The 56492-nt window shown below is 54.0% G+C and carries 61 protein-coding genes (1 of these 61 running past the window's edge); 52 read left to right on the top strand and 9 right to left on the bottom strand.

The window, feature by feature from the left end:
* Positions 1 to 3: 3 nt before the first annotated feature.
* The 40 genes from rplK to bfr all read left to right on the top strand — a co-directional run bounded on the left by rplK (position 4) and on the right by bfr (position 31444).
* Positions 4 to 435 (top strand): 50S ribosomal protein L11, encoded by a 432-nt coding sequence (gene rplK / locus RYB09_RS10630; RefSeq protein ID WP_002555500.1) that lies wholly within the window; start codon positions 4 to 6, stop codon positions 433 to 435.
* Complete coding sequence (gene rplA / locus RYB09_RS10625; RefSeq protein WP_002555499.1) at positions 435 to 1130, top strand: 50S ribosomal protein L1; 696 nt, start codon at positions 435 to 437, stop codon at positions 1128 to 1130. The genes rplK and rplA overlap by 1 nt, the downstream gene beginning before the upstream one ends.
* A gap of 200 nt (positions 1131 to 1330) precedes the next feature.
* A complete protein-coding gene (gene rplJ, locus RYB09_RS10620) occupies positions 1331 to 1831 on the top strand; it encodes a 50S ribosomal protein L10 (protein WP_002555498.1) in 501 nt (166 codons plus the stop codon).
* 79 nt (positions 1832 to 1910) lie between these two features.
* Complete coding sequence (rplL, locus tag RYB09_RS10615) at positions 1911 to 2276, top strand: 50S ribosomal protein L7/L12 (RefSeq protein ID WP_002555497.1); 366 nt, start codon at positions 1911 to 1913, stop codon at positions 2274 to 2276.
* Between the two features lie 221 nt (positions 2277 to 2497).
* On the top strand, positions 2498 to 6571 hold the full coding sequence (rpoB, locus tag RYB09_RS10610; protein ID WP_058402690.1) for a DNA-directed RNA polymerase subunit beta: 4074 nt from the start codon (positions 2498 to 2500) through the stop codon (positions 6569 to 6571).
* Between the two features lie 64 nt (positions 6572 to 6635).
* Positions 6636 to 10835 (top strand): DNA-directed RNA polymerase subunit beta', encoded by a 4200-nt coding sequence (rpoC, locus tag RYB09_RS10605; protein ID WP_002555495.1) that lies wholly within the window; start codon positions 6636 to 6638, stop codon positions 10833 to 10835.
* 198 nt (positions 10836 to 11033) lie between these two features.
* Positions 11034 to 11405: a 30S ribosomal protein S12 gene (gene rpsL / locus RYB09_RS10600; protein WP_316888239.1), complete on the top strand. Its 372-nt coding sequence runs from the start codon at positions 11034 to 11036 to the stop codon at positions 11403 to 11405.
* Positions 11406 to 11527: 122 nt separating this feature from the next.
* Positions 11528 to 11998: a 30S ribosomal protein S7 gene (rpsG, locus tag RYB09_RS10595; RefSeq protein ID WP_002555493.1), complete on the top strand. Its 471-nt coding sequence runs from the start codon at positions 11528 to 11530 to the stop codon at positions 11996 to 11998.
* Between the two features lie 30 nt (positions 11999 to 12028).
* A complete protein-coding gene (fusA, locus tag RYB09_RS10590; protein ID WP_004666356.1) occupies positions 12029 to 14134 on the top strand; it encodes an elongation factor G in 2106 nt (701 codons plus the stop codon).
* Positions 14135 to 14165: 31 nt separating this feature from the next.
* Complete coding sequence (tuf, locus tag RYB09_RS10585) at positions 14166 to 15359, top strand: elongation factor Tu (RefSeq protein WP_003369027.1); 1194 nt, start codon at positions 14166 to 14168, stop codon at positions 15357 to 15359.
* A 141-nt stretch (positions 15360 to 15500) separates the two neighbouring features.
* Entirely contained in the window at positions 15501 to 15812 is a 312-nt protein-coding gene (rpsJ, locus tag RYB09_RS10580; protein WP_002555491.1) for a 30S ribosomal protein S10, read from the top strand.
* A gap of 81 nt (positions 15813 to 15893) precedes the next feature.
* On the top strand, positions 15894 to 16529 hold the full coding sequence (gene rplC / locus RYB09_RS10575; RefSeq protein WP_002555490.1) for a 50S ribosomal protein L3: 636 nt from the start codon (positions 15894 to 15896) through the stop codon (positions 16527 to 16529).
* A gap of 12 nt (positions 16530 to 16541) precedes the next feature.
* A complete protein-coding gene (gene rplD, locus RYB09_RS10570; RefSeq protein WP_002555489.1) occupies positions 16542 to 17144 on the top strand; it encodes a 50S ribosomal protein L4 in 603 nt (200 codons plus the stop codon).
* On the top strand, positions 17141 to 17440 hold the full coding sequence (rplW, locus tag RYB09_RS10565; RefSeq protein WP_002555488.1) for a 50S ribosomal protein L23: 300 nt from the start codon (positions 17141 to 17143) through the stop codon (positions 17438 to 17440). Before rplD ends, rplW begins: the two co-directional genes overlap by 4 nt.
* 14 nt (positions 17441 to 17454) lie before the next feature.
* Positions 17455 to 18279, top strand: a complete 825-nt coding sequence (gene rplB / locus RYB09_RS10560) for a 50S ribosomal protein L2 (protein WP_003317104.1) — start codon at positions 17455 to 17457, stop codon at positions 18277 to 18279.
* A 16-nt stretch (positions 18280 to 18295) separates the two neighbouring features.
* Complete coding sequence (rpsS, locus tag RYB09_RS10555; RefSeq protein ID WP_002555486.1) at positions 18296 to 18571, top strand: 30S ribosomal protein S19; 276 nt, start codon at positions 18296 to 18298, stop codon at positions 18569 to 18571.
* Positions 18572 to 18584: 13 nt separating this feature from the next.
* The gene (gene rplV, locus RYB09_RS10550; RefSeq protein WP_002555485.1) at positions 18585 to 18917 is read left to right on the top strand and encodes a 50S ribosomal protein L22; all 333 of its coding nucleotides are present in this window, start codon (positions 18585 to 18587) and stop codon (positions 18915 to 18917) included.
* A 13-nt stretch (positions 18918 to 18930) separates the two neighbouring features.
* Entirely contained in the window at positions 18931 to 19617 is a 687-nt protein-coding gene (rpsC, locus tag RYB09_RS10545) for a 30S ribosomal protein S3 (RefSeq protein WP_003176422.1), read from the top strand.
* A 12-nt stretch (positions 19618 to 19629) separates the two neighbouring features.
* Positions 19630 to 20043 (top strand): 50S ribosomal protein L16, encoded by a 414-nt coding sequence (rplP, locus tag RYB09_RS10540; RefSeq protein ID WP_002555482.1) that lies wholly within the window; start codon positions 19630 to 19632, stop codon positions 20041 to 20043.
* Complete coding sequence (gene rpmC, locus RYB09_RS10535) at positions 20043 to 20234, top strand: 50S ribosomal protein L29 (protein ID WP_002555481.1); 192 nt, start codon at positions 20043 to 20045, stop codon at positions 20232 to 20234. Before rplP ends, rpmC begins: the two co-directional genes overlap by 1 nt.
* 2 nt (positions 20235 to 20236) lie before the next feature.
* A complete protein-coding gene (gene rpsQ / locus RYB09_RS10530; protein WP_002555480.1) occupies positions 20237 to 20503 on the top strand; it encodes a 30S ribosomal protein S17 in 267 nt (88 codons plus the stop codon).
* Between the two features lie 23 nt (positions 20504 to 20526).
* Entirely contained in the window at positions 20527 to 20895 is a 369-nt protein-coding gene (gene rplN, locus RYB09_RS10525; RefSeq protein ID WP_002555479.1) for a 50S ribosomal protein L14, read from the top strand.
* 11 nt (positions 20896 to 20906) lie between these two features.
* Positions 20907 to 21221: a 50S ribosomal protein L24 gene (rplX, locus tag RYB09_RS10520; protein ID WP_002555478.1), complete on the top strand. Its 315-nt coding sequence runs from the start codon at positions 20907 to 20909 to the stop codon at positions 21219 to 21221.
* Between the two features lie 20 nt (positions 21222 to 21241).
* Positions 21242 to 21781 (top strand): 50S ribosomal protein L5, encoded by a 540-nt coding sequence (rplE, locus tag RYB09_RS10515; protein ID WP_002555477.1) that lies wholly within the window; start codon positions 21242 to 21244, stop codon positions 21779 to 21781.
* A 13-nt stretch (positions 21782 to 21794) separates the two neighbouring features.
* Positions 21795 to 22100 (top strand): 30S ribosomal protein S14, encoded by a 306-nt coding sequence (gene rpsN, locus RYB09_RS10510; RefSeq protein ID WP_002555476.1) that lies wholly within the window; start codon positions 21795 to 21797, stop codon positions 22098 to 22100.
* A gap of 214 nt (positions 22101 to 22314) precedes the next feature.
* Positions 22315 to 22707, top strand: a complete 393-nt coding sequence (gene rpsH, locus RYB09_RS10505; protein WP_058402689.1) for a 30S ribosomal protein S8 — start codon at positions 22315 to 22317, stop codon at positions 22705 to 22707.
* A gap of 12 nt (positions 22708 to 22719) precedes the next feature.
* Positions 22720 to 23253, top strand: a complete 534-nt coding sequence (gene rplF, locus RYB09_RS10500) for a 50S ribosomal protein L6 (RefSeq protein ID WP_002555474.1) — start codon at positions 22720 to 22722, stop codon at positions 23251 to 23253.
* 10 nt (positions 23254 to 23263) lie between these two features.
* On the top strand, positions 23264 to 23614 hold the full coding sequence (rplR, locus tag RYB09_RS10495; protein ID WP_002555473.1) for a 50S ribosomal protein L18: 351 nt from the start codon (positions 23264 to 23266) through the stop codon (positions 23612 to 23614).
* Between the two features lie 3 nt (positions 23615 to 23617).
* The gene (gene rpsE / locus RYB09_RS10490) at positions 23618 to 24118 is read left to right on the top strand and encodes a 30S ribosomal protein S5 (RefSeq protein WP_003317099.1); all 501 of its coding nucleotides are present in this window, start codon (positions 23618 to 23620) and stop codon (positions 24116 to 24118) included.
* Between the two features lie 2 nt (positions 24119 to 24120).
* Positions 24121 to 24297, top strand: coding sequence for a 50S ribosomal protein L30 (gene rpmD, locus RYB09_RS10485; protein WP_002555471.1), 177 nt, complete (start codon positions 24121 to 24123; stop codon positions 24295 to 24297).
* 3 nt (positions 24298 to 24300) lie between these two features.
* Positions 24301 to 24735 (top strand): 50S ribosomal protein L15, encoded by a 435-nt coding sequence (gene rplO, locus RYB09_RS10480; RefSeq protein ID WP_002555470.1) that lies wholly within the window; start codon positions 24301 to 24303, stop codon positions 24733 to 24735.
* Positions 24736 to 26070: a preprotein translocase subunit SecY gene (secY, locus tag RYB09_RS10475; protein ID WP_002555469.1), complete on the top strand. Its 1335-nt coding sequence runs from the start codon at positions 24736 to 24738 to the stop codon at positions 26068 to 26070.
* Between the two features lie 28 nt (positions 26071 to 26098).
* Complete coding sequence (gene rpmJ, locus RYB09_RS10470; protein ID WP_002555468.1) at positions 26099 to 26215, top strand: 50S ribosomal protein L36; 117 nt, start codon at positions 26099 to 26101, stop codon at positions 26213 to 26215.
* Positions 26216 to 26345: 130 nt separating this feature from the next.
* Positions 26346 to 26702: a 30S ribosomal protein S13 gene (gene rpsM / locus RYB09_RS10465; protein WP_002555467.1), complete on the top strand. Its 357-nt coding sequence runs from the start codon at positions 26346 to 26348 to the stop codon at positions 26700 to 26702.
* A gap of 30 nt (positions 26703 to 26732) precedes the next feature.
* Positions 26733 to 27122: a 30S ribosomal protein S11 gene (rpsK, locus tag RYB09_RS10460; protein ID WP_002555466.1), complete on the top strand. Its 390-nt coding sequence runs from the start codon at positions 26733 to 26735 to the stop codon at positions 27120 to 27122.
* An 18-nt stretch (positions 27123 to 27140) separates the two neighbouring features.
* Positions 27141 to 27761, top strand: coding sequence for a 30S ribosomal protein S4 (gene rpsD / locus RYB09_RS10455; RefSeq protein ID WP_002555465.1), 621 nt, complete (start codon positions 27141 to 27143; stop codon positions 27759 to 27761).
* Positions 27762 to 27783: 22 nt separating this feature from the next.
* Complete coding sequence (locus tag RYB09_RS10450; RefSeq protein WP_002555464.1) at positions 27784 to 28785, top strand: DNA-directed RNA polymerase subunit alpha; 1002 nt, start codon at positions 27784 to 27786, stop codon at positions 28783 to 28785.
* A 41-nt stretch (positions 28786 to 28826) separates the two neighbouring features.
* Positions 28827 to 29213: a 50S ribosomal protein L17 gene (gene rplQ, locus RYB09_RS10445; protein WP_002555463.1), complete on the top strand. Its 387-nt coding sequence runs from the start codon at positions 28827 to 28829 to the stop codon at positions 29211 to 29213.
* Positions 29214 to 29379: 166 nt separating this feature from the next.
* Positions 29380 to 30825, top strand: a complete 1446-nt coding sequence (locus RYB09_RS10440; protein ID WP_316888237.1) for a catalase — start codon at positions 29380 to 29382, stop codon at positions 30823 to 30825.
* A 154-nt stretch (positions 30826 to 30979) separates the two neighbouring features.
* On the top strand, positions 30980 to 31444 hold the full coding sequence (gene bfr, locus RYB09_RS10435; protein ID WP_002555461.1) for a bacterioferritin: 465 nt from the start codon (positions 30980 to 30982) through the stop codon (positions 31442 to 31444).
* A gap of 92 nt (positions 31445 to 31536) precedes the next feature.
* Here bfr and uvrA read toward each other — a convergent pair whose 3' ends face one another.
* Positions 31537 to 34371: an excinuclease ABC subunit UvrA gene (gene uvrA / locus RYB09_RS10430; protein WP_058402687.1), complete on the bottom strand. Its 2835-nt coding sequence runs from the start codon at positions 34369 to 34371 to the stop codon at positions 31537 to 31539.
* 129 nt (positions 34372 to 34500) lie between these two features.
* Between uvrA and RYB09_RS10425 the strand changes: the two genes are divergently transcribed.
* The 3 genes from RYB09_RS10425 (at position 34501) to RYB09_RS10415 (ending at position 37137) form a co-directional block, all read left to right on the top strand.
* Positions 34501 to 35895 carry an MFS transporter gene (locus tag RYB09_RS10425; RefSeq protein ID WP_058402686.1) on the top strand — a complete coding sequence of 465 codons (1395 nt, stop codon included), beginning with the start codon at positions 34501 to 34503 and terminating at the stop codon, positions 35893 to 35895.
* A 9-nt stretch (positions 35896 to 35904) separates the two neighbouring features.
* The gene (locus RYB09_RS10420; RefSeq protein ID WP_002555458.1) at positions 35905 to 36468 is read left to right on the top strand and encodes a single-stranded DNA-binding protein; all 564 of its coding nucleotides are present in this window, start codon (positions 35905 to 35907) and stop codon (positions 36466 to 36468) included.
* Between the two features lie 252 nt (positions 36469 to 36720).
* Positions 36721 to 37137, top strand: a complete 417-nt coding sequence (locus RYB09_RS10415; protein ID WP_316888234.1) for a transcriptional regulator — start codon at positions 36721 to 36723, stop codon at positions 37135 to 37137.
* 157 nt (positions 37138 to 37294) lie between these two features.
* On the opposite strand, the gene RYB09_RS10410 is transcribed toward RYB09_RS10415, so the two are convergent.
* Positions 37295 to 39052: an ABC transporter ATP-binding protein gene (locus tag RYB09_RS10410; RefSeq protein ID WP_316888232.1), complete on the bottom strand. Its 1758-nt coding sequence runs from the start codon at positions 39050 to 39052 to the stop codon at positions 37295 to 37297.
* 202 nt (positions 39053 to 39254) lie between these two features.
* Between RYB09_RS10410 and RYB09_RS10405 the strand changes: the two genes are divergently transcribed.
* The 4 genes from RYB09_RS10405 to RYB09_RS10390 all read left to right on the top strand — a co-directional run bounded on the left by RYB09_RS10405 (position 39255) and on the right by RYB09_RS10390 (position 43040).
* A complete protein-coding gene (locus RYB09_RS10405) occupies positions 39255 to 39440 on the top strand; it encodes a hypothetical protein (protein WP_139218885.1) in 186 nt (61 codons plus the stop codon).
* A 90-nt stretch (positions 39441 to 39530) separates the two neighbouring features.
* Positions 39531 to 41099, top strand: coding sequence for a hypothetical protein (locus tag RYB09_RS10400; RefSeq protein WP_316888255.1), 1569 nt, complete (start codon positions 39531 to 39533; stop codon positions 41097 to 41099).
* The gene (locus RYB09_RS10395) at positions 41092 to 42042 is read left to right on the top strand and encodes a phosphotransferase (RefSeq protein ID WP_316888229.1); all 951 of its coding nucleotides are present in this window, start codon (positions 41092 to 41094) and stop codon (positions 42040 to 42042) included. The genes RYB09_RS10400 and RYB09_RS10395 overlap by 8 nt, the downstream gene beginning before the upstream one ends.
* Positions 42039 to 43040: a nucleotidyltransferase domain-containing protein gene (locus RYB09_RS10390; protein ID WP_316888228.1), complete on the top strand. Its 1002-nt coding sequence runs from the start codon at positions 42039 to 42041 to the stop codon at positions 43038 to 43040. Before RYB09_RS10395 ends, RYB09_RS10390 begins: the two co-directional genes overlap by 4 nt.
* A gap of 380 nt (positions 43041 to 43420) precedes the next feature.
* Here the strand turns inward: RYB09_RS10390 and RYB09_RS10385 are convergent, their stop codons facing one another.
* Genes RYB09_RS10385 through RYB09_RS10355 form a run of 7 tightly spaced genes read right to left on the bottom strand, consistent with a single transcriptional unit; the run spans position 43421 to position 50240 of the window.
* Complete coding sequence (locus RYB09_RS10385; RefSeq protein ID WP_316888227.1) at positions 43421 to 44533, bottom strand: endo-1,4-beta-xylanase; 1113 nt, start codon at positions 44531 to 44533, stop codon at positions 43421 to 43423.
* Positions 44533 to 45276 (bottom strand): inositol monophosphatase family protein, encoded by a 744-nt coding sequence (locus tag RYB09_RS10380; RefSeq protein WP_058408621.1) that lies wholly within the window; start codon positions 45274 to 45276, stop codon positions 44533 to 44535. Before RYB09_RS10380 ends, RYB09_RS10385 begins: the two co-directional genes overlap by 1 nt.
* Positions 45273 to 46034 carry a glycerophosphoryl diester phosphodiesterase gene (locus tag RYB09_RS10375; RefSeq protein WP_122259611.1) on the bottom strand — a complete coding sequence of 254 codons (762 nt, stop codon included), beginning with the start codon at positions 46032 to 46034 and terminating at the stop codon, positions 45273 to 45275. The genes RYB09_RS10380 and RYB09_RS10375 overlap by 4 nt, the downstream gene beginning before the upstream one ends.
* Positions 46035 to 46040: 6 nt before the next feature.
* Positions 46041 to 47147, bottom strand: coding sequence for an ABC transporter ATP-binding protein (locus tag RYB09_RS10370; RefSeq protein WP_122259612.1), 1107 nt, complete (start codon positions 47145 to 47147; stop codon positions 46041 to 46043).
* Positions 47144 to 48037 carry an ABC transporter permease subunit gene (locus RYB09_RS10365; protein WP_002555449.1) on the bottom strand — a complete coding sequence of 298 codons (894 nt, stop codon included), beginning with the start codon at positions 48035 to 48037 and terminating at the stop codon, positions 47144 to 47146. The genes RYB09_RS10370 and RYB09_RS10365 overlap by 4 nt, the downstream gene beginning before the upstream one ends.
* Positions 48034 to 48927, bottom strand: a complete 894-nt coding sequence (locus RYB09_RS10360) for a sugar ABC transporter permease (protein ID WP_316888223.1) — start codon at positions 48925 to 48927, stop codon at positions 48034 to 48036. Before RYB09_RS10360 ends, RYB09_RS10365 begins: the two co-directional genes overlap by 4 nt.
* On the bottom strand, positions 48924 to 50240 hold the full coding sequence (locus tag RYB09_RS10355; RefSeq protein ID WP_004667316.1) for an extracellular solute-binding protein: 1317 nt from the start codon (positions 50238 to 50240) through the stop codon (positions 48924 to 48926). Before RYB09_RS10355 ends, RYB09_RS10360 begins: the two co-directional genes overlap by 4 nt.
* 165 nt (positions 50241 to 50405) lie before the next feature.
* Here RYB09_RS10355 and RYB09_RS10350 point away from each other — a divergent pair, with 165 nt between their 5' ends.
* The 5 genes from RYB09_RS10350 to RYB09_RS10330 form a co-directional block, all read left to right on the top strand.
* Positions 50406 to 51536: an ROK family transcriptional regulator gene (locus RYB09_RS10350; RefSeq protein ID WP_005745972.1), complete on the top strand. Its 1131-nt coding sequence runs from the start codon at positions 50406 to 50408 to the stop codon at positions 51534 to 51536.
* Positions 51537 to 51828: 292 nt separating this feature from the next.
* Positions 51829 to 52650, top strand: a complete 822-nt coding sequence (locus tag RYB09_RS10345) for a phosphate/phosphite/phosphonate ABC transporter substrate-binding protein (protein ID WP_058402678.1) — start codon at positions 51829 to 51831, stop codon at positions 52648 to 52650.
* Positions 52651 to 52681: 31 nt separating this feature from the next.
* Positions 52682 to 55591 (top strand): putative bifunctional diguanylate cyclase/phosphodiesterase, encoded by a 2910-nt coding sequence (locus tag RYB09_RS10340; protein ID WP_058408624.1) that lies wholly within the window; start codon positions 52682 to 52684, stop codon positions 55589 to 55591.
* Positions 55592 to 55602: 11 nt separating this feature from the next.
* Positions 55603 to 55914 (top strand): hypothetical protein, encoded by a 312-nt coding sequence (locus RYB09_RS10335; protein ID WP_058408625.1) that lies wholly within the window; start codon positions 55603 to 55605, stop codon positions 55912 to 55914.
* Between the two features lie 198 nt (positions 55915 to 56112).
* On the top strand, positions 56113 to 56492 hold the 5' portion of the coding sequence (locus RYB09_RS10330; RefSeq protein ID WP_058408626.1) for a hypothetical protein. 256 nt of this gene lie beyond the right edge of the window; the window shows 380 of its 636 coding nt (coding positions 1-380); the start codon lies at positions 56113 to 56115; the stop codon falls past the right edge of the window.

The following is a 56492-nucleotide window of genomic DNA, read 5'->3' as shown; positions in this document are numbered from 1 at the left end:
CTCATGGCCAAGAAGATAACCGCATACATCAAGCTGCAAGTGAAAGCCGCTCAGGCTAACCCAAGCCCGCCAGTTGGTCCTGCTCTGGGTCAGCACGGTGTGAACATCATGGAATTCTGCAAAGCGTTCAACGCCCGTACTCAGGGTATTGAGCCAGGCTTGCCGACTCCAGTGATCATCACTGTATACAGCGACCGTAGCTTCACTTTCGAAACAAAAAGTACTCCTGCATCGGTTCTGCTGAAGAAAGCTGCAGGCTTGACCAGCGGCTCGGCTCGCCCGAACACCGTTAAAGTTGGCACCGTGACTCGTGCTCAGCTGGAAGATATCGCTAAAGCAAAAAATGCGGATCTGACTGCAGCTGACATGGAAGCGGCCGTGCGTACCATCGCCGGTTCCGCTCGTAGCATGGGCCTTAACGTGGAGGGTGTGTAATGGCTAAGCTGACCAAGCGTCAAAAGGCAATCGCCAGCAAGATCGAAGCTGGTAAGTCTTACAATTTCGTAGACGCCGCAGCCCTGCTGACCGAGCTGTCGACCGTCAAGTTCAGCGAGTCTGTAGACGTTGCTGTTAACCTGGGTGTTGATCCTCGTAAGTCCGACCAGGTTGTTCGTAGCGCTACCGTACTGCCGCACGGCACTGGTAAAACTGTACGCGTTGCAGTGTTCACTCAGGGTCCTGCTGCTGAAGCTGCTCTGGCTGCCGGTGCTGATCGCGTTGGTATGGATGATCTGGCTGCTGAAATGAAAGCGGGCGATCTGAACTATGACGTCGTTATCGCTTCCCCGGACGCAATGCGCGTTGTGGGTCAGCTGGGTCAGGTTCTCGGTCCTCGTGGTCTGATGCCTAACCCGAAAGTCGGCACCGTTACTCCTGACGTGGCTAACGCCGTCAAGAACGCCAAGGCTGGTCAGGTTCGTTATCGCACCGACAAAAACGGCATCATCCACACTTCCGTTGGCAAGGTCGGTTTCGACGCTGTCAAGCTGAAGGAAAACGTTGAAGCCCTGATCGCTGATCTCAAGCGTATCAAGCCTGCTTCTTCGAAAGGTATTTACGTCAAGCGCATCACCCTGAGCACCACTATGGGCCCAGGCCTGGTCATCGACCAGGGTTCGTTGGAAGCGTAAGACAGAAACTGTGCGGTTTTACGCCGTACCGTTTGAAAGATTGGGGTCCCTGCCTGGCGGGGGCTATCCAAGACCGTAGGCGACGCAAGTCTTAAACCTCAAGCCTACGCAGATGGTGCTCCCGGTTCCTTACCGAATCAGACACCAAAACGACATCTGACTCCGGTCGGATGAAACGGTAACAAGCAGGAGTTAAACCCGTGGCAATTAAACTCGAAGACAAGAAGGCCATCGTCGCTGAAGTCAACGAGGCTGCCAAAGCTGGTCTGTCCGCTGTCGTGGCTGATGCCCGCGGTGTGACGGTCGGCGCTATGACCGGACTCCGTAAAGAGGCTCGTGAAGCTGGCGTTTACGTACGCGTTGTACGTAACACCCTGCTCAAGCGCGCTGTTGCTGACACTGAATTCAGTGTCCTCAACGACGTGTTCACTGGCCCGACCTTGATCGCGTTCTCCAACGAACATCCTGGCGCTGCTGCCCGTCTGTTCAAGGAATTCGCCAAAGGTCAGGACAAGTTCGAGATCAAGGCAGCTGCGTTCGAGGGCAAGTTCCTCGCAGCTAATCAGATCGATGTACTGGCAAGCCTGCCGACCCGTAACGAAGCAATTTCTCAGCTGATGAGCGTGATTCAAGGCGCTACCAGCAAGTTGGCTCGTACTCTGGCGGCTGTTCGCGACCAAAAAGAAGCAGCTGCAGCCTAAGGCTGAGTCAGATCTTTTCGCGTATTTTTGTTTATTTTGATGGTCGCGTAGGCCGTCCCCCAATTCAGGAAATTGAGTCATGTCCATCTCTCAAGACGATATCCTTAACGCCGTAGCTGAAATGTCCGTTCTGCAGGTTGTAGAGCTGATCAAGGCGTTCGAAGAGAAGTTCGGCGTTACCGCTGCTGCCGGTTCGGCTGGTCCAGCTGTTGCTGCTGCTGTTGTTGAAGAACAAACTGAATTCAACGTCATGCTGCTGGAAGCTGGCGAGAAGAAAGTTAACGTGATCAAGGCAGTACGTGAACTGACCGGTCTGGGCCTGAAAGAAGCCAAGGCAGTCGTTGACGGCGCGCCAGCAATGGTTCTGGAAGCTGTTGCCAAAGACGCAGCTGACAAAGCCAAAGCTACTCTGGAAGAAGCAGGCGCTAAAGTCGAGCTGAAATAAGCACCGACTTTGAGTGTCCAGCCCACGCGATTAGCGAAAGGCTGATGGCTGGTGGCTTTTGCCACCGGCCTTTTTCCGTTATAGACGATTGGCGCTGTCAACGTCTGTAATGTGCGGTATCCACCGATGGCGGTGGCGCAAACCAAGGGGTTTGCAAGATTTTCTGGCTGCTTCCGTCGGGAGGGAGCCAAACAAGCAGGTGACCAAGCTGGGGAACGCTGATGGCTTACTCATATACTGAGAAAAAACGTATCCGTAAGGACTTTAGCAAGTTGCCGGACGTAATGGATGTGCCGTATCTCTTGGCCATCCAGCTGGATTCGTATCGCGAATTCCTGCAGGCGGGAGCGACCAAAGATCAGTTCCGCGACGTCGGTCTGCATGCAGCCTTCAAATCCGTTTTCCCGATCATCAGCTACTCCGGCAATGCTGCGCTGGAGTATGTAGGTTATCGCTTGGGCGAACCGGCATTTGATGTCAAGGAATGCGTGCTGCGCGGTGTGACTTACGCAGTACCTCTGCGGGTCAAGGTCCGTCTGATCATTTTCGACAAAGAATCGTCGAACAAAGCGATCAAGGACATCAAAGAGCAAGAAGTCTACATGGGTGAAATCCCCCTGATGACTGAAAACGGTACCTTTGTAATCAATGGCACCGAGCGCGTTATCGTGTCTCAGCTTCACCGCTCGCCTGGCGTATTCTTCGACCACGACCGTGGCAAGACGCACAGCTCCGGTAAGCTGCTTTACTCCGCTCGTATCATTCCTTACCGCGGTTCGTGGCTGGACTTCGAGTTCGATCCGAAAGACTGCGTATTCGTCCGTATCGACCGTCGTCGCAAGCTGCCTGCGTCCGTACTTCTGCGCGCTCTGGGTTACACCACCGAGCAAGTGCTCGATGCTTTCTACACCACCAACGTATTCCATGTGCGCGGCGAAAACCTGAGCCTGGAACTGGTGCCTCAGCGCCTGCGTGGTGAAATTGCCGTTCTGGATATTCTGGACGACAAGGGCAAGGTCATTGTCGAGCAGGGTCGCCGTATTACCGCTCGTCACATCAACCAGCTGGAAAAAGCCGGGATCAAAGAGCTGGAAGTACCTCTGGACTATGTCCTGGGTCGTACCACTGCCAAGGTCATCGTGCATCCGGCAACCGGTGAGATCATTGCCGAGTGCAATACCGAGCTGAACACTGAAATTCTGGCCAAGATCGCCAAGGCTCAGGTCGTTCGCATCGAGACGTTGTACACCAACGATATCGACTGCGGTCCGTTCGTCTCTGACACGCTGAAGATCGACTCCACCAGCAACCAACTGGAAGCGCTGGTCGAGATCTATCGCATGATGCGTCCTGGCGAGCCTCCGACCAAGGATGCAGCCGAAACGCTGTTCAACAACCTGTTCTTCAGTCCTGAGCGTTATGACCTGTCTGCTGTAGGTCGGATGAAGTTCAACCGTCGTATCGGTCGTACCGAAATCGAAGGTTCGGGTGTGTTGTGCAAGGAAGACATCGTAGCGGTCCTCAAGACGCTCGTTGACATCCGTAACGGCAAAGGCATCGTCGATGACATCGACCACCTCGGTAACCGTCGCGTTCGTTGCGTTGGCGAGATGGCCGAGAACCAGTTCCGTGTAGGTCTGGTCCGTGTCGAGCGCGCTGTCAAAGAGCGTCTGTCCATGGCAGAAAGCGAAGGTCTGATGCCTCAGGACCTGATCAACGCCAAGCCTGTTGCGGCGGCGGTCAAGGAGTTCTTCGGTTCCAGCCAGCTTTCCCAGTTCATGGACCAGAACAACCCGCTTTCCGAGATCACTCACAAGCGTCGTGTTTCTGCACTCGGCCCTGGCGGTCTGACTCGTGAGCGTGCCGGCTTTGAAGTTCGAGACGTTCACCCGACTCACTATGGCCGTGTCTGCCCGATCGAGACGCCGGAAGGTCCGAACATCGGTCTGATCAACTCCCTGGCGGCTTATGCTCGCACCAACCAGTATGGCTTCCTTGAGAGCCCGTACCGTGTGGTCAAGGAAGGTCTGGTAACCGAAGAAATCGTTTTCCTTTCGGCGATCGAAGAAGCGGACCACGTCATTGCTCAGGCTTCGGCTGCAATGAACGACAAGCAAGAGCTGATCGACGAGCTGGTTGCTGTGCGTCACTTGAACGAATTCACCGTCAAGGCACCTGCCGATGTCACCCTGATGGACGTTTCGCCCAAGCAGGTTGTGTCGGTAGCCGCGTCGCTGATTCCGTTCCTCGAGCACGATGACGCCAACCGCGCATTGATGGGTTCCAACATGCAGCGTCAGGCTGTACCGACCCTGCGTGCCGACAAGCCGCTGGTAGGTACCGGCATGGAGCGCAACGTTGCCCGTGACTCCGGCGTTTGCGTCGTGGCTCGTCGTGGTGGTGTGATCGACTCGGTTGACGCCAGCCGTATCGTTGTTCGCGTTGCCGATGACGAAGTAGAAACAGGTGAGGCAGGTGTAGATATCTACAACCTGACCAAATACACCCGTTCGAACCAGAACACCTGCATCAACCAGCGTCCGCTGGTCAGCAAGGGTGACCGTGTTCAGCGTAGCGACATCATGGCCGACGGCCCGTCCACCGATATGGGTGAGCTGGCTCTGGGTCAGAACATGCGCATCGCGTTCATGGCCTGGAACGGTTTCAACTTCGAAGACTCGATCTGTCTTTCTGAGCGTGTTGTTCAGGAAGACCGCTTCACCACGATCCACATTCAGGAACTGACCTGTGTGGCACGTGACACCAAGCTTGGGCCTGAAGAGATCACCGCCGACATCCCGAACGTGGGTGAAGCGGCTCTGAACAAGCTGGACGAAGCGGGTATCGTTTATGTAGGTGCCGAAGTAGGCGCCGGCGACATCCTGGTCGGTAAGGTCACTCCGAAAGGCGAGACCCAGCTGACTCCGGAAGAAAAACTGTTGCGCGCGATTTTCGGTGAGAAAGCCAGCGACGTTAAAGATACTTCCCTGCGCGTGCCGACCGGCACCAAGGGTACTGTCATTGACGTTCAGGTCTTCACCCGTGATGGCGTCGAACGTGATGCGCGTGCCCTGTCCATCGAGAAGTCGCAACTCGACGAGATCCGTAAGGATCTGAACGAAGAGTTCCGTATTGTCGAAGGCGCTACTTTCGAACGTCTGCGCTCTGCGCTGGTGGGTCGTGTAGCCGAAGGCGGTGCTGGCCTCAAGAAAGGTCAGGAAATCACCAACGAAGTGCTTGATGGTCTTGAGCATGGTCAGTGGTTCAAACTGCGCATGGCTGAAGATGCTCTGAATGAGCAGCTTGAGAAAGCTCAGGCCTACATCGTTGATCGTCGCCGTCTTCTGGATGACAAGTTCGAAGACAAGAAACGCAAACTGCAGCAGGGCGATGACCTGGCTCCAGGCGTTCTGAAAATCGTCAAGGTCTACCTGGCAATCCGTCGTCGCATCCAGCCGGGCGACAAGATGGCCGGTCGTCACGGTAACAAGGGTGTGGTCTCCGTGATCATGCCGGTTGAAGACATGCCGCACGATGCCAATGGCACGCCGGTGGATATCGTCCTCAACCCGCTGGGCGTACCTTCGCGTATGAACGTTGGTCAGATTCTCGAAACCCACCTGGGCCTCGCGGCCAAAGGTCTGGGCGAGAAGATCAACCGCATGCTTGAAGAGCAGCGTAAAGTTGCTGAGCTGCGCAAGTTCCTCAACGAGATCTACAACGAAATCGGCGGTCGTCAGGAAACTCTGGAAGACCTCAGCGACAACGAAATCCTGGACCTCGCCAAGAACCTGCGTAACGGCGTACCGATGGCTACCCCGGTTTTCGACGGTGCCAAGGAAAGCGAAATCAAGGCAATGCTCAAGCTGGCAGATATGCCGGAAAGCGGCCAGATGCAGCTGTTCGACGGTCGTACCGGCAACAAGTTTGAACGTGCTGTAACGGTTGGCTACATGTACATGCTGAAGCTGAACCACTTGGTGGACGACAAGATGCACGCGCGTTCCACTGGTTCGTACAGCCTGGTTACTCAGCAGCCGCTGGGTGGTAAGGCACAGTTCGGTGGTCAGCGTTTCGGGGAGATGGAAGTGTGGGCGCTGGAAGCATACGGCGCGGCGTACACTCTGCAGGAAATGCTCACAGTGAAGTCGGACGATGTGAACGGTCGTACCAAGATGTACAAAAACATCGTGGACGGCGATCACCGTATGGAGCCGGGCATGCCCGAGTCTTTCAACGTGTTGATCAAAGAAATCCGTTCGCTCGGTATCGATATCGATCTGGAAACCGAATAACACGTGACGCGAATCGGGGGCAGGGCGGTATTGCCTGCTCCCTGCTCCGCCAGGAGGAAAAGCCTTGAAAGACCTACTGAATTTGCTGAAAAACCAGGGTCAAGTCGAAGAGTTCGACGCAATCCGTATCGGACTTGCATCGCCTGAGATGATCCGCTCTTGGTCGTTCGGTGAAGTTAAAAAGCCGGAAACCATCAACTACCGTACGTTCAAGCCTGAGCGTGACGGTCTGTTCTGCGCCAAGATCTTTGGCCCGGTAAAAGATTACGAGTGCCTGTGCGGTAAGTACAAGCGCCTGAAGCACCGTGGTGTCATCTGCGAAAAATGCGGTGTTGAAGTAGCACTGGCCAAGGTTCGTCGCGAGCGCATGGCTCACATCGAGCTGGCTTCGCCGGTTGCTCACATCTGGTTCCTGAAATCGCTGCCGTCCCGTATCGGCTTGCTGATGGACATGACCCTGCGTGATATCGAACGTGTTCTCTACTTCGAGAGCTATGTCGTTATCGATCCAGGCATGACTACCCTTGAAAAAGGTCAGCTGCTGAACGACGAGCAATACTTCGAAGCCCTCGAAGAGTTCGGTGATGACTTCGACGCCCGCATGGGTGCCGAGGCTGTCCGCGAACTGCTGCACGCTATTGATCTGGAGCACGAAATTGGCCGTCTGCGTGAAGAAATTCCGCAAACCAATTCCGAAACCAAAATCAAGAAGCTGTCCAAGCGTCTGAAATTGATGGAAGCCTTCCAGGGTTCCGGCAACCTCCCTGAGTGGATGGTGCTGACCGTTCTGCCGGTTCTGCCGCCAGATCTGCGTCCTCTGGTTCCGCTTGACGGTGGCCGTTTCGCGACGTCCGACCTCAACGATCTGTATCGTCGAGTGATCAACCGTAACAACCGTCTGAAGCGTCTGCTGGATCTGTCTGCTCCCGACATCATCGTGCGCAACGAAAAGCGCATGCTGCAGGAAGCGGTCGATGCGCTGCTCGACAACGGTCGTCGCGGTCGTGCGATCACAGGTTCGAACAAGCGTCCTCTGAAGTCCCTGGCTGACATGATCAAGGGTAAGCAAGGTCGTTTCCGTCAGAACTTGCTCGGTAAGCGCGTTGACTACTCGGGCCGTTCGGTAATTACCGTAGGTCCGACCCTGCGTCTGCATCAGTGCGGTCTGCCGAAAAAAATGGCTCTCGAGCTGTTCAAGCCGTTCATCTTCGGCAAGCTGGAAATGCGTGGCCTGGCCACGACCATCAAGGCTGCCAAGAAGATGGTCGAGCGCGAGCTGCCAGAGGTCTGGGACGTTCTTGCTGAAGTCATTCGCGAACACCCAGTGCTTCTGAACCGTGCGCCAACTCTTCACCGTCTGGGCATCCAGGCGTTTGAACCAGTATTGATCGAAGGTAAGGCTATTCAGCTGCACCCGCTGGTCTGTGCTGCGTACAACGCTGACTTCGACGGCGACCAGATGGCCGTTCACGTACCTCTGACGCTGGAGGCTCAGCTCGAAGCGCGTGCACTGATGATGTCGACCAACAACATCCTGTCGCCAGCCAACGGTGAGCCAATCATCGTTCCTTCGCAGGACGTTGTACTGGGTCTGTATTACATGACTCGTGAAGCGATCAACGCCAAGGGCGAAGGTCGTGTGTTTGCGGATCTGCAGGAAGTCGACCGCGTATTCCGCGCCGGCGAAGCGGCTCTGCATGCCAAGGTCAAGGTTCGTATCCACGAAACGGTCAACGACCGTGATGGTGGCAGCGTCAAGAACACCCGTATCGTCGACACCACTGTTGGCCGTGCGTTGCTGTTCCAGGTGGTTCCGGCCGGCCTGTCCTACGACGTCGTCAACCAGCCTATGAAGAAGAAGGCGATCTCCAAGCTGATCAACCAGTGCTATCGCGTGGTTGGTTTGAAAGAGACCGTGATCTTCGCTGACCAGTTGATGTACACCGGTTTTGCCTACTCGACCATTTCGGGTGTTTCCATCGGCGTTAACGACTTCGTTATCCCGGATGAAAAAGCTCGCATCATCGACGCGGCCACCGAAGAAGTTAAAGAGATCGAAAGTCAGTACGCCTCCGGCCTGGTAACCCAGGGCGAGAAGTACAACAAGGTGATCGACCTCTGGTCCAAGGCCAACGACGAAGTGTCCAAGGCAATGATGTCGAACCTCTCGAAAGAGAAGGTCATCGATCGTCATGGCGTCGAAGTTGACCAGGAATCCTTCAACTCGATGTACATGATGGCTGACTCCGGTGCGCGTGGTTCTGCTGCCCAGATTCGCCAGCTGGCAGGTATGCGTGGTCTGATGGCCAAGCCTGACGGCTCCATCATCGAAACGCCGATCACTGCGAACTTCCGTGAAGGTTTGAGCGTACTTCAGTACTTCATCTCCACTCACGGTGCTCGTAAGGGTCTTGCGGATACCGCACTGAAAACCGCTAACTCCGGTTATCTGACTCGCCGTCTGGTAGACGTTGCTCAGGATCTGGTGGTTACCGAGGTGGATTGCGGTACCGAGCACGGTCTGCTGATGACTCCGCACATTGAAGGCGGTGACGTTGTAGAGCCGCTGGGTGAGCGCGTACTGGGTCGAGTTATCGCCCGTGACGTGTTCAAGCCGGGTACAGAGGACGTCATCGTTCCTGCTGGCACGCTGGTAGACGAGAAGTGGGTCGAGTTCATCGAGCTGAACAGCATCGACGAAGTGATCGTTCGCTCGCCAATCAGCTGTGAAACGCGCTACGGCATCTGTGCCAAGTGCTACGGTCGCGACCTGGCTCGCGGTCACCAGGTCAACATCGGTGAAGCTGTCGGCGTAATCGCTGCACAGTCGATCGGTGAGCCGGGTACCCAGCTGACAATGCGTACGTTCCACATTGGTGGTGCGGCAAGCCGGACCTCGGCAGCCGACAGCGTTCAGGTGAAGAATGGCGGTACTGTCCGTCTTCACAACCTGAAGCACGTTGAGCGTGTTGACGGTCACCTGGTTGCGGTATCCCGCTCCGGTGAGCTGGCCATCGCTGATGACTTCGGTCGCGAGCGTGAGCGTTACAAACTGCCATACGGTGCAGTGATTTCGGTGAAGGAAGGCGACAAGGTCGACGCTGGCTCTATCGTGGCCAAGTGGGATCCGCACACTCACCCAATCGTCACCGAGATGAAAGGTACTGTTACCTACGTCGGCATGGAAGAAGGCATCACGATCAAGCGTCAGACAGACGAATTGACCGGTATGACCAACATTGAAGTGCTTGATGCCAAAGACCGTCCGGCTGCCGGCAAGGACATCCGTCCTGCTGTGAAGATGGTTGGTCTGGATGGCAAGGATCTGCTGTTGCCAGGTACTGACGTACCTGCTCAGTACTTCCTGCCAGCCAACGCCCTGGTCGGTGTGGCTGACGGTGCGCAGATCGCGATCGGTGATGTTATCGCTCGTATTCCGCAGGAAACTTCGAAGACTCGTGACATCACCGGTGGTCTGCCGCGTGTTGCCGACCTGTTCGAAGCCCGTCGTCCGAAAGAGGCGTCGATCCTTGCAGAAGTCAGCGGTACCATCGCATTCGGTAAAGAAACCAAAGGCAAGCGCCGTCTGGTCATTACCCCGAACGACGGTAGCGATCCGTACGAAGAGCTGATTCCGAAGTGGCGTCACCTGAACGTCTTCGAAGGCGAGCAAGTGAACCGCGGCGAAGTTATCTCCGACGGTCCTAGCGATCCACACGACATCCTGCGTCTGTTGGGTGTGAGTGCGCTGGCCAAGTACATCGTCAACGAGATTCAGGACGTATACCGTCTGCAAGGCGTGAAGATCAACGACAAGCACATCGAGACGATTCTGCGTCAGATGCTGCGCAAAGTTGAAATTGCCGAGTCTGGCGATTCCAGTTTCATCAAGGGCGACCAGATGGAATTGACTCACGTACTGGTAGAAAACGAGCGTTTGAGCACGGAAGACAAGTTTGTCTCCAAGTTCACTCGCGTGTTGCTGGGTATCACCAAGGCATCGCTGTCCACCGAGTCGTTCATCTCCGCGGCCTCCTTCCAGGAGACAACCCGCGTACTGACCGAGGCGGCTGTGACTGGCAAGCGCGATTACTTGCGCGGCCTGAAGGAAAACGTGGTTGTGGGTCGTCTGATCCCGGCCGGTACCGGTCTGGCTTATCACAGCGAGCGCAAGCGTCGTCGTGAAATGGACAAACCGACCCGTGTCAGCGCGAGCGAAGTAGAAGCCGCTCTGACTGAAGCGTTGAACTCCAGCGGTAATTGAGACTAAAGCCTCGGCATTTTCATCTGGCAGACAGCACGTTTTCGTGTCGTTTGCCTCTTGAGGATGTCGGGGCTTTGTCTTGACTGGGGGCGGGATCCTCTTTAGACTCTTGTACCCCTAAATTTGGCGGGGCTTGTGCCCTGTCATTTGCTTTTCTTGTAAGACAATAGCGTCGCAAGACAACAGTGGAGCTAGTAGATGGCAACTATCAACCAGCTGGTACGTCAGCCGCGTAAGCGTATCGTCGAGAAATCCGACGTGCCTGCGCTGCAGAACTGCCCGCAACGTCGCGGTGTGTGCACTCGTGTGTATACCACCACGCCGAAAAAACCTAACTCGGCATTGCGTAAAGTCTGCCGTGTGCGCCTGACCAACGGTTTCGAGGTTTCCTCGTACATCGGTGGTGAAGCGCACAACCAGCAAGAGCACAGCGTGGTACTGATCCGTGGCGGTCGTGTAAAAGACTTGCCAGGTGTTCGTTATCACACCGTTCGTGGTTCTCTGGATACTTCCGGCGTTAAAGGCCGTAACCAGGGTCGCTCGAAATACGGTACCAAGAAGCCTAAGTAGTTTTTGGCTTCTGTGTGAAATTGCAGATTTCTATTTTTCTGAGTCGATAAGAGTAAGGTCGGGCGCATCCCTTGCAGGATGGTGGTCCCGAGCTAACCTGAAGACCGTTTGAGGGCTTATCCATGCCAAGAAGACGCGTAGCAGCCAAGCGCGAAGTGCTTGACGATCCAAAATACGGCAGCCAGATCCTGGCCAAGTTCATGAACCACGTTATGGAAAGCGGCAAGAAAGCCGTTGCCGAGCGTATCGTTTATGGCGCGCTGGAAAAGGTTAAAGAACGCAAGAACAGCGACCCCCTGGAAATCTTCGAGAAAGCTCTCGACGCCATCGCTCCGCTGGTCGAAGTAAAGTCGCGCCGTGTAGGCGGTGCCACTTACCAGGTTCCTGTCGAAGTTCGTCCGTCCCGTCGTAATGCTCTGGCAATGCGTTGGCTGGTAGACTTCGCGCGCAAGCGCGGTGAGAAGTCAATGGCGCTGCGTTTGGCTGGCGAACTGCTGGACGCCGCCGAAGGTAAAGGTGCTGCGGTCAAGAAGCGTGAAGACGTGCACCGTATGGCTGAGGCCAACAAGGCTTTCTCGCACTACCGCTTCTAATTTCAGCGTCACTAATTTTGCGAGGGCTTTATGGCTCGTACTACTCCGATTGGCCGCTACCGTAACATTGGTATCGTTGCTCACGTGGATGCTGGTAAAACCACCACCACCGAGCGCGTCCTTTTTTACACCGGCAAAAGCCACAAAATGGGCGAGGTGCATGACGGCGCCGCGACCACGGACTGGATGGTTCAGGAGCAGGAGCGTGGTATTACCATTACTTCTGCTGCTATTACTGCCTTCTGGCAGGGTTCCGAGAAGCAACACAAAGACCAATACCGTTTCAACGTTATTGACACCCCGGGCCACGTTGACTTCACCATTGAAGTTGAGCGTTCCCTGCGTGTACTCGACGGCGCGGTCGTTGTGTTCTGTGGCACTTCCGGCGTAGAGCCGCAGTCCGAAACCGTATGGCGTCAGGCCAACAAGTACGGTGTTCCACGTATCGTTTACGTGAACAAGATGGACCGTGCTGGTGCAAACTTTCTGCGCGTAATCGCTCAGATCAAGCAGCGCCTGGGTCACACCCCGGTACCGATCCAGTTGGCCATTGGTGCCGAAGACAACTTCCAGGGTCAGATCGATCTGATGTCCATGGAAGCTGTTTACTGGAACGATGCCGACAAGGGTATGGTTCCACGTCGTGAGCCTATCCCTGCCGAGCTGCAGGAACTGGCTGATGAGTGGCGCAGCAACATGGTTGAGGCTGCTGCCGAAGCCAGCGAAGAGCTGATGAACAAATACCTCGAAGGTGAAGAGCTCACCAACGAGGAAATCAAGGCCGCTCTGCGTCAGCGTACTATCGCTGGTGAGATCGTTCTTGCTGTTTGCGGTTCTTCCTTCAAGAACAAGGGCGTTCCCTTGGTTCTCGACGCCGTGATCGACTACCTGCCGGCTCCGACCGACATTCCAGCTATCAAGGGTTCCGATCCTGATAACGAAGAAGTCCTGATGGAGCGTCATGCAGACGACAACGAGCCGTTCTCGGCTTTGGCGTTCAAGATCGCTACCGACCCATTCGTGGGTACCTTGACTTTCGTCCGCGTTTACTCGGGCGTGTTGGCATCCGGCGACGGCGTGATCAACTCGGTGAAAGGCAAGAAAGAGCGTGTGGGTCGTATGGTGCAAATGCACGCAAACGCCCGCGAAGAAATCAAGGAAGTTCGCGCTGGTGACATCGCGGCCTTGATCGGCATGAAGGACGTCACCACTGGTGAGACCTTGTGCAACGCTGACAAGCCAATCATCCTGGTTCGCATGGACTTCCCGGAGCCGGTTATTTCGGTTGCCGTTGAGCCAAAAACCAAGGATGACCAGGAAAAAATGGGTATCGCTCTGGGCAAACTTGCTCAGGAAGACCCTTCTTTCCGCGTCAAGACTGATGAAGAGACTGGTCAAACGATCATCTCTGGCATGGGCGAGCTGCACCTGGACATCCTGGTTGACCGGATGCGCCGTGAGTTCAACGTCGAAGCCAACATCGGCAAGCCTCAGGTTTCCTATCGTGAGCGCATCACGAAGAATTGTGAAATCGAAGGCAAGTTCGTTCGTCAATCCGGCGGTCGTGGCCAGTTCGGTCACTGCTGGATCCGTTTTGCACCTGCTGACGAAGGTCAGGAAGGTCTGCAATTCGTAAACGAAGTGGTAGGTGGTGTTGTTCCCAAGGAATACATCCCGGCTATCCAGAAGGGTATCGAAGAGCAGATGAAGAACGGCGTTGTTGCCGGCTATCCGCTGATCGGCCTGAAGGCTACCGTGTTTGATGGTTCCTACCATGACGTCGACTCGAACGAGATGGCGTTTAAGGTGGCTGCTTCCATGGCGACCAAGCAACTGGCCCAGAAGGGCGGTGGTGAGTTGCTTGAGCCGATCATGGCGGTAGAGGTTGTTACGCCTGAAGACTATATGGGTGACGTGATGGGCGACCTTAACCGCCGTCGCGGCATGATCTTGGGTATGGAAGATACGGTTTCCGGCAAAGTAATTCGTGCCGAGGTTCCGTTGGGTGAGATGTTCGGTTATGCGACCGACGTTCGCTCCATGTCTCAGGGTCGCGCAAGCTACTCTATGGAATTCAAAAAATACAATACAGCTCCGTCGCACATCGTCGAAACTGTAACCAAAAAACAAGGCTGATTCAGCGCCTTTAGGCTAGGAGTTATTTGTCGTGGCTAAAGAAAAATTTGATCGTTCCCTCCCGCACGTCAACGTTGGCACCATTGGTCACGTTGACCACGGTAAAACCACGCTGACCGCTGCTCTGACTCGCGTCTGCTCCGAAGTTTTCGGTTCGGCTGCTGTTGAATTCGACAAGATCGACAGCGCACCTGAAGAGAAAGCTCGTGGTATTACCATCAATACCGCGCACGTCGAATACAAATCGTTGATCCGTCACTACGCTCACGTTGACTGCCCAGGTCACGCTGACTACGTGAAGAACATGATCACCGGTGCTGCCCAGATGGACGGCGCTATTCTGGTTTGTTCGGCCGCTGATGGTCCGATGCCACAAACCCGTGAGCACATCCTGCTGTCCCGTCAGGTTGGCGTTCCGTACATCGTGGTTTTCCTGAACAAGGCTGACCTGGTAGACGACGCTGAGCTGCTGGAACTGGTTGAGATGGAAGTGCGCGATCTGCTGAGCACTTACGACTTCCCAGGCGACGACACTCCGATCATCATCGGTTCTGCTCGTATGGCTCTGGAAGGTAAAGACGACAACGAAATGGGCACCACTGCCGTTCGTAAACTGGTTGAAACACTGGACTCCTACATTCCAGAACCAGTTCGTCTGACCGACAAGCCGTTCCTGATGCCAATCGAAGACGTGTTCTCGATCTCCGGTCGCGGTACTGTTGTGACTGGTCGTATTGAGCGCGGTATCGTTAAGGTTCAGGATCCACTGGAAATCGTTGGTCTGCGTGACACTACCGTCACCACCTGCACCGGTGTTGAAATGTTCCGTAAGTTGCTCGACGAAGGTCGTGCTGGCGAGAACTGCGGCGTTCTGCTGCGTGGTACCAAGCGTGACGACGTTGAGCGTGGTCAGGTTCTGGTCAAGCCAGGTACCGTCAAGCCGCACACTCAGTTCGAAGCTGAAATCTACGTTCTGAGCAAAGAAGAAGGCGGTCGTCACACTCCGTTCTTCAAAGGCTACCGTCCACAGTTCTACTTCCGTACTACCGACGTAACTGGTAGCTGCGAACTGCCGGAAGGCGTAGAAATGGTTATGCCAGGTGATAACGTTAAAGTTTCCGTTACCCTGATCAAGCCAATCGCAATGGAAGATGGTCTGCGTTTCGCAATCCGTGAAGGCGGTCGTACCGTCGGCGCTGGCGTCGTGGCCAAAATCATCGCGTAAGCGTTGATTCCCAAAAAGAGCCCCCGCAACGCGGGGGCTTTTTTATTGGGTTGACACCTAGTGAGGTCGTCTATAGAATTGCGCCTCCTTTTAACGGGCGTATTGCGCTCGGTGGGAACAGCAATCTGGAGTCTGAATCCAATGCAAAACCAGCAAATCCGTATCAGGTTGAAGGCTTTTGACCATCGCCTGATCGACCAATCAACCCAGGAAATCGTGGAAACCGCGAAACGTACTGGTGCACAGGTGCGTGGTCCGATTCCACTGCCGACTCGTAAAGAGCGGTTCACCGTTCTGGTTTCTCCGCACGTCAACAAAGACGCGCGCGACCAGTATGAGATCCGTACTCACAAGCGTGTTCTGGACATTGTTCAGCCAACGGAAAAAACCGTTGATGCGCTTATGAAGCTTGATCTTGCGGCCGGTGTGGAAGTTCAGATCAGCCTCGGCTAAGACTTGGGTCTTAGTCGTGTAACGCTCTGAAATGGGCGGCCATAGCGGGTGAAAGCCCCGTACACTCATGAGGTTTACAACATGACTATTGGTGTAGTCGGTCGTAAATGCGGTATGACCCGTATTTTCACCGAAGAAGGTGTCTCCATTCCGGTCACGGTCATTGAGATCGAGCCGAATCGCGTCACTCAGTTCAAAACCGAAGAAACCGATGGCTATCGTGCAGTGCAAGTCACTGTCGGCGAGCGTCGCGCTTCGCGTGTTACAGCCGCTCAGGCTGGCCACTTCGCCAAGGCGAACGTTGCCGCCGGTCGTACTGTCATGGAATTCCGTCTTGAAGAAGGCGACTACCAGGCTGGCGATCAGATCAACGCTGAAATCTTCGCCGCTGGTCAACTGGTCGATGTAACCGGTCAGTCCAAGGGTAAAGGCTTCCAGGGTACGATCAAGCGTTGGAATTTCCGTGGTCAAGACAATACCCACGGTAACTCCGTCTCCCACCGCGTCCCAGGCTCTATCGGCCAGTGCCAGACTCCTGGTCGTGTATTCAAGGGCAAAAAAATGTCCGGTCATATGGGCGCTGAGCGCGTGACCGTGCAGTCCCTGGAAGTAGTGCGCGTGGACGCTGAACGCAATCTGTTGTTGGTCAAGGGTGCTGTTCCTGGCGCTACTGGCGGCAACCTGGTTGTACGTCCGGCAGCCAAGGCTCGCGGTTAAGGGGAAGCTGACATGCAATTAAATGTAAATGACGCTCAGGCAATCGAAGTTTCCGAACTGACATTTGGCGGCGAATTCAACGAGACGCTGGTTCACCAGGCAGTCGTGGCCTACATGGCTGGCGGTCGTCAGGGTAGCAAGCAGCAAAAGACCCGTTCCGACGTTCGTGGTGGCGGTAAGCGCCCTTGGCGTCAGAAAGGTACTGGCCGTGCTCGTGCCGGTACTATCCGTAGCCCAATCTGGCGTGGCGGCGGTACCACTTTCGCAGCTCGTCCTCAGGATCACACTCAGAAGCTCAACAAGAAGATGTATCGCGCTGCTCTGCGCTCCATCCTTGCTGAACTGGTTCGTACTGATCGTTTGGTCGTGGTTCAGGACTTCGCTGTTGAAGCACCGAAAACCAAAGATTTGCTGAACAAGCTGACTGGCATGGGCCTGACTGACGTCCTGATCGTGTCTGACGCTGTTGACCAGAATCTGTACCTGGCTGCTCGTAACCTGCCGCACGTTGATGTACGTGACGTTCAAGGTTCCGATCCAGTTAGTCTGATCGCATACGACAAAGTGTTGATCACTGTGTCGGCCGTGAAGAAATTCGAGGAGCTGCTGGGATGAACCAGGAACGCGTATTTAAAGTTCTGCTTGGCCCGCACGTTTCCGAGAAGGCTACGGTTCTTGCAGACAAAAAAGGTCAGTTCGTTTTCAAGGTTGCTACTGACGCAACCAAGCTGGAAATCAAGAAGGCCGTCGAAAGCCTGTTCAGCGTGAAAGTAGAGCGTGTTACTACCCTGAATGTTCTGGGTAAGAGCAAGCGCACTGCTCGCGGTCTGGGCAAGCGTAATGACTGGAAGAAGGCAGTTATCTCCCTTCAGCCAGGCCAAGATCTCGATTTCAGCAGCAGTGCTGAGTAAGGAAGGGGTGCATCATGGCAATCGTTAAATGCAAACCGACTTCCCCTGGCCGCCGTTTTGTGGTCAAGGTGGTCAACCAGGAGCTGCATAAAGGCGCTCCTCACGCACCGCTGCTCGAGAAAAAATCGAAGTCTGGTGGTCGTAACAACAATGGTCGTATTACTACCCGTCATATCGGTGGTGGCCATAAGCAGCATTATCGTCTGGTCGACTTCCGTCGCAACGACAAGGATGGCATCGCTGCCACCGTCGAGCGTATCGAATACGATCCAAACCGTACTGCTCACATTGCTCTGCTGCTTTACGCAGACGGCGAGCGCCGCTACATCATCGCCCCTAAAGGCGTGAGTGCTGGCGACCAGCTGATTGCAGGTGCTCTGGCACCAATCAAGCCGGGCAACGCTCTTCAACTGCGCAACATTCCAGTTGGTAGCACCGTACACGGCATCGAACTGAAGCCAGGTAAAGGCGCACAGATCGCTCGTTCCGCTGGTGCCTCGGCACAGCTGATCGCTCGTGAAGGCGTGTACGTTACCCTGCGTCTTCGCTCCGGTGAAATGCGTAAAGTACTGTCTGAGTGCCGTGCAACGCTGGGTGAAGTCTCGAACTCCGAGCACAGCCTTCGTTCGCTGGGTAAAGCGGGTGCCAAACGCTGGCGTGGCGTTCGCCCAACCGTTCGTGGTGTTGCCATGAACCCGGTTGACCACCCACATGGTGGTGGTGAAGGTCGTACCTCTGGTGGTCGTCATCCGGTATCGCCGTGGGGCTTCCCGACTAAGGGCGCGAAGACTCGTGGTAATAAGCGTACCGACAAAATGATCGTCCGTCGTCGCAAGTAAATAGAGGGATACGACAGTGCCACGTTCTCTGAAAAAAGGTCCTTTTATTGATCTTCACCTACTGAAGAAGATCGAAGTGGCGGCGGAAAAGAACGATCGCAAACCAGTTAAAACCTGGTCGCGTCGTTCGATGATCCTGCCACAAATGGTCGGTCTGACCATTGCAGTGCATAACGGTCGTCAACATGTCCCAGTTCTCGTGAACGAAGACATGGTCGGCCATAAACTAGGCGAGTTTGCCGGTACCCGCACATATCGTGGGCACGTGGCAGACAAGAAAGCCAAGCGTTAAGGGGTAAGGAACGATGGAAGTAGCCGCTAAGTTGTCGGGCGCTCGAATCTCCGCCCAGAAAGCCCGCTTGGTCGCCGACCAGATCCGCGGGAAGAAGGTGGGCGAAGCGCTCAACCTGTTGGCTTTCAGCAGTAAGAAAGCCGCCGAGATCCTGAAGAAAGTGCTGGAGTCGGCTGTAGCCAACGCCGAGCATAACGAAGGCGCAGACGTTGATGACCTTAAGGTCTCCACCGTTTTCGTCAACGAAGGGCGTTCGCTGAAGCGCATCATGCCACGTGCTAAAGGCCGTGCTGATCGCATCGTCAAGCGGTCTTGCCATATCACTGTCAAGGTTGCTGACAAGTAACGGAGTCGAAGAGATGGGTCAGAAAGTACATCCCATTGGCATTCGCCTGGGAATCGTCAAGGAGCACACCTCCGTCTGGTACGCAGACGGTCGGACTTATGCGGACTATTTGTTCGCTGATCTGAAAGTGCGTGAGTACCTCCAAGACAAATTAAAAAGCGCGTCCGTCAGCCGTATCGATATCCATCGTCCGGCTCAGACAGCACGTATCACCATCCACACCGCTCGTCCAGGTATCGTTATCGGGAAGAAAGGTGAAGATGTTGAGAAACTGCGTCAGGACCTGACCAAGCAAATGGGTGTGCCTGTGCACATCAATATCGAAGAGATCCGTAAGCCGGAGCTCGACGGTATGCTGGTTGCGCAGAGCGTAGCTCAGCAGCTGGAGCGTCGCGTAATGTTCCGTCGCGCTATGAAGCGCGCTGTTCAGAACGCCATGCGCATTGGTGCCAAAGGCATCAAAATCCAAGTGAGCGGTCGTCTCGGCGGTGCTGAAATCGCACGTACTGAATGGTATCGCGAAGGTCGTGTGCCACTGCACACCCTGCGTGCCGACATCGACTATGCCAACTACGAAGCTCACACCACTTACGGTGTGATCGGTGTAAAGGTTTGGATCTTCAAAGGCGAAGTAATTGGTGGTCGCCAAGAAGAACTGAAACCACAAGCACCAGCGCCTCGTAAAAAAGCTGCTAAGTAAGGGGTACGCCAAATGTTGCAACCAAAGCGTACGAAGTTCCGCAAGCAGATGACCGGCCACAACCGTGGTCTGGCACTGCGCGGTAGCAAAGTCAGCTTCGGCGAGTTCGCGCTGAAGTCTGTTGCTCGTGGTCGTCTCACCGCTCGTCAGATCGAGTCAGCGCGTCGTGCTCTGACCCGTCACGTTAAACGTGGCGGCAAGATCTGGATCCGTGTGTTCCCGGACAAGCCTGTAACCAAAAAGCCACTCGAAGTTCGGATGGGTAAAGGTAAGGGTAACGTGGAGTACTGGGTTGCCCAGATTCAGCCAGGCAAAGTCCTGTATGAAATCGAGGGTGTTACTGAAGAGCTGGCGCGTGAGGCTTTCGCCCTGGCTGCTGCAAAGCTGCCGCTCGCCACCTCCTTTGTTAAGCGGACGGTGATGTGATGAAAGCGAATGAACTTCGTGAAAAATCAGCACAGCAGCTGAACGAGCAACTGCTCGGCCTGCTGCGCGACCAGTTCAATCTGCGTATGCAGAAAGCAACTGGCCAGTTGGGGCAGTCTCATCTGCTCTCGCAAGTTAAGCGTGACATCGCTCGCGTGAAAACTGTGCTCAACCAGCAGGCAGGTAAGTAATCATGGCTGAAGCCGAAAAAACTGTCCGTACGCTGACTGGCCGTGTTGTCAGCGACAAGATGGACAAGACCATCACCGTTCTGATCGAGCGTCGCGTAAAGCACCCGATCTACGGTAAATACGTTAAGCGTTCGACTAAGCTGCACGCGCACGACGAAACCAACCAATGCCATATCGGCGACAAGGTCACGATTCGTGAAACTCGTCCGGTAGCCAAGACCAAGTCTTGGGCGTTGGTTGATATCCTCGAACGCGCTGTGGAAGTCTAAGGGCTAGGGGTCGGAGAAATTATATGATTCAGACTCAATCCATGCTCGATGTGGCCGATAACAGCGGCGCACGCCGCGTTATGTGCATCAAGGTGCTGGGTGGCTCCCATCGTCGTTACGCTGGTATCGGTGACATCATCAAAGTGACCGTCAAGGAAGCAATTCCGCGCGGTAAGGTGAAAAAAGGCCAAGTGATGACTGCAGTTGTAGTCCGCACTCGCCACGGTGTTCGTCGTGCAGACGGCTCCATCATCCGCTTTGACGGCAACGCTGCTGTTCTGTTGAACAACAAGCAAGAGCCGATCGGTACCCGTATCTTTGGGCCAGTGACCCGTGAACTTCGTACTGAGAAGTTCATGAAGATCGTCTCGCTCGCCCCTGAAGTGCTTTAAGGAGATCCGACATGCAAAAGATTCGTCGTGACGACGAGATCATCGTGATCGCCGGCAAAGACAAAGGTAAGCGCGGTAAGGTGCTCAAGGTTCTCGCTGACGACCGTCTGGTCGTTGGTGGGATCAACCTGGTGAAGCGTCATACCAAGCCAAACCCGATGTCGGGCGTACAGGGCGGTATCGTCGAGAAAGAAGCGCCACTGCACGCTTCCAACGTCGCCATTTTCAACGGCGCAACCAACAAGGCTGACCGCGTTGGTTTCAAAGTTGAAGACGGCAAGAAAATTCGTGTCTTCAAGTCGACCCAAAAAGCGGTTGATGCTTGAACACTGCTAGGTAGAAGACCATGGCACGACTAAAAGAGATTTACCGGAAGGAAATCGCTCCGAAACTTAAGGAAGAACTTAAGCTTTCGAACGTGATGGAAGTTCCGCGCGTTACCAAAATCACCCTGAACATGGGTCTGGGCGAAGCGATCGGCGACAAAAAAGTCATCGAGCACGCTGTTGCTGACCTGGAAAAGATCACCGGTCAAAAAGTCGTTGTGACTTACGCTCGGAAATCCATCGCTGGCTTTAAAGTCCGCGAAGGTTGGCCGATCGGCGTCAAAGTGACTCTGCGCCGCGATCGTATGTATGAATTCCTGGATCGTCTGCTGTCGATCTCCCTGCCTCGGGTTCGCGACTTCCGCGGCCTGAATGCCAAGTCCTTCGATGGTCGTGGTAACTACAGCATGGGCGTAAAAGAGCAGATCATTTTCCCGGAAATCGACTACGACAAGATCGATGCTCTCCGCGGTCTGGACATTACCCTGACCACCACTGCCAAGAACGATGATGAAGGCCGCGCATTGCTGCGTGCTTTCAAATTCCCGTTCCGCAACTGATTGGAGTAGGAAAATGGCCAAGAAGAGCATGAAAAACCGTGAGCTGAAGCGTCAGCTCACCGTTGCCAAGTACGCCAAGAAGCGTGCAGAGCTGAAAGCTATCATCGTTGATCTGAACGCAAGTCCAGAAGCACGTTGGGAAGCGACCGTAGCCCTGCAGAAGCAACCACGTGACGCAAGCGCTGCGCGCATGCGTAACCGTTGCCGCATCACTGGTCGTCCGCACGGCGTTTACCGCAAGTTCGGCCTTGGCCGTAACAAGCTGCGTGAAGCAGCTATGCGTGGCGACGTTCCAGGTCTGGTTAAAGCCAGCTGGTAAGGCGACACCTCTCGCGTCCTCCCGCCGGCTACGCAAGTCACCGGTCGGGATGGCGCCTGAATTTGAATCAAGCCCCTTTTGGGGCTTGATTCATTTCCGGCGTAGGACTAGAATTGCCGGCTCGCCTGAGCCCGTGTTTTTACTTGCCCGGAAGTTCTCTGCGATCAAGCTGTAGCCGCAAGGCTAATTATTTTGTTTTAGGAGCGTCTAGCCCATGAGTATGCAGGACCCGTTAGCGGACATGCTAACTCGTATCCGTAATGCCCAGATGGCTGAAAAGCCCGTCGTAAGCATGCCATCTTCCACGTTGAAGGTTGCTGTAGCAAAAGTCCTGAAGGACGAAGGCTACATTGCGGGTTATCAGATCAGCAGCGAAGTTAAATCCTTGCTGTCCATCGAGCTTAAGTACTTCGAAGGCCGTCCGGTCATCGAAGAGGTTAAGCGCGTCAGCCGCCCAGGCTTGCGTCAGTACAAGTCCTCCGATGATCTGCCGAAAGTTCGTGGCGGTCTTGGTGTGTCTATCGTCTCCACCAGTAAAGGTGTGATGACGGATCGTGCTGCGCGCGCTGCCGGTGTCGGTGGCGAAGTGCTTTGCACTGTGTTCTAAGGGGGGATAAGCATGTCACGCGTCGCTAAGAACCCCGTTAAGCTGCCATCCGGCGTCGAAGTCAAACTCGTCGGCCAGCTGCTTTCGGTGAAGGGTGCCAAGGGCACTCTAGAACTGAACATCCATTCGTCCGTTGAGATTGTTGAAGAAGCTGGTGAGCTGCGTTTCGCTGCTCGCAATGGCGATCAACAAACCCGCGCAATGGCAGGCACCACTCGTGCACTGGTAAACAACATGGTCCAAGGCGTGAGCCAAGGCTTCGAGCGCAAGCTCCAGCTGGTCGGTGTTGGTTACAAGGCGCAAGCAAAAGGCACGGTACTGAACCTTGCACTTGGCTTCTCGCACCCAGTGGACTACGAATTGCCGAATGGCATCACCGCTGAGACCCCCAGCCAGACCGATATCCTGATTCGCGGTATCGATAAGCAGTTGGTTGGTCAAGTGGCCGCTGAGATCCGCGACTTCCGCCGTCCTGAGCCTTACAAAGGCAAAGGTGTGCGTTACGCAGACGAAGTCGTCCGCCGTAAAGAAGCCAAGAAGAAGTAGGGCATAGCAAATGACCGTCAAAAAAGTTACCCGACTGCGTCGCGCTCGCAAAGCACGCCTGAAAATGCACGAGCTAGAAGTCGTGCGTCTCTGCGTGCACCGCTCTTCGCAGCACATTTATGCCCAGGTCATCTCGGCCGACGGCAGCAAAGTCCTGGCAAGCGCCTCGACTTTGGACAAAGAACTGCGTGATGGCGCCACTGGCAACATCGACGCGGCCACTAAGGTTGGCAAGCTGGTCGCCGAGCGCGCGAAAGCCGCGGGTGTATCGCAAGTCGCTTTCGACCGTTCTGGCTTCAAGTACCACGGCCGTGTCAAAGCGCTGGCTGATGCTGCTCGTGAAGGCGGGCTGGAGTTCTAAGTTATGTCAAATCACGACCAAAAACGCGACGAAGGCTACATCGAGAAGCTGGTTCAAGTTAACCGCGTGGCCAAAACCGTAAAAGGCGGCCGTATCTTCACTTTCACTGCGTTGACCGTAGTGGGTGATGGTAAAGGGCGCGTTGGCTTCGGCCGTGGCAAGTCACGTGAAGTGCCTGCTGCTATCCAGAAGGCGATGGAAGCTGCTCGTCGCAACATGATTCAGGTTGATCTGAACGGCACTACCCTGCAGTACGCAATGAAGTCTGCTCATGGCGCCTCGAAGGTGTACATGCAGCCTGCTTCTGAAGGTACCGGTATCATCGCTGGCGGCGCTATGCGCGCAGTGCTGGAAGTTGCTGGTGTCCAGAACGTATTGGCCAAGTGCTACGGTTCGACTAACCCGGTAAACGTGGTTCACGCCACTTTCAAGGGTTTGAAGGGCATGCAGTCTCCTGAGTCGATCGCTGCCAAACGTGGCAAGCGTGTTGAGGAGATCATCTGATCATGGCTACCGTTAAAGTAACGCTGATCAAAAGCATGACCGGCCGCATCCCTAATCACAGATTGTGCATTAAGGGTTTGGGTCTGCGTCGCATCGGTCACACTGTAGAAGTCCTGGATACTCCCGAAAATCGCGGGATGATCAACAAGGCTTACTACATGCTGCGAGTCGAGGGTTAATCGATGAAACTCAATGATCTGAGTCCAGCGCCGGGTTCCCGTCGCGAAAAGCATCGTCCGGGCCGTGGTATCGGTAGCGGTTTGGGCAAGACCGGTGGCCGTGGCCACAAAGGTCAAAGCTCCCGCTCCGGTGGCACTATTGCTCCGGGCTTTGAGGGCGGCCAACAGCCGCTGCATCGTCGCCTGCCAAAATTCGGTTTCGTTTCCCTGAAAGCCATGGACCGCGCAGAAGTGCGTCTGTCCGAGCTGGCTAAAGTGGAAGGCGACATCGTAACTGTGCAGTCCCTGAAAGATGCCAACGTGATTAACCAGAACGTTCAGCGTGTGAAAATCATGCTGTCGGGCGAAGTTACTCGCGCTGTCACTATCAAGGGTATCGCCGCCACCAAAGGTGCGCGTGCGGCTATCGAAGCAGCTGGCGGCAAGTTCGAGGAATAAATGGCTAAGCAAGGTGCTCTCTCTGCGCTCGGCAAAGGCGGTATGTCTGAACTCTGGGCTCGTCTGCGTTTTCTGTTCCTGGCGATTATCGTCTACCGAATAGGCGCACACATCCCGGTTCCAGGTATTAACCCTGACCGACTCGCAGAACTGTTTCGACAGAATGAGGGGACCATTCTTAGCTTGTTCAACATGTTTTCCGGTGGCGCGCTGGAACGGATGAGCATCTTTGCATTGGGGATCATGCCGTACATTTCGGCATCGATCATCATGCAGTTGATGACCGCCGTCAGCCCGCAACTGGAGCAGTTGAAGAAGGAAGGTGAAGCTGGCCGTCGCAAGATAAGCCAGTACACCCGCTATGGCACTGTTGTCCTGGCTCTTGTTCAAGCTATCGGCATGTCCGTTGGCCTGGCGAGTCAGGGCGTCGCGTTTTCTGGGGACCTGGGTTTCCACTTTGTGGCCGTAACTACCTTCGTGGCAGGTGCGATGTTCATGATGTGGCTGGGCGAGCAGATTACCGAGCGCGGTGTCGGCAACGGTATCTCGATGTTGATCTTCGCAGGTATCGTCGCTGGTCTTCCGAGAGCAATTGGGCAGTCTTTCGAGTCTGCGCGTCAGGGTGATATCAACATCTTCGCTCTGGTTGCTATCGGTTTGCTGGCGGTAGCGATCATCGGTTTCGTGGTGTTTATTGAGCGTGGTCAGCGTCGTATTGCTGTTCACTACGCCAAGCGTCAGCAGGGCCGCAAGGTCTTCGCTGCACAGACAAGCCACTTGCCGCTGAAAGTGAACATGGCTGGCGTTATTCCAGCCATCTTCGCGAGCAGCATTTTGCTGTTTCCGGCTTCGTTGGGTTCCTGGTTTGGTCAGTCTGAAGGTCTGGGCTGGTTGCAGGACATCTCGCAGTCGATCGCTCCTGGTCAGCCGTTGAATATTCTGCTGTTTAGTGCAGGGATTATTTTCTTCTGCTTCTTCTATACGGCGTTGATGTTCAATCCGAAAGACGTAGCGGAAAACCTGAAGAAGTCCGGTGCCTTTATTCCGGGTATTCGTCCAGGCGAGCAGTCGGCGCGCTATATTGATGGCGTTTTGACTCGCTTGACCATGTTCGGTGCTCTATATATGACGGCCGTGTGCCTGCTTCCCCAGTTTCTGGTGGTTGCGGCAAACGTACCGTTCTACCTTGGCGGGACCTCGTTGCTGATCGTGGTCGTGGTTGTGATGGACTTTATGTCGCAAGTGCAATCTCACCTCGTTTCGCACCAGTATGAATCCCTGATGAAGAAAGCCAACCTGAAGGGCTACGGTGGCAGCGGCGGTATGCTGCGCTGAAGCACCCCTAAGGTTCGAGGAGTTGGTGATGAAAGTTCGTGCATCGGTGAAAAAGCTGTGCCGTAACTGCAAGATTATTCGCCGCGAAGGTGTGGTTCGAGTAATTTGCAGCGCGGAACCACGTCATAAGCAGCGCCAAGGCTGATTGTGATTTGTGCTTAAGCCCAGCAGCTAGTGCGCTGCTGGGTTGATTATTTGTTACTACAGCGATATTATCTCGCGCCCTATTTCTTGGCTTCCGGGGCGTAGGTAGCTGTCAATTGGAGTCCCACTGAATGGCCCGTATTGCAGGCGTTAACATTCCAGATAACAAGCATACTGTTATCTCGCTGACCTACATCTATGGTGTTGGTCGCACCACTGCACAGAAAATTTGTGCAACCACCGGTGTAAACCCGGCGGTGAAAATCAAAGATCTGAGCGACGAGCAGATTGAACAGCTGCGTGGCGAAGTGGCGAAGTTCACCACTGAAGGTGACCTGCGTCGCGAAATCAACATGAAAATCAAGCGCTTGATGGACCTGGGCTGCTACCGCGGTCTGCGTCATCGTCGTGGTCTTCCAGTACGCGGTCAGCGTACCAAGACCAACGCGCGTACTCGCAAAGGTCCGCGTAAGCCGATCCGCAAGTAATCGCACCAGCGCAACGACAGGAATTTAGTCATGGCAAAACCTGCTGCTCGTCCTCGTAAAAAAGTTAAAAAGACAGTGGTTGATGGCATCGCCCACATCCACGCGTCGTTTAACAACACAATCGTCACCATTACCGATCGTCAAGGTAACGCTCTTTCGTGGGCTACCTCCGGCGGTTCGGGTTTCCGTGGTTCGCGCAAGTCCACTCCGTTCGCTGCTCAAGTAGCTGCTGAACGTGCTGGTCAAGCTGCGCTGGAGTACGGTCTGAAGAACCTCGACGTCAATGTCAAGGGTCCAGGCCCAGGTCGTGAATCCGCTGTCCGTGCATTGAACGGCTGTGGCTATAAGATCGCCAGCATCACCGACGTGACGCCAATCCCGCACAACGGGTGCCGTCCGCCGAAGAAGCGCCGCGTGTAATCCAGGAGACTGTAAGAAATGGCTCGTTACATTGGTCCAAAATGCAAACTTGCTCGTCGTGAAGGCACCGATCTCTTTCTGAAGAGCGGCGTTCGCGCTATCGAATCCAAGTGCAACATCGAAGCAGCTCCAGGTATCCACGGCCAACGCCGCGGTCGCCAGTCCGATTACGGTACTCAGCTGCGTGAAAAGCAAAAAGTCCGTCGTATCTACGGCGTTCTCGAGCGTCAGTTCAGCGGCTACTACAAAGAAGCCGCCGGCAAGAAAGGTGCAACAGGCGAGAACCTGCTGCAACTGCTCGAATGCCGTCTGGACAACGTTGTATACCGCATGGGCTTCGGCTCGACGCGTGCCGAATCCCGTCAATTGGTTTCGCACAAGTCGGTCAGCGTAAACGGCAAAACCGTTAACGTTCCTTCTTATCAGGTTCGTGCTGGCGACGTTGTTGCTATCCGCGAAAAAGCTAAGAATCAGCTGCGTATTGTCCAGGCTCTCGATCTGTGTGCCCAACGTGGCCGCGTAGAATGGGTAGAAGTAGACACTGAGAAGAAATCGGGCGTTTTCAAGAACGTTCCAGCTCGCAGTGATCTATCCGCCGACATCAACGAAAGCCTGATTGTCGAGCTCTACTCCAAGTAAGGGCTAGAAAATAGGTGCATCCATGCAGATTTCGGTAAATGAGTTCCTGACACCCCGCCATATTGATGTGCAGGTTGTCAGTCCAACCCGCGCCAAGATCACTCTCGAGCCTCTCGAGCGTGGTTTCGGCCATACCCTGGGCAACGCGCTTCGCCGCATTTTGTTGTCCTCCATGCCCGGCTGTGCAGTAGTCGAGGCCGAGATTGACGGTGTACTCCATGAGTACAGCGCCATCGAAGGTGTACAGGAAGACGTCATTGAAATCCTGTTGAACCTTAAAGGTCTGGCTATCAAGCTGCACGGTCGAGACGAAGTTACGCTGACCTTGTCGAAGAAGGGTTCGGGGGTGGTTACCGCTGCCGATATTCAGCTGGATCATGATGTCGAGATCGTTAACCCCGATCACGTAATCGCTAACCTGGCGTCTAACGGCGTCTTGAACATGAAGCTCACCGTAGCTCGTGGTCGTGGTTATGAGCCGGCAGACTCGCGTCAAAGCGATGAAGACGAAAGCCGCAGCATTGGTCGCTTGCAGCTTGATTCTTCGTTCAGCCCGGTTCGCCGTATCGCATACGTGGTTGAAAACGCCCGTGTCGAGCAGCGTACTAACCTGGACAAGCTGGTTATTGATCTGGAAACCAACGGTACTCTGGACCCTGAAGAGGCTATCCGTCGCGCTGCAACCATCCTGCAACAGCAGTTGGCTGCGTTCGTGGACCTCAAAGGCGACAGCGAACCAGTGGTAATCGAACAGGAAGACGAGATCGATCCGATCCTGCTTCGTCCGGTTGACGATTTGGAACTGACCGTGCGTTCGGCCAACTGCCTTAAGGCGGAGAACATCTACTACATCGGCGATCTGATTCAGCGCACCGAAGTAGAGCTGTTGAAGACTCCGAACCTGGGCAAGAAATCCTTGACCGAGATCAAGGACGTTCTGGCTTCTCGTGGTCTCTCCCTCGGCATGCGCCTCGACAACTGGCCGCCGGCAAGTCTTAAGAAGGACGACAAGGCTACGGCCTGATCGTCGTAATCACCGAACGCGAGTTTGGTAAGGAATGAACCATGCGTCATCGTAAAAGTGGACGTCACCTGAGCCGTACCAGCTCTCACCGTAAAGCCATGTTTCAAAACATGGCGGTGTCGCTGTTCGAGCACGAGCTGATCAAAACTACCCTGCCGAAAGCCAAGGAACTGCGTCGCGTTGCCGAGCCGCTGATCACCCTGGCCAAGGAAGACAGCGTTGCTAACCGTCGTCTGGCTTTCGACCGTACTCGTTCGAAAGAAATCGTCGGCAAGCTGTTCAACGATCTGGGCAAGCGCTATGCAACCCGTCAGGGCGGCTACCTGCGTATCCTCAAGTGCGGTTTCCGCGCTGGCGACAACGCGCCAATGGCGTACGTCGAGTTGGTTGATCGTCCTGTCGGTGGCTCTGTAGAAGCCGCTGAATAAGACATCAGTTTGAACAAGAAACCGGGCCTTGCGCCCGGTTTTTTGTTGTCTGGGATTTAAAAAACCTATCGATAGTCATGGTTTAATGAATTCGACGCTGCAATAGTTTTCCACAATACTTCCTCTCAAGCCAATCAACCGGCTATACAACCAGAGGAAGACTTACATGAGTCAGAAGACCCTTACGACCGCCAGCGGTGCACCAGTCGCCGACAATCAGAATTCTCGCTCGGCAGGCCCGCGTGGTCCTTTACTGCTCGATGATTTCCACCTGATCGAAAAGCTCGCTCATTTCAACCGTGAAAATATTCCGGAGCGTCGTGTCCACGCCAAAGGATCGGGTGCTCATGGAACGTTCACCGTTACCCGTGATATCAGCCAATACAGCAGCGCCAAGCTGTTCGACACGGTCGGCAAGCAGACCCCGATTTTTCTGCGTTTCTCCACTGTAGGTGGTGAGCGTGGTTCGGCGGATACTGAACGTGATCCGCGCGGCTTTGCAATCAAGTTTTACACCGAGGAAGGTAACTGGGACATCGTGGGTAACAACACGCCAGTGTTCTTTATCCGTGACCCTCTGAAATTTCCTGACTTCATCCACACCCAGAAACGTCTTCCGCAAACCAACCTGAAAAGCCCGCAAATGATGTGGGATTTCTGGTCGCATTCGCCTGAAGCGCTGCACCAGGTCACTATTCTGTTCTCGGACCGAGGCATTCCGGACGGCTATCGTCACATGCACGGTTTTGGTAGCCATACGTACAGCCTGATCAGCGCAGCAGGTGAGCGTCATTGGGTGAAGTGGCACTACAAGACCCGGCAGGGCATCAAGAACCTCACGCCAGCCGAGGCTGCGCGCATTGCGGGTACTGATCCCGATTACGCCCAGCGCGATCTGTTCACTGCTATCGAGAGGGGTGACTTCCCCAAGTGGCAGGTCTGCATTCAGCTGATGAGCGAAGCCCAGGCTGCGAACCACCACGAGAACCCGTTCGACGTGACCAAGACCTGGTCGCAGAAGGAATATCCGCTGATTGAAGTAGGTGAACTGGAGCTGAACCGTAACCCGCTCAACTACTTTGCCGAGGTTGAGCAAGCAGCGTTTGGTCCCAGCAATATGGTGCCCGGGGTTGGCTTGTCACCGGACCGCATGCTGCAAGGGCGGGTATTTGCTTACGCCGATGCACATCGCTATCGCGTAGGTACCAATCACCAGCAATTGCCGATCAATGCACCGAGAAACCCAGTGCATAGCTACCAGCGTGACGGGTCGATGGCCTTCGGTACCAATGGCGGGGCGGCTCCGAACTATGAGCCAAACAGCTATTCGGATGCGCCGAAGGAAGATCCGCGCTACGCAGAACCTGCGCTGGCTTTGAGTGGTGCCGCAGGTCGTCATGATCATCGCGTGGACGGCGATTACTACAGTCAGGCGGGCAAGTTGTTCAACCTGATGAGCGCTGATCAAAAAGCGCTGCTGATCAGTAACATTGCGGGGGCGATGGGTGGTGTTTCCAGTGACATCGTTCAGCGTCAACTGCAGCATTTCTACAAGGCTGACCCGGCCTACGGGGAAGGCATCGCCAACGCTTTGGGTGTAAAACTGGGCTGAGTCGAAGTGAGAAACAGAACCGCCCTCATTTGGGCGGTTTTTCGCTTCTTAACGGCGTAGTTTCGCCACTTTTCGTCGGTTTATTGCGTTTTTCTCAGTGACCTCGCGCGGCGCTTGGTTCAAACTATCGGCTTTGAAGCAGGAGTCCGGTGCGATGCAAGGCCACCCCGAAGTAATCGATTATCTCAACACGTTGCTCACGGGCGAACTGGCAGCTCGTGACCAATATTTCGTTCACTCGCGCATGTACGAAGACTGGGGCTTTTCGAAGCTCTATGAGCGCATCAACCACGAGATGGAAGAAGAGGCGCAACACGCTGATGCGCTGATGCGCCGTATCCTGATGCTTGAAGGCACGCCGCGCATGCGTCCGGATGATCTGGACGTCGGCACCACAGTGCCTGAGATGCTCGCCAGCGATCTGCGTCTGGAATACAAGGTTCGTGCTGCGCTGTGCAAGGGGATTGAGCTCTGTGAGCTGCACGGTGACTACGTGACCCGTGAAATCCTGCGTGTGCAATTGGCTGATACGGAAGAAGACCACACTTATTGGCTTGAACAGCAAATGGGCTTGATCAAGTCCATCGGCCTGCAGAACTACCTGCAATCGCAGTTCTGATTCGGCACCCATAAAAAAGCTCCTGCACTTGCGTGACAGGAGCTTTTTTGTATCCGGGTCTGACTGAAGCCAGACCCGTTTCGCGGCGCCGGTTAAGCCCTGTCTCTGATCAACAGGGGCTTCAGGTAATGCCCGGTGTACGACTGCTCCATCTCGGCGACCTGTTCAGGTGTGCCGGTCGCAATGATCTGCCCACCTCTCGAACCGCCTTCCGGCCCCAGGTCCACCAGCCAGTCGGCCGTCTTGATGACATCCAGGTTGTGCTCGATCACCACCACCGTGTTGCCGTGGTCGCGTAAGCGATGCAATACATCCAGCAACTGCTGAATATCCGCAAAGTGCAGGCCCGTGGTCGGCTCATCGAGGATATACAGCGTTTTGCCAGTGTCGCGCTTGGACAGCTCACGTGACAGCTTGACCCGCTGCGCCTCGCCGCCTGACAGTGTTGTCGCCGATTGCCCCAGCTTGATATAGGAAAGTCCTACATCCATAAGGGTTTGCAGCTTGCGCGCCAGTGCCGGAACGGCGTCGAAGAACTCACGCGCTTCCTCGATGGTCATTTCCAGAACTTCGTGGACGTTCTTGCCCTTGTACTTGATCTCAAGCGTTTCACGGTTGTAACGCTTGCTCTTGCACACATCGCAGGGCACGTAGATGTCCGGCAGAAAGTGCATCTCGACCTTGATCAGCCCGTCGCCCTGGCACGCCTCGCAGCGTCCGCCCTTGACGTTGAACGAGAACCGGCCCGGACCGTAGCCCCGTGAACGCGATTCAGGTACACCGGCAAACAGTTCACGAATCGGCGTGAACAGCCCGGTATAGGTCGCCGGGTTGGAGCGCGGCGTACGACCGATAGGGCTCTGGTCAATGTCGACGACCTTGTCCAGATGCTGCAGGCCATTGATGCTGTCGTGCGCGGCCGCCTCAAGCGTCGTGGCACCGTTCAGCGCCGTGGCGCTCAGCGGAAACAGTGTGTTGTTGATCAGCGTCGACTTGCCCGACCCGGAAACACCCGTCACGCAGGTCAGCAGACCAATCGGAATATCGAGATTGACGTTCTGCAGGTTGTTGCCACGCGCACCTTTGAGCGTCAGCGACAGCTTCTTGTTACGCGGCGTGCGCTTGGCGGGTACAGCAATCTTCACACGGCCCGACAGGTACTTGCCGGTCAGTGAGTCAGGATGCGACATCACTTCGTCCGGCGTACCTTCGGCAACGATATGCCCACCATGCACACCCGCGCCCGGGCCAATGTCGACCACGTAGTCGGCCAAGCGAATCGCATCTTCATCGTGCTCCACCACAATCACGGTGTTGCCTATGTCGCGCAGGTGCTTGAGCGTGCCCAGCAAACGATCGTTATCGCGCTGGTGCAGGCCAATGGACGGCTCATCGAGGATGTACATCACCCCGACCAGACCCGCACCGATCTGGCTGGCCAGGCGGATACGCTGAGCCTCACCGCCGGACAGAGTGTCCGCGCTGCGATCCAGTGTCAGGTAATCCAGCCCGACATTGACCAGAAACTGCAGACGCTCACGGATTTCCTTGAGAATCTTGTCGGCAATTTCGCCGCGCCGTCCGGTCAGCTTGAGCGTTTCGAAGTAATGCGTGGCATCGCCAATCGGCAGATTGGTCACCGCAGGCAAAGTCTTTTCACCTACCCACACATGGCGCGCCTCACGACGCAAGCGGGTGCCTCGGCAATCGGGGCAGGGCTGCGTGCCCAGAAACTTGGCCAGCTCTTCACGCACGGTCGCTGATTCGGTTTCCCGGTAGCGACGTTCCAGATTCGGCACGATGCCTTCGAACGGGTGCGCGCGCTTGACGATATCGCCGCGGTCGTTCAGATAGCGGAAGTCGACACTCTGCGAGCCGCTGCCGTTGAGCAGAATTTTCTGCATGTCGGCCGGGATTTCTTTGAACGGCACTTCCAGACTGAAACCGTAGTGCTTGGATAACGACCCCAGCATCTGGAAGTAATAGACGTTACGCCTGTCCCAGCCTCGTATCGCGCCTTCGGCAAGCGTCAACTCGGCATTTACCAGTCGCTTGATATCAAAGAACTGCTTTACGCCCAGACCGTCGCAGGTCGGGCATGCGCCGGCCGGGTTGTTGAAGGAGAACAGCTTCGGTTCCAGCTCGCTGATCGCATGGCCACAGATAGGGCAGGCGAAGCGGGCGGAGAAGATCACTTCCTCGCCCGGCTCGTCGTCCATTGGCGCAACCAGGGCGATACCGTCGGCCAGCTTCAGGGCGGTCTCAAAGGACTCGGCCAAACGCTGCTGCAGATCGGCGCGGACCTTGAAACGGTCCACGACCACATCAATCGAGTGCTTCTTCTGCTTGTCCAGCTTCGGCAGCTCATCCAGCTCGCACAGCTTGCCGTTGACCCGCGCGCGAACAAAACCTTGCGCGCGCAGCTCTTCAAAGACCGAGAGATGCTCACCCTTGCGCTCACGGATAACCGGCGCAAGCAGCATCAACTTGCTGCCTTCGGGCTGGGTCAACACGAGATCGACCATCTGGCTGACGGTCTGCGCTTCCAGCGGGATATCGTGGTCCGGGCAGCGAGGCTGTCCGACTCGTGCGTATAAAAGACGCAGGTAGTCGTAGATTTCGGTGATCGTCCCCACAGTCGAGCGCGGGTTGTGCGAAGTAGACTTCTGCTCGATGGAAATCGCTGGCGATAGACCTTCGATCGTGTCGACATCCGGTTTTTCCATCATCGACAGAAACTGGCGGGCATAGGCCGACAGCGATTCGACATAGCGGCGTTGCCCTTCGGCGTACAGCGTATCGAAAGCCAGCGAAGACTTGCCTGAACCGGAGAGTCCGGTGATAACGATCAGTTTGTCGCGGGGAAGTGTCAGGTCAATATTTTTCAGGTTGTGGGTTCGTGCCCCACGTATCAGGATCTTGTCCACTGCGGCCTCGCTTGGCGGGCATAAACGACGGAGTATAAGGCTCCGAGCCATTACGCGGCAAAGCGTCGCGTATGTGCTGTACAACGATGGGACTGGTAGAATCGCCGCCGGTTCACACGAGGTTATTCCATGCACGATACCCACAGCGAGCGTATGAGTAGCGGCGAGACCCGCGCAGCAGGCGGTCTGGCCCTGGTGTTCGCGTTCCGCATGCTTGGCATGTTCATGGTTTTGCCGGTTCTGGCAACCTACGGCATGGACCTGGCGGGCGCGAGCCCTGCACTGATCGGTCTGGCGATTGGCGCTTATGGCCTGACCCAGGCTGTGCTGCAGATTCCGTTCGGGATCATTTCCGACCGTATCGGACGGCGACCGGTTATTTATCTCGGCCTGATAATTTTTGCGATTGGCAGCGTGGTGGCGGCAAATGCCGATTCGATCTGGGGAATCATCGCCGGGCGCATCCTGCAGGGTGCCGGTGCGATTTCCGCCGCGGTCATGGCCTTGCTCTCTGACCTGACCCGCGAACAGCATCGCACCAAGGCCATGGCCATGATAGGCATGACCATCGGTCTGTCGTTCGCCATCGCCATGGTGGTCGGCCCGGTGATCACCGGTATGTTCGGTCTTTCGGGATTGTTCCTGGCCACAGGCGGTATGGCCTTGCTGGGGCTTCTGATCGTCGCGTTTGTGGTGCCCAAGGCCAATGGCCCGTTGATGCACCGCGAATCCGGCGTTGCCAGACAGGCCCTTGGGGCAACTTTGCGTCATCCCGACCTGCTACGCCTGGATTTGGGTATCTTCGTGTTGCATGCGATGCTCATGTCCAGCTTCGTGGCCTTGCCGCTGGCGCTGGTCGAAAAAGCCGGTTTGCCCAAGGAACAACACTGGTGGGTCTACCTGACCGCCTTGCTGGTTTCCTTCTTCGCGATGATCCCGTTCATCATCTATGGCGAGAAGAAACGTCAAATGAAGCGCGTTCTGCTGGGCGCCGTCACAGTTTTGATGCTGGCTGAGCTATTCTTCTGGGCCTACGGGGACACGTTGCGGGCACTGGTCATCGGGACAGTGGTATTCTTCACTGCGTTCAACCTGCTGGAAGCGTCGTTGCCGTCGCTGATCAGCAAGGTTTCACCGGCCGGCGGAAAAGGCACGGCAATGGGAGTTTATTCCACCAGCCAGTTTCTTGGTTCGGCCGCAGGTGGGATACTGGGCGGCTGGTTGTTCCAGCACGGTGGGCTCGATGTGGTGTTCCTGGGTGGTGCAGCCATGGCCGCCGTCTGGCTCGCCTTCGCAGTGACCATGCGAGAACCGCCTTACGTGACCAGCCTACGTCTGCCGTTGTCGCCGCAGGCGCAGCGTGAAGCAGGCCTGGCAGAGCGTTTGATGTCCGTAGCAGGCGTGACAGATGCAGTGGTGGTTGCTGAAGAGGCGGCCATCTACATAAAACTCGACACAAAATTATTGGATCGCGCCTCTCTCGAAAAGCTGGTCAATCCAGCGTCAGAAGCGTGCGAAGCCTAGGAGAACGTTATGGCCCGTGGGGTTAACAAAGTCATATTGGTCGGTACATGCGGCCAGGATCCCGAAGTTCGCTACTTGCCTAACGGTAACGCCGTGACCAACCTGAGTCTGGCAACCAGCGAACAATGGACTGACAAGCAGAGCGGTCAGAAAGTCGAAAAGACCGAATGGCACCGCGTATCGATGTTCGGCAAGGTCGCCGAAATCGCTGGCGAATACCTGCGCAAGGGTTCGCAGGTGTACATCGAAGGCAAGCTGCAGACCCGCGAATGGGAAAAAGACGGTATCAAGCGTTACACCACTGAAATCGTCGTCGACATGCAGGGCACCATGCAACTGCTGGGCGGCCGTCCACAAGGCGACTCCCAACAAGGTCAGGGCGGCGGCAACTACAACCAGTCCGCACCGCGTCCACAGCAGTCGCGCCCACAGCAATCGGCGCCGCAGCAGTCCGCACCTCAGCAAAACTACAACCAGCAGCCGCCACAACGCGACTCGCGCCCGGCGCCGCAACAACAAGCGCCGCAGCCAGCTGCTGACTTTGATAGCTTTGATGATGATATTCCGTTCTGAATCTCAATAAGGCTAGAATGTAAAGACATTTTTGGTTGTGATATGGCTAAAGCCTAAGTAATCAAAGAGATTTCTGACATAAATGAAAGCCCCGTCTCTGTAAAGAGGTCGGGGCTTTTTCTTTACACGGAAATAGTAGAATAAATAGTTCGACATAAGAGCCTTATTACCGCCGCTGCAACTCAACGAGCCAAATCCACTCCAAGGTCCTACCCTAGGCCCTGATTTAGATATCCCCGTGACACCGAGATAATGAACGAATTGAGCGATTTCAATCCAAACCGGCTAATCCTCGCTAGGCAGCGCCGTAGCTATACCAAGAAATTGCTCGCTGATTATGCAGGTCTCAACAGTAAGCTCATTACGCTCTATGAGACCGGCGCTCAGGATCTAACACCCGAAAGTTTGGGCATGCTTTCTCGCGTCCTGAAATTCCCGGTTAACTTTTTCTTGGGGCGTGACATTGAAGCCCCAACTGATGAAAATGCCAGCTTCCGCTCATTTTCTCGAATGACCGCGGGGAAGCGGGATGCAGCCTTAGCTGCCGGTGGCAACGCTTATCTGCTTGCAGACTGGATGGATCAAAAAATCAATCTGCCATCAGCTGACATCCCTGATTGTTCAGGTATGGATCCTGACACCGTTGCAATGGTGGTCAGGACTGAGTAGCCGTTGGGCCAGGTGATGCGCAGCTAGCGACAGACGATATATAGTAACAATAACTCAGTTTGTCTAGCCGAGTTGATGTCCGCAAAGTCAGAATTCGGCCTAGTAAAAGGCCATCCGCTTTGTCCGCCGGACACTTCACAGTCACATGAAAATTCGATTAAATGCTTGATTGCGATTTCAATAATTTTTGATATAGCTTAGATTCACCAAGCAATTTTAAATGGCTAGCTTGGGAAACAATTTTTCCATCACTCATAAGTAAAATCTCATCAGCATTTTTTATTGAACTGAGCCTGTGAGTAACAAAAATGATTGTGCTATCTTCCATCTTTACTCGGAGCAGCTCAAAGATTTCTTGCTCTAAAACCGAATCTAAGGCTGAGGTAGACTCATCAAGTATTATGATGTTCGGACGCTTTAAAAACATTCGTGCCAATGCGATTCTCTGTCGTTGTCCTCCTGAGAGTGATGCCCCTCTGTCTCCGACTACTGTTTCGTACCCCTCAGGTAGACTGCTAATAAAGTCGTGAACCCGAGCGTCCTTACAACTCTCAACTATGTTTTCACGAGACACGCCAGGACAAGCCATCTTAAAATTTTCGAGTATGGAAACGCTGAACAAATAGCAATCCTGAGAAACGATTCCAACCAGCTCCGACCTATTGCTATCATTCAGATCCCTTATATTTTTACCATCAATAAACACGTCTCCTGCAGTGGGCGAGTAAAGCCCGCAAAGGAGATGGGCCAATGTACTTTTTCCCGACCCGCTTTTTCCAACGATTGCGACCTTGGAACCTAGTTTTATTTCAATGCTACTTTCATGAATTATGAAACCCTTGCGGTCCCCATACGAAAATGAAACATTTTTACACGTTATAAAGCCAAGGCCTGAGCGCTCAATGGTATGAGCTGAGCGCTGTCGAACATTCGAATTTACATAGTTTGAATTTATGGAACTCACTATTCTTTCCAAAATTGAGCTTAAACTTTTAAATTCAATAATCATTTTTAAAAAACCTATAAATGGTCCAAACAATGCATACTGCAAACCTGTTGCCGCAACGATCGTTCCAATACTTATTTGCCCGCTGGCCTTGACTTCTATGGCTCCTGCAAACCAATAGGTGAGCGCCGGCGAGCAGGCAAAGAGAAAGTTGATCAGGGACAATTGCCATCGCCCAGCTAATGCGCCTTTTAACTCAACACTAGAGAGCTCATTCGATCGCCTTTCAAATGCCTCCTCTGCATACTGAACACGACCAAAAGTCTTGATAACAGAAATTCCTGACTCCGAAAGAAATTGATTTATGCAGCTACCTAATTCTTCCAGGTTTTCAAATTTTTGCTTTGCCAGATTTTTCTTTTTTTCGCCTATTGTTATGTTCACATAAGCAGCCAAAGGCACGATAACAACAGAGATAAGCAGCAGCCTTACGTCGAGCATTCCAAGAGCAACAACATTTGAGATTGTCAGGGCTACGTACGATGCTATAGATGCACTAGAGAGAGTAAAAAAACTCTGAAGCGCAGAGACATCGCTAATTATTTTAGATTGTAATGCGCCCGCATTGCTGTTAGCAAAGTACTCCAATGGGTAGTGCATAAAGCTATTGAATAGCTGAGCTCTTAATTTTGAAGCTATTGACTGTCCGATTTTATTAAAAAGCGATGCTTGAAGTACATTAACGGCATTCACGCAAGCAGCTACAGCTACTAGCCCCATTGCTAATTTCGATGTGTATGAGAAGTCACTTTGCGGTAAGGCCACGTCTACTAAATCTCGAATGATGAAGGGCTGCGCCATCCCTACTAAAGCCGCAAAAAATATTAAAAAGAAAGCGCCCATCATCACTGCGCCATGAGGTCGAATAAGCACATCGAAAATTAATTTGCGCTTAGTTAGAATCTGCATAACACGAACCCTTTGTGATAATTTTAAGTACGATCCATTATTTAAGTATTCTTTCCGGTTCGTGTCAGTAGATTTACATTCACTTTAATATTTTGTGAATTTTTGTAATGACATTTGACAGCCACAGAAAAAATATTGGAGATTACCAGCGCTGATGATCAGCATTGGAATTTTTAACCCTTCGTTATTGCGAGGTATTAATATGAATAAGCTGATGCGTAAACTCTCAAAATCCCAAAGCCTGAATCCTACGATTAAAATTTTACGTACACATATCAAGCAGGCAGAACGTTCGCTCAATGTAGACGGACCTGTAGGACCAGGCGGTGGCGGTCCGAGCCCAAAAGCTGACGGTTCCGGTGATTCTGGAAGTTTTCATTACATGTAAATCACAGTGAGTACCCACAGAGTGTTCCGTAACGCACTCTGTGGGCTCTGGCTAAAGCGAAGTTCAAACGGAGATAGACAAGTGTTTGAAATGAAATTTCATCTCGCGGAATCTCACGTACTTCCACAGCTTGTAAATACCGGGCTAGCTTGGAATAGTGGCTACATTAATGTTGTTACACACAGAGCCGTGCGCTGGGATTTTTTGCACACAAAAGATAGCTGGATATTGCTAGTCTATGATGTGTCCACATATTCGGGCGAGGAGTCGATGTTTGAAAAGCCAACTCAAATACCTGTACTTAAGGGCGGAATCAGCACAACCTATCAAGAAATCGAAAATGCTAGAGCAAATATCGTGCGTTGCTTTGAAAATTTTTATGTTATTGAAGGCGTCATAGGTGACATCGCAGGAGGCATAAGCGTATACACAGGGCGAGCACCAAGCTTACCAGCTTATTTTGAACAATACGACGATACACTATGTATTTCATGGGACGTAGAAAAGCTTCTATCCAGAGCTCCCCGCGTGCCAAACTTTTTAATTATAGCGCACCGATTGTCATTGCTAACCCCCTACAGCGTCGAGACTATTTTTGAGGGTGTCCAACTGTTAACTGAGCGGTCTTCACTTATATATAGCCTCAATGGTTTAGACTTTCATTACCCGGCCCAAGTAGACTATGAGGCGGACCTAGAACAAGCGCTTCCAGAAATTGAACTCATCAAAAGGCTGCATTCCTATTTTAATCACACATCACGCCTAGGATTGCGCAGCGCTACGGAAATAAGTGGCGGTATAGACTCTGCGATAGCTGCCTATTTTTCTTCTAAATACAGTGGTGATAATTTTTCTTTAGGGCTATTAATTAGTGATGAGCTTGGCACTCATCAAATACAAAGGCGAAATCAGCTAATCGATGCATTAGGATTCAAAGACTATTCAATCCATATTGATGAATTCCCTCCATTAATCCCACTTTTAGAAAAACAGAAACCACATTACAGAGACGAATTTTATATCAAGGGTTTTAAAAGGCTGTGGTCTGAGGCTAAGTCCAGAGGGTACGATTCAATCATAAACGGACAAGGGGGAGACGAGTTATTTTACATTCAGCGAGGGCAGATAGGACTAAATAGTAAGTTTGACCGCTCGCTGCCAAACTATTTGAGTGCGCGAGCTAACTTGGCAGCCGCCATCGATTCTGTTTTTTTTGCACCTCCGGGATTGATGGCTCGGACAGTTTATAATGGCTTTGGAGTGCAAACTCGAGAAGTTGCTAGGTTGGGTTTGTGGCCACTTCAGCCATTTACTATGCCTAGCATTGTCGCGCCCTGCAAAAGGCTAAATATTCGTGATAGTTGCAAAAAGCAAGTGCTAAAGTCTTTTTTGCAAAAACAATTAAATTTCGATTTGTTTCCAGAAGGTTACAGAGAGGAGAACTTCACATCAGCCATGCTGAACTACATTCTAAAAAACGAAAAACAAATAAAGTTTGAATGTAAAGAGTTAGCCCTTGTCGAATTGGGCTTGGTAGATGCAGATGCGCTTTCCGATTTTCTACTTAATTTCTTTGAAAAAAAGACCTCTTTCACAATGGATCAACTTGTTTTTTTACTTTCAATAGAAGGCATCGTTCGGGAGTACGGTCATGTCTAGCTCAGCGCCTTACAATGAACAAGTCATTAGGGATATAAAGAAAATATTAAATGCCAATTTCAGTTTTCCGACGAGCATTACTAATATAGAGCTGCTTGTAAAAGGTATGAATTACACATTGAGAATTGAATGCAAAAACACAAGATATTATTTTAAGATATTTTCCGCATCAAGAGATGAAATCGACATATCTTTTGAAGTGCACGTCATAAATAGGCTATCTGCAAGCGGCATTGGCGTGGCCACTACTATAAACTCTATTAATGGCGATGCATATATTAAGCTAACACTAGCAGGCGAAGACAGGCTGGCCGTTCTGTATTCTAATGTTGGTGGGCGACCTTTAACTAGCGACTCCAGAGATATATTTCTATTTTCTAAAGCGTTAGCAGAAATTCACAGGACACCAACATCTTTTTTCTTACAATATACCTCTCGTATTTTTTCCATTGAAAGCGAATGCTATAGAATCAGGAGCTCAATAGAAAAGCACTCTTACATACTAAAACCTTTAGCATCAAAACTCCTCGACAATTGCTACTCGATACAAGCACTGGCCTCGAGTGATTGCGCAGTCCTTTCACATGGTGATGCGTGGTTAGGGAACGCAAAATATGTAAATGGAGTTATATACTTTATAGACCTTGAAGATTCTAAGCTAGCAAATCGGAATTTTGACCTGGGTGTTATGGCGTACAACCTCATCGTCAAAAAATATGAAGTTAGAGAAAATATTCAGGCGCTGCTTCGAGGGTATAACGAGCTCAACACCAGCATAACATCAGGTTCAATAAAACCCTATATCCAGTTGCGCTCTCTTTTCATTCTTTGTTTTTTGCTTGAAAACAAGCTTGTCGATCAATCGCTTTTACAAAAGGTTTTCGAACGAACTGAATACTTCACCAGTAGCAAGTTTGATAGCGAAATGGCGCACCTTTCATGATTAGTCTCGATAAAGTTACCCATCAATTTATGATGTATGGTAAAGACGTAGAGGCCATTTATTTATATGGCTCCGCCGCACGAGGTGAGCAAGACGAATTCTCTGATCTGGATTTATTGATAGTATCTGAGTTAGATCCTTTTTACTTGATTTGCCGAGTTAAAGATGATCTTGGAATATGCATTGAGAACGAGGTAGAAATAATATCAAAAAAACAGTTAACCACCATGTTCGAAACAGGCTCTGATTTAGCTTGGACTATCTATCAAGAGGCGAAATTGTTATTTTGTCAGTCTAATCACGTTCAGTGCCCCCAGCCTAACAAGCACATAATAACGAAGGAGTTTCTTGCTTCTCAATACCAAAAATTAAAATCAAGCGCATCTGCACTTAATAATAACGATGCCGTAGGTTTTGAGTGTATACAGATATACAGCGCCATAAGGAGAGTCTACATATCCCTGCACCTGCAACTAAATCTTTATGGTTCAGAAAAAGCTGTGCGCGGCCTTAATTCGTTTTCAAACTTTGACCATCTTTACCAAGACCTTCGATCATTTGTACGCCAGGGAAAAGCTGGTTTAAGAAAAAAGCTGCCGTCTCGTGAATGGATCTTTAACACTATAAGAATTTCGACCAATTGGATTTCTAATGTCGCGAAGGACTACGGAGTTAGCAATGGCGAGCTACAAAACCTAATCACTTATAACGAGCGAGCTTTTAAAGCGAGGAATCATTATAGGCAAGTCCTAGAGTTTTATTCGAAAGAATTTCAGGAATTGCCGCCACCGTTTACACTTTCCAATACAGCGATAGACGCTTGGTGCAAAGATGCCTATGATGCTGGATACGATAGGACTATTGAGCTGTATCGTTTCTCAGTGGGTGATTTAATATTTAGAAAGAGCGACACCCTTTCTCGCATTTATGATACGTTATCTGAGTGCGGCATACCAACAGGGTTTGATAGATACATCAATTTGGTTCTTGATTACTAATAATCTCCGCACACCAAATAGATAATTGTTTTAATTGCCCCCCCCCCACACACAAAACACTCAGCGTCAACAATATGCTTTACGCAAGAGTTCGGGGGAAGGCGGAGGCAAGCAGTCGCAGTGAGTCCAGTGCGAGTGTTCTCTACGTTTTTCGTAGAGGTCACGCTTTCAGTCGGGATATCCTCGAAGAATTAGGGGGTTGGAAGAATTGTTTTTATCTGTTTTCCTGCTTATGTGAACTACCGTTCTAGCACATCGCTGGAACCTGCTGTTCAGGTCCAGAACCGGAGCCCCCGTTTATCGGGGGCTTCGTCGTTTTCAGGCGTCAGAAAGCGCTGAACCGCTCTGGCGGTGCTGCTGCCATGAAGGCTGCTGTACGCCTAAAACCGCGCATCCTTTTGTGTTTGCGCGTTTTCGAAACAATGCGCGATCACCCAGCTCGTCGGCTTCACTTCACCTCGTGGGCCAAACGCCAATGCCCGTTTTGCCAACGGCCCGTTGCTGGCCGTGGCGCCTGCAACATGCGGGCTCTCCCAAACACCCCACGTAATAACGGTAGATACCGAGCGCGTGGCAAGCATCACGTCGAGATACCGCTTATAAGTCGCTGCAACTGATCCATCGCGCTCTGCGATAGACCCCGTCAAGTGGCTGTCGTCGACGTCCAGTTCCGTGATGTGGATCGACAACCCCATATCACGCACTGCCAGAATAAAGCGAGAGAGGCCCGGACCAAATGTGTCGCCTGCACGCAGGTGGGACTGAATGCCAAGGCCGTGTATCGGAATGCCCCGCTGCTTGAGCCCGCGCAGCAGGGCGAGCACGGCAGTGCGTTTGCTTTCGCCGTAATGGGCATCCTTTTCCAGGCCGTAATCGTTGTAGCAGAGCAGGGCGTCCGGGTCGGCCTTGTGCGCAGCCTTGAAGGCTATGTCCAGATAGCGAGGCCCGAGCATCTGATACCAGAATGAATTGCGCAGCCCGTCAGGCTGGCCGTCCTCCAGCTGGATGGCTTCGTTGACGACGTCCCATGCGCTGATAAGGCCACGATAATGGCTGGCGACGGTACTGATGTGCGCCGTCAGCACCGCTTCGGCGTTCGTCGGGGTGACGGTCTGGTGAACCCAGTCGGGCAAAGAGCGATGCCAGCAGAAAGTGTGGCCGCGCATACGCTGGTCATGCGCTTTCGCAAACCCCGCGATTGCGTCGGCGGGTGCGAAGTTGTAACGCTCTGGCTCGGGGTGGACGGTCTGCCACTTCAAGGCGTTTTCTGGCACTACGATGCTGGCCTGACGGGCGACCAGCTGCCGATAGGCCGCATCGTCATTCAGCTTTGCCGGATCAATCGCAAAGCCGAACCGAATACCTTTCTCGGCTGCAGGCTGGCGCAATGCGGGAAAGGGTTCTGCCGCCAGCAGCCTGCTGTTGACGAAGGGCATACACGCCAGCAGGCGGACAAACGCAGTCAGAAAACCGCGTCGACTAGCCCGGCGCATTACGCACCAAAGATCCCCATCAACTCCTCACGCCCGACCATCACGGTCATTGACCCTTGCTTTTGCTCACCTTCAATCGTGCACAGCAATCCAGCTTCTCGACAAATAACCGCGCCTGCCGCGATGTCCCACAGGCTGGTGAATTTCTCCATGTACCCATCCGTTTGCCCCAGCGCGGCGAACGCCAGGCCGATGGTTGCGCAGCGATAGCCTGCCAGGCCCCAGCCTTGTTGGCGCAAGGTCAGTTGTAGTCGTCCCAACTCTTCAGCGTCCCATCGGGTGTTTTCGCCTACGCCGGCAATACGCAAATGCTCTGGCGGTTGCGGGCGGACGAAAGGGATGCCATTGCGCAGCAGGCCATCGCCCGTGCGCGCTGCCAGGGTGTAGCCCAATGCCGGGTAGGCGACGACGCCGATTTCGGGTTCACCTGCGGACATGTACGCCACTGCTATTCCCCACAGCGGTGTGCCACGCAGGTAGTTGCCGGTGCCGTCGATAGGGTCGATAACCCAGCCGTCGGTGATGAATTCGCCGCCCATTTCTTCGCCAAGAATTGCATCGTCGGGGAAGTGTTTGCTCAGCTCTGCACGGAGCAGTTGCTCCACTTCGAAGTCGGCGCGGGAGACGAGGTCTTGTGCGCTTTTGGTGGTGATGTCGAGGGTGTGGCGGTCGTTGAAATACGCCATGGCCAGGCCGGTGGCCTGTTCTACGGCGTGCATGGCGACGCTGAGTCGTTTGTTCATTGCAGACAGCCTCCGTTCGGCAGGTTCAACAAGTCCGGGTAATCACTGAGAATCGACTGCGCGCCGTGTTCCAGCAGGTAATGCGCACGCTTCGGGCTGTTGATGGTAGCCACGGCGAATTCGACGCCGCTGCTTTTCAGGCGAACAAGGTGATGGTCATCGAGCATGTCGTCAAGTACGTGAAGTATTCGGCAGTCATATTCGGCCAGCAAAGCGACCGGGTCAGCAGGCGCAACCACGCAGGCGATGGCCAGCGGTACATCGTTCCACAAGCGTCGCGCGGCCGTTAGTGAGCGCACCGAAAAGCTGGAGACGAACAACCGATCGTTGTCGGCGGGCCACAGATTTTTGAGGATCGGCATCACCACTTCCGCCGTCTCGATATCGTCGCCAATGGTCGGTTTGAGTTCGACCTGCAAACCCAGGTTGAGGCGCAGCGCGCATGCCACGATCTCTTCGAAGGTCGGGATCTGCAAGCCCGCGAATTCAGGTGCGAACCAGCTGCCTGCGTCCAGTTTGCGGATGGCCTCAAGTTCGTGAAGCACGACAGCGCCGCGCCCGTTGGTGGTTCGGTCCAGCAAGTCGTCGTGAATCACGACAGGCTGGCCATCGCGGGTCAGCTTCACGTCGATCTCGACCCACTCGGCGCCGCACTCGGCGGCTTTCTCCAGGGCCAGCAGGGTATTTTCCGGTACGTAAGCCTTGGCACCACGATGGGCAATCAGGGACGAGCGGACGAGGGGCGCAGGTTTGAGCATGGCGGGTCACTTGGTGGTTTGGGAGAAGGAAACGAGCTGGCGTTGGCCGCTCTCGATATCGAACAGCAAGGGCGCGGGATGGATGGCGATTCGAACCTGGGTGCCGGGCATCAGATGCTGCCGTTCGGCGAGGCTGACAACACAGCGTGTTCCGGCCAACTGGCAATACAGCAGGCTGTGGCTGCCGAGATTTTCCGAAGATTCAACGGTGGCGGTGACGCCTGTCTGGCCGAGCGCGACGGTCTCAGGGCGCAGGCCCATCAGCCATTTGCCTGTCCGGTTGCTGGCAATGCCGAGTTTGATGGGCAGGCGTTGTCCGTCGGCCAGGATCAGAACGTTGTCGTCCAGGCAGTGCACAGGCAGCAGGTTCATGGGCGGGGTGCCGATGAAGCTGGCGACAAATGTGCTGGCGGGCTGATCGTAGATGTCGGTGGGCGTGCCGATCTGCTCGACATGGCCCTTGTTGAGAATCACCACACGCTCGGCCAGGGTCATGGCCTCGGTCTGATCGTGGGTGACATACAGAATCGTCGCCCCGGTCTGCTGGTGCAGGTTACGAATCAACAGGCGCATTTCATGGCGCAGCGCGCTGTCCAGATTGCACAGCGGTTCATCGAATAGCAGCACCGGCGGTTTGCGGATCAGCGCCCGACCGATCGCAACGCGCTGACGCTGACCGCCGGAAAGCTCTCCGGGCTTGCGTTGCAGCAACTCCTCCAGCCCCAGCGAACTGGCACACTCGCGAATACGCTGTTCGCGCTCCTTGCGTGAGATGCGTGCCAGCTTCAGCGCGTAACCGATGTTGTCGGCGACGCTCATGTGCGGATAGAGCGCGTAGTTCTGAAACACCATGGCGCAGCCACGTTCCTTGGGCGGCAGGCGCGTCACGTCGCGGCCACCCATCAGAATCTGCCCTTGGCTGACGTCCTCCAGCCCGGCGACCATGCGCAGCAACGTTGACTTGCCACACCCGGACGGGCCGAGGATGACGTTAAGCTCGCCCGCCTTGAAAACCAGATCGAGCCCGTGAAGGATGTGCCCAGAGCCATAGGTTTTGTGCAGGCCCTTGAGGACGATATCCGGCGCGCAGGCAATAGGGGTGAGCGCGTTCATTTACCGACTCCGATCAGACCTTTGACAAACCATCGCTGCATGAGCGCAATGACGAGGATGGGGGGTAGCATGCTGACCACGGCGGCGGCCATCAGCAGGTTCCATTCGGGGACCTGGGTTGCATCGGTCGGCAGAAAGCTGGCGACGCCCAGCACCAGCGTGCGCATGTCCTCGCGATTGGTCGCGACCAGCGGCCACAGGTAGTCTTTCCACGCGCCGATGAACACCAGCGTGCCGAGCGCCGCGAAGTTGGTCTTCGACAGCGGCAGCAGAATGTCGACAAAAAAACGCCAGGGCCCGGCACCGTCCATACGTGCGGCCTCGACCAGTTCGGCGGGCAGCGTCTGGTAAAACTGCCGGAACAGAAAGGTGCCGGTGGCTGAGGCGATCAGCGGCAAGGCGAGCCCTGTGTAGCTGTCGAGCAGGTTGATGGTCGGCACCGGCAGCCACTGGATGCCCAGCCATTGCAACAGATTGCGTAGCGGTCCGAGCAGGTCGCTGGCCACCGCATACGTGGGGATGATGCGTACTTCCAGCGGCAGCAGCAGAGCGCCCAGCACGGCAAAGAAGATCACCGAGGTGTAGCGGCTGCGAAAGTACACCACGGCAAATGCCGTCAGCGCCGAAAGTGTCAGCTTGCCGATCACCACCAGCGTGGCGACCAGCAGGCTATTGCCCAGCAAGCGCAGCAGGTCGAGACGTCGGGTGACTTGTTGCAGATTCTCCAGCAGTTGGTCGCCGGGTATCAGCGCAAGGCCGTGGGCGAACAGTTGTGGGTTGCTCACAGTTGCCGAGCAGACTGCGACGTACAGCGGCCCCAACGCGAACACCAACCCGAGCGTCAGCAGCAGATAAGCGCCCGTATCGAGCAAACGGTGACGCTCGATCATGCTTTCACCCCACGGCGCTGGAAGCGGGACAAGAGTTTGAACTGAGCGATGCTAAGCGCTACGACTGCCAGCAACATGAGCACTGACAGTGTCGACGAACCTGCCAGATCCAGGCCCATGAAACCGTCGGTGTAAATCTTGTAGGCCAGCACATTGGTGGTATCGCCGGGCCCGCCGTGGGTAAGGGTGTCGACTAGCCCAAAGCTGTTCGACAGGCTTTCCAGCAGGTCGATGACAAACACGAACAGCAGATAGGGCGCAATCAGCGGCAGCTGTATGTCGAGCATGCGTCGCAACGGGCCTGCCCCGTCCAGTGCGGCGGCCGCGAGGTAGTCATCGGGGACGGACTTCAAGCTGGCGACCAGCATCACGAAGTTGAACGGCACCAGGCACCACGCATACGCCACGATCAGCAACGACATGCTCTGCATCGGGCTGGCGTAGGGTGCCCAGGTGCCGGGGGCAATCGCGTTGAGCCAGGCGAAAATGCCCATCACCGGATTGGCCAGCACGTGAAAGACAATGCCGATGGTGGCGCCCGATACCGCGTAGGGCCAGATCAGCAGATTGCGAAACACTGCGTTGCCGCGCAGTTTCAGTTCAAGGCACAGCGCAAGCACCAGTGCGATGAGGATCGAAAGCACAACGCTCGACAGGCTGAACACCAGCGTCGAGCCTAGCGACGCGAGCACACCAGGGTCTCTCAATACCCGCAAATAGTTGCTCAGGCCGACAAAAATTTCGTTACCGCCGAAGGGCGGCACCAGATGAAACGACCACCAGATTGCCTGGACTGCAGGCCAATAAAAGAACAACCCGAGTGCCAGCAATTGGGGCAGGGCAAACAGCAGCGCCAGGCGCGGTTGCGGAAAATGCGCACGAGGCTTCATGGCGTTGCCCCGTCTGACTCGTTGCTGGCCTGGGCCTGATGCATCTGCTGAAACAGGCTGAGCAATTCGTTGGCGCGCAGCGTTGTCTGACGCAGGGCGTGTTCAACGCTCTGGCGACCGGCGAGCGCGTTTTCCATTTCCTGCGACCAAACAAGACGCATCAGCGTGATAAAGCCGCAGCGCAAAGGCGTAGAAGGCTGGCCGTCAATGTCGTGAAGTGCCGCAAGCCCGACCATTACGGCCGACGGCTCTCTGCCTGCGGATTGCAACCGTGCCGCTGCCGCCTGAGTAACTGGCAGGTAGCCGGTCCGGGCACTGAACACCAACTGATTATCCGGTTGCAGTACGAACGCCAGAAACTCCGAGACCAGCCGGTAATCCCGCGCGGCATGCCCACGCATCACCCACAGCGAGGAACCTCCGGGAGCGTTGGTACGGCGTTGGGTGTTGGCGTAAATCGGCAGTGCTGTGACATCGATATCGGATTTGAGCGTGCTGTGCACGATATTCCAGGCACCGGTGGAGTCGATCAGCATGGCGCAGTCGTCGGTGGCGAAAGCCAGCGCCTGTTGACCGCTGCGGGTCGAATCCTCGTGCACCACCAGACCTTCGGCGGTCCATTGCGCCAGGTCGTTCATCAAGCGCAGGTGGGCACCTTTGTCGAACTGATAGCGTTCGGTGCCAGCGGCGCGAACCGCAACTTCGGTGCCTTGCGCTGCACTGGTCTGCTCCAGCCAGATCCACGGCGAAAATTCGCTGACGACAGGGCATGCGTGGCCGTTTTTCTTCAAGGCCCGCAAGGCTGTAGCAAATGCTTCCCAAGTGGCGGGGGGCTCGCTGATACCTGCCGCGGCCAGGGCATTTCGGTGCGTGTAGAGCACGGCGGTGGACGCCGCAAAAGGCTGGGCCGCCAGAGCGCCGTGATCATCGGAGTAATAGCGGCGCAAGGCTGGCAGAAAGGTGTCGTCGGAATAGGCCCTTTGATGACCGGCCATGATGGCCTCGACAGGCAGAGTGGCACCGCCCAGTAGCATGTCAGGCGTGGCCACGTCGTAAATTTCGACCAGAGCCGGGCCTATGCCTGCGCGGTACGCTGCGACGGTCTTCTGCAGCGTCTGCTCATAACTGCCCTGGCGGATACAGTGCAGGCGATCCCCATCCTCACGCTGCGCATTGAAGCTTCTGCACAAATCTGCGATGGCACTTCCGGCCGCGCCGCCGTGGCTATACCAGAACTCGGCGGGGGCGGCGAAGACCTGAGCAGCGAACGGCAGCAGCGCCAGCATGGAAAGCGTCTTACTGATGAAAGGCATGAGGACACCCACAAGAACTCAGTGCCATTTAATACAGCTTGTGTGTAGTATTTGTGACCTGCGCGACTTTTATTAAATTTTCATGATGGAAGTGTGCAATGGGTGGCGGGCGATACACTGCTTTACACGCCCACTGTTTTAATCCTCCCCTGATTTGTAGATTCCATGCCCCTCGACCTCGATACGCCACTTCATGCGCACCAACCGCTGAGCCTGAATGAACGCAAATTGCTGGATATCCTTCGCCGTCGAGGTGTGATCACCCGCGCCACGGTTTCGACCGAGATGGACCTGGCTCAGCAGTCGGTGCACCGCCTGATCGAAGAACTGATCAGCCGAGGCCTGCTGCGCAGCGGCGAGCGAGTGAAGAACGGCCGTGGTCAGCCCAGCCCGCGCATTGAGCTGGTCAACGAGGCGGTGTATGTCATCGGCGTATCGATCAATACCGATTCGGCAGTGGTCTGCATCGCCGATCTGGGCTGCAATGTGCTGGAACAGGTCACCTTGCGTACGCCGCCGTTGAGCCGCAACAGCACGCTGGATTCGCTTGATCAGACCATCGAACGCATGCTTCAACGCAATGGCATCGAGGCGCAACGAGTAATTGGCATGGGCTTCGCCATCGCCGGTTTTTTTCTTGAGAACCGCCAGATCAATGCACCTGAACCGCTGCGCGATTGGTCATTGATTGACTTGCAACCGATACTCGAAGAACGCTTCGGCATGCCGGTCTGGCTGGAAAACAACGCCACCACTGCGGCCATCGGTGAAAGCCTGGTGGGCGTGGGGGCCTGGGCCAGCAACTTCATCTACCTGTCGTTCAACTTCGGTTTCGGCGCAGGCGTGGTGATCAACGGCAAACCGTATTTCGGCAGCCACGGCAACGCGGGCGAGATCACCCTCTACAACGACGAAGAGTCGATAAACCGTCCGGCCTTGCGTTACCTGCTGGATGAATTGCATCAGAACGGCGTACAGGTAGATTCAATCGAAGACCTGCGCCTGCGCTTCGACCCTGACTGGCCCGGCGTGGACACTTGGCTGGCACGCGTCAAACCAACCCTGGATCGTCTGGTTAACGCACTGGCGGGCCTGTTCGATCCACAGGCGGTAGTGTTTGGCGGGCAATTACCGCCAGAGCTGGGCAGACGCCTGATTGCGGCAACGACTTTCTGGGGAGCCCACCGCTACAACGCGCCACCGCCTCGGCCTCAGTTATTGCTGAGTGAGACCAATGGCGATGCGGCGGCTATCGGGGCGGCACTGGTGCCGTTGAAAGAGCGGTTTTTTGTTTGATCTGTCGTCAACAATAACTCATTGCTGGGTACTGCACGTTGCGGCCGAGGCAATGGTCATGCAGCAAAAGCCACCTCGGCCTGTCCAGTTCGAGACTATCGCGCGGATGCAGCAGGCAGGTGCATTGGCTGGCCAATTAATATTTCTTCATGCGGTCTTTGCTTAAGATTCAAGAGCCTCGGCCGATCATATTAGATGGCTGGGCTTAAGTTGCCGCTCATCACCGTTGACTAAGAAGTTATTATACCTGTGGAGTGGACAAGTGAACTTACGCCTAGGCTGCAAAGCTATAATGATCGCCCTGTCTTTTGCCTTGTCGAATATGGCCGCGTCTGAAGAGCTGAAAGTCTACAACTTTTCGCCTGTCAATCAATACAATCTTAATCTTTCAGCCGGTTTTTGGAATCCAATCATAAAGTATGTGTCCGAAAAAAGCGGCGTGAACCTCACGCTGAAATTAGGGCGGACCTCCTCTGATACGACAAGTTATGTGCTCGCGCAAGAAGTTGACTTCGCGTTCACCAACCATCTTTTTAGCCCGGAACGCGACAAGATGGGCTGGAAGGTGTTTGGTCGCCGTGACGCGCCTGCTATCGTGGGGCAAATCGTGGTACCTGCCGATTCGCCCATTCATAGCCTTTCAGAGCTAGAGGGCAAGGAAGTCGTGTATCCGGGACCGGAAGCGTTCATCGCTTATAAAGTCACAAACTCGGAGTTGGTCAAGAAAGGGATCAACACGTCTACTGTGTTTGCAGGGAATATGGACGGTGCTTTCAGCCAACTCCTCAGTGGTAAGGCTCAGGCGATGGGAGCCAATTCACAGCTGGTAAGCGGCTACACGGAGAGAGAAGGGAAGTCGTTCCGCGTACTGTGGAGTTCAGCCTCGTTCAATGATTTGGCCCTCATGGCATCCCCTCGGGTTTCTAAAAAAGAACGTGATGCGGTAGCCAACGCATTTTTTAATATGCAAAACGATCCCGACGGTAGCAGGGTTCTTCGTGAGGCGACCGAGCTGGTCCATGCACCGGCACCGATTACCTTCATTCCTGCGACGGAAGCGGATTATGCGTCCTATCGTGATTTTTATAACAGTTTGCCAGCAAACCTTAAGTAAATAATTTCAACTTTAGCTGGAGAGGCTGTTAATGAATTTCTTTAAAAGCCTGCTGCCCAAATCACTGACGTCGCGAATACTGGCGATGTTATCCATTCTGATACTGACTTTTTTGACGACAGGGCTGGGACTGTTTTATAAAAACCAGCTGCTTCAGCATATTGAAGAGATACAAGACACCGCTAACATGCTCATTGAGGTTGCGGCGCAAGCGGTTGAGGAAAGTGTCGTCATCGGCGATTACGACACCATCAAAAGAACCCTCGAAAAAACCCTGGCTCGCTCGCCGTTCAAGTCGGCCATGTTTATTGACCTGTCGGGTGGCGTGATTCGCCTTGAGGCAGCCAGTGCGCCTGTTGGAAGAGCGCCTGCGTGGATAGAGTCTGAAGTCGCTGCAAGATTATTCGATGTCAATCGCCCGATCACTATTGGCGGAAAAGATTATGGCGTGATGCGTTTGTCTTTTAATGCCGAGAGAATTGCTGCCGAACTCTATAGTCTTGTGATCCAGGCTACATTGTTTGCGGTATTTTTTCTGTTGATAAGTTTGATGTTGATGGGGTTCATGATCAAGCGTTCGCTTGCTCATCTGGGCAAACTTCACTCTTATGAGGCGGAAATTGCTTCAGGTGCAGTGGCAGCAGAAGCGATGTTGGTCGCTGATGCTCCCATGGAAATACAGGAGGCTATAAAAGCGGTAAACCGCACTGCCGCCAGTATGCGCAATCACTTTGGCCTGCGTATCGAATCGTTGATGAATACCTTGGTGCAGCATAAAAATGCCCTGGACGAGGTTTCAATCGTTTGCGAAGTTTCGGCCTCCGGACGTATCACCTACGTTAACGAACGATTCGTAACAAGCTCACAGCATTCGCGAGCCGAGCTTTTAGAGTTGACGATCGATGAAGTCTGGACCGGCATCTCTTCAACTTCTGAACCGTGGCGATGGGCTCCTGAAAATGAGGTGTGGAACGGTGAGCTCAGGCTTTCGGGTCGTACCGGTAAGGATGCATGGCATCGACGCACCATAATACCTATTCTCGATGACATGGGTGGCGTTGAAAAATATATTTGCATCGATATCGATATTACTGATCGAAAGGAGTTTGAGGTCGCGATTCTGGATAACTCCAGAAGGCAAAACCTTATTGCCTTGTTTGGTCAGCAGGCATTGACAGAAGAAAACGTCAGTGCGCTGGGTGGACTGGCAGCATTGAACGCGGCGCAAGGATTAACATTGTGCAAGGTGGCTTTATTAGTCGTTGATCGAGTGAGTCATGGGGTCATCCTCAACGCGGAGGTTGGCTTGAACCACGTGGAAGTCCGCAGTGGTTATCACAATGATTTTTTGAACGGTACTGCTGCTTCCACTGGGTGTGTCATTAATTCTGATACACCTGATAACAGGTACACGCTGCTGCCGGACGAAACAGTGGAGGCTTGCGGTATTAGAAGTGGTCTAGAGATTGAGATATCCTGCAGGGAGGTTTTCAAGGGTGTTCTTGGGGTGTATGCCAGCACTGACTACTCCTTTACACGTGAAGATGTCAGCTACCTTCAAACACTTGCTAACCTGTTGGCCGCCGCGCTTGAGCGGTATGATGCCAAGAAAAAGCTAATCTATCTGGCCGAAAATGATTCGCTCACCCATCTGCCTAATCGCTGGTTTCTCAGCAATTATCTGCGCGAGATAATCAGTCGGAAAACGTCAGTGCCAGATGCAGTCAGTGTCATATTCATCGATTTGGACAGGTTCAAAGCAGTGAATGACACCATGGGGCATTCAGTGGGCGACCAATTGCTTATCCAGGCGGGTCGACGCTTGAAAGACTGCATTGATGAAAACAGTGTGGTTGCGCGGCTGGGAGGCGACGAGTTTTCTATCGTCGTTACCCATCATGTTTATTCCGAAAGCCTTATAAAAACCCTTGCGACCCATGTTGTTGAAGCGTTGGGGAAACCATTCAATCTGGGCGGTCAGGATGTATTTGTTTCAGCGAGTGTCGGCATCGCTAATTATCCGTTTGATGGGCGAGACACTGGCGTTATCCTGAAGAATGCGGATACCGCCATGTACCATGCGAAAAAAAGTGGCCGTAATAATTATAAGTTTTATAAGGCCACGATGAACGAAAGTTTAGTCAAGCGCTTGCAAACTGAAACGCTATTGCGGGGTGCGCTTGACCGTGATGAGTTTATTCTACATTTTCAGCCAAAGGTCAGCCTCACCGATGGCAGGATAAGTGGTTTGGAGGCTTTGTTGCGGTGGAATCACCCGGAGCAGGGTATGGTTTCTCCGGCTGAGTTTATCCCTATTCTTGAAGACACTGGCCTGATTATTCCTGTCGGCGAATGGATTATCCGCAACGTGTGTGAAACCATAAAAAGCTGGGGAGAGAATAATATCAGGCAGGTACCGATCGCCATCAATCTGTCCGTCAGGCAGCTTCAGGTAAAAGGCCTGGCGGAGACCGTCAAACATATCGTTGAAGGGTACGGTATCAACCCCGCTCTTTTAGAGTTCGAATTGACCGAGTCGATGCTGATGATCGATCCCGAGTCGGCGGTTGAAATACTTCGAGATATAAAATCGTATGGTATAAGCCTTTCGGTCGATGATTTCGGAACGGGCTATTCGAGTTTGGCTTACTTGAAGCGATTTCCTCTTGACGCCCTCAAAATCGACAGGGCGTTCATAAAAGATATAACGAGCAATCATGAAGACGCCGCTATCACCAGGGCGGTCATCGTATTGGCGCACGAATTGGGTCTTAAAGTCATTGCAGAAGGTGTCGAAACAGTCGACCAGTTAGCGCTGCTCGTGACGTATGGCTGCGATCAAATGCAGGGTTATCTTTTTAGTAAGCCTGTCATCAGTGAAGCGTGTGCTTCTATGATTAAATCGTCACGCAGTCTGAGAGAGTTGGAAATACCTGCTTGAGAACCGCGACCATGAGAGTTATTCGTAGCAAAGACTTCATCGCCACTCAAGCTTGGGGCGCTGACGACATAGCTAATATGGGTGGAACCACTGTACGCCTCCACTGGACCGATAAGCCATATAAGTGGCATATCAACGATGGTGAGGAAGTTTTCGCCGTTCTCGATGGAACGGTGGATATGCATTATCGCGAGTCAGGCATCGAACACATCGTTAGATTGGAGGTTGGCGACGTGTTTTTCGCAGGGGATGGATGTGAACATGTTGCGCATCCTTGTGGAGAAGCACGGATTCTGGTTATCGAACGTGAGGGTAGCGTTTGAGTTGACCGGGCTATCGCTGGTCATTACCTATTCACGCTTATGGCGTCAGGCACGCCTGCGCCAGCCTGAAGATTATTGACGAATCTTTAGTTGATGGCACAATAGTGGCTTCTGGCGCTGCTGTATGAGGCAGTGTTAAGGCCGCAATTCTTGAATGGATTCGGACAGACGTTCTGTTATTGACTAAGGAAATCGTAAATGAAACGCTTGAAGACACTGGGCCTTGCGGCAATGCTGGTATTGAGCGGTTGCGCCAGCTTTACCAAGGATGAAGTAGCGCCCGTCACCATGCCCTCGATGGCCAGCTACGCGAATAAGCCCAACGTGTTTGTTGCCTTCGATTTCTACCAGGGCACACCCGGTACCACCGGCGCATTGGAAGTGCCGCAAGCTCGGGATGCACTCAAGCCCCAACTGCAAAAAGCGCTGACTGACTCTGGTTTGTTTGGCCGAGTGACCCTTGATGAGTTCAAGAAACAGCCAGGCGACTACAGCCTGCACCTCAAGGTTTATAACCATCCGCCAAGCGGTGGCCAATTGGTAATGGCGTTTATCAGCGGCCTGACCCTGACTATTAT

Origin of the sequence: Pseudomonas syringae group sp. J254-4, from assembly GCF_032586855.1 — a bacterium.
In the GTDB taxonomy this organism is placed as follows: Bacteria; Pseudomonadota; Gammaproteobacteria; order Pseudomonadales; family Pseudomonadaceae; genus Aquipseudomonas; species Aquipseudomonas amygdali.
The sequence above is the reverse complement of the archived record's forward strand: the minus strand, read 5'-3'. Positions and strand labels throughout refer to the sequence as shown.

Coding starts and splice junctions, on each gene's coding strand:
- rplK (WP_002555500.1), top strand. CDS start 4: ATGGCCAAGAAGATAACCGCATACATCAAGCTGCAAGTGAAAGCCGCT.
- rplA (WP_002555499.1), top strand. CDS start 435: ATGGCTAAGCTGACCAAGCGTCAAAAGGCAATCGCCAGCAAGATCGAA.
- rplL (WP_002555497.1), top strand. CDS start 1,911: ATGTCCATCTCTCAAGACGATATCCTTAACGCCGTAGCTGAAATGTCC.
- rpoB (WP_058402690.1), top strand. CDS start 2,498: ATGGCTTACTCATATACTGAGAAAAAACGTATCCGTAAGGACTTTAGC.
- rpsL (WP_316888239.1), top strand. CDS start 11,034: ATGGCAACTATCAACCAGCTGGTACGTCAGCCGCGTAAGCGTATCGTC.
- rpsG (WP_002555493.1), top strand. CDS start 11,528: ATGCCAAGAAGACGCGTAGCAGCCAAGCGCGAAGTGCTTGACGATCCA.
- fusA (WP_004666356.1), top strand. CDS start 12,029: ATGGCTCGTACTACTCCGATTGGCCGCTACCGTAACATTGGTATCGTT.
- rpsJ (WP_002555491.1), top strand. CDS start 15,501: ATGCAAAACCAGCAAATCCGTATCAGGTTGAAGGCTTTTGACCATCGC.
- rplC (WP_002555490.1), top strand. CDS start 15,894: ATGACTATTGGTGTAGTCGGTCGTAAATGCGGTATGACCCGTATTTTC.
- rplD (WP_002555489.1), top strand. CDS start 16,542: ATGCAATTAAATGTAAATGACGCTCAGGCAATCGAAGTTTCCGAACTG.
- rplW (WP_002555488.1), top strand. CDS start 17,141: ATGAACCAGGAACGCGTATTTAAAGTTCTGCTTGGCCCGCACGTTTCC.
- rplB (WP_003317104.1), top strand. CDS start 17,455: ATGGCAATCGTTAAATGCAAACCGACTTCCCCTGGCCGCCGTTTTGTG.
- rplV (WP_002555485.1), top strand. CDS start 18,585: ATGGAAGTAGCCGCTAAGTTGTCGGGCGCTCGAATCTCCGCCCAGAAA.
- rpsC (WP_003176422.1), top strand. CDS start 18,931: ATGGGTCAGAAAGTACATCCCATTGGCATTCGCCTGGGAATCGTCAAG.
- rplP (WP_002555482.1), top strand. CDS start 19,630: ATGTTGCAACCAAAGCGTACGAAGTTCCGCAAGCAGATGACCGGCCAC.
- rpmC (WP_002555481.1), top strand. CDS start 20,043: ATGAAAGCGAATGAACTTCGTGAAAAATCAGCACAGCAGCTGAACGAG.
- rpsQ (WP_002555480.1), top strand. CDS start 20,237: ATGGCTGAAGCCGAAAAAACTGTCCGTACGCTGACTGGCCGTGTTGTC.
- rplN (WP_002555479.1), top strand. CDS start 20,527: ATGATTCAGACTCAATCCATGCTCGATGTGGCCGATAACAGCGGCGCA.
- rplX (WP_002555478.1), top strand. CDS start 20,907: ATGCAAAAGATTCGTCGTGACGACGAGATCATCGTGATCGCCGGCAAA.
- rplE (WP_002555477.1), top strand. CDS start 21,242: ATGGCACGACTAAAAGAGATTTACCGGAAGGAAATCGCTCCGAAACTT.
- rpsN (WP_002555476.1), top strand. CDS start 21,795: ATGGCCAAGAAGAGCATGAAAAACCGTGAGCTGAAGCGTCAGCTCACC.
- rpsH (WP_058402689.1), top strand. CDS start 22,315: ATGAGTATGCAGGACCCGTTAGCGGACATGCTAACTCGTATCCGTAAT.
- rplF (WP_002555474.1), top strand. CDS start 22,720: ATGTCACGCGTCGCTAAGAACCCCGTTAAGCTGCCATCCGGCGTCGAA.
- rplR (WP_002555473.1), top strand. CDS start 23,264: ATGACCGTCAAAAAAGTTACCCGACTGCGTCGCGCTCGCAAAGCACGC.
- rpsE (WP_003317099.1), top strand. CDS start 23,618: ATGTCAAATCACGACCAAAAACGCGACGAAGGCTACATCGAGAAGCTG.
- rpmD (WP_002555471.1), top strand. CDS start 24,121: ATGGCTACCGTTAAAGTAACGCTGATCAAAAGCATGACCGGCCGCATC.
- rplO (WP_002555470.1), top strand. CDS start 24,301: ATGAAACTCAATGATCTGAGTCCAGCGCCGGGTTCCCGTCGCGAAAAG.
- secY (WP_002555469.1), top strand. CDS start 24,736: ATGGCTAAGCAAGGTGCTCTCTCTGCGCTCGGCAAAGGCGGTATGTCT.
- rpmJ (WP_002555468.1), top strand. CDS start 26,099: ATGAAAGTTCGTGCATCGGTGAAAAAGCTGTGCCGTAACTGCAAGATT.
- rpsM (WP_002555467.1), top strand. CDS start 26,346: ATGGCCCGTATTGCAGGCGTTAACATTCCAGATAACAAGCATACTGTT.
- rpsK (WP_002555466.1), top strand. CDS start 26,733: ATGGCAAAACCTGCTGCTCGTCCTCGTAAAAAAGTTAAAAAGACAGTG.
- rpsD (WP_002555465.1), top strand. CDS start 27,141: ATGGCTCGTTACATTGGTCCAAAATGCAAACTTGCTCGTCGTGAAGGC.
- RYB09_RS10450 (WP_002555464.1), top strand. CDS start 27,784: ATGCAGATTTCGGTAAATGAGTTCCTGACACCCCGCCATATTGATGTG.
- rplQ (WP_002555463.1), top strand. CDS start 28,827: ATGCGTCATCGTAAAAGTGGACGTCACCTGAGCCGTACCAGCTCTCAC.
- RYB09_RS10440 (WP_316888237.1), top strand. CDS start 29,380: ATGAGTCAGAAGACCCTTACGACCGCCAGCGGTGCACCAGTCGCCGAC.
- bfr (WP_002555461.1), top strand. CDS start 30,980: ATGCAAGGCCACCCCGAAGTAATCGATTATCTCAACACGTTGCTCACG.
- RYB09_RS10425 (WP_058402686.1), top strand. CDS start 34,501: ATGCACGATACCCACAGCGAGCGTATGAGTAGCGGCGAGACCCGCGCA.
- RYB09_RS10420 (WP_002555458.1), top strand. CDS start 35,905: ATGGCCCGTGGGGTTAACAAAGTCATATTGGTCGGTACATGCGGCCAG.
- RYB09_RS10415 (WP_316888234.1), top strand. CDS start 36,721: ATGAACGAATTGAGCGATTTCAATCCAAACCGGCTAATCCTCGCTAGG.
- RYB09_RS10410 (WP_316888232.1), bottom strand. CDS start 39,052: ATGCAGATTCTAACTAAGCGCAAATTAATTTTCGATGTGCTTATTCGA.
- RYB09_RS10405 (WP_139218885.1), top strand. CDS start 39,255: ATGAATAAGCTGATGCGTAAACTCTCAAAATCCCAAAGCCTGAATCCT.
- RYB09_RS10400 (WP_316888255.1), top strand. CDS start 39,531: ATGAAATTTCATCTCGCGGAATCTCACGTACTTCCACAGCTTGTAAAT.
- RYB09_RS10395 (WP_316888229.1), top strand. CDS start 41,092: ATGTCTAGCTCAGCGCCTTACAATGAACAAGTCATTAGGGATATAAAG.
- RYB09_RS10390 (WP_316888228.1), top strand. CDS start 42,039: ATGATTAGTCTCGATAAAGTTACCCATCAATTTATGATGTATGGTAAA.
- RYB09_RS10385 (WP_316888227.1), bottom strand. CDS start 44,533: ATGCGCCGGGCTAGTCGACGCGGTTTTCTGACTGCGTTTGTCCGCCTG.
- RYB09_RS10380 (WP_058408621.1), bottom strand. CDS start 45,276: ATGAACAAACGACTCAGCGTCGCCATGCACGCCGTAGAACAGGCCACC.
- RYB09_RS10375 (WP_122259611.1), bottom strand. CDS start 46,034: ATGCTCAAACCTGCGCCCCTCGTCCGCTCGTCCCTGATTGCCCATCGT.
- RYB09_RS10370 (WP_122259612.1), bottom strand. CDS start 47,147: ATGAACGCGCTCACCCCTATTGCCTGCGCGCCGGATATCGTCCTCAAG.
- RYB09_RS10365 (WP_002555449.1), bottom strand. CDS start 48,037: ATGATCGAGCGTCACCGTTTGCTCGATACGGGCGCTTATCTGCTGCTG.
- RYB09_RS10360 (WP_316888223.1), bottom strand. CDS start 48,927: ATGAAGCCTCGTGCGCATTTTCCGCAACCGCGCCTGGCGCTGCTGTTT.
- RYB09_RS10355 (WP_004667316.1), bottom strand. CDS start 50,240: ATGCCTTTCATCAGTAAGACGCTTTCCATGCTGGCGCTGCTGCCGTTC.
- RYB09_RS10350 (WP_005745972.1), top strand. CDS start 50,406: ATGCCCCTCGACCTCGATACGCCACTTCATGCGCACCAACCGCTGAGC.
- RYB09_RS10345 (WP_058402678.1), top strand. CDS start 51,829: ATGATCGCCCTGTCTTTTGCCTTGTCGAATATGGCCGCGTCTGAAGAG.
- RYB09_RS10340 (WP_058408624.1), top strand. CDS start 52,682: ATGAATTTCTTTAAAAGCCTGCTGCCCAAATCACTGACGTCGCGAATA.
- RYB09_RS10335 (WP_058408625.1), top strand. CDS start 55,603: ATGAGAGTTATTCGTAGCAAAGACTTCATCGCCACTCAAGCTTGGGGC.